We start from the raw sequence: 55,408 nt of genomic DNA, 5'->3' as shown, positions 1-55,408 counted from the left end.
CCCGGGTTCGAACGATGTACCGGCGCAAATGAATGCAGCACAGGGTACGAGTATCACGGCTGAAATTGGGGAGTGTGTAGCGAGCACACTCAGCACAAGGAAGATTTCCACACCGGTAGCTATCCGGTCGGCGCATGCCAACGCACGAGGCGGGCACGACTTGCAGAGAAAAGATGGACTCCGGGCTTGGAGTCGAGGTCGATGCGTCGGTGACGCGGGGAATGGAGTTGAGTATCCGGGTTAATGACGTAAGCGTGCGCTCGAAAGCTCACGAAATTCATATAGCTTTCGCCCGTTCGACTCTTGCCTAATCAATGAAAATTATATGTGAGAGAGAACACAGACATCCCGAAAAATCCCATGGCCGTTACTGACCTAGAAGCGCCTGACGAAGACCCTAAGCAAACCCCTGCACTCGGCAACGAGAGCGGTGCGCAGACCGGTCTTCGTCCGCTGAACCGACTGACGAACGATAGTCGTCTCGCTCGCATCAACGGCGACACGCTGGCGAAAACGGAACTGCCGTACTACTCATTGTTCGCGCGTGAATTCCTGCGCGCCGACTTCAACTTCGCCGCCGCAAAGATGACCGTTGCGCGCGGAGGGAAGCTCATCGCGATCGAGTCGGAGTTTCGAACTGCCGAGGCGTTCATGAAGAAGGCGCTCGCATGGGCAGGTAAGTTTCCAGGTCGACGTGCACCGACTCCGCCCGAGATGGTCACGCTTGAAATTAAGCACGCCATGTCGGGTCGTCTCGTGCGACTCCTCTCGATGTATGACCAGCTTTTCCTCAAGACGATGGAAGCGCTGATGGCGAGAACCATGACGGCTCAAGTGCGCCAATCCGCACTGGAGGCTGCCGAGGCACGCATCAATCAAATCCCTTTCTTGTGCATGCCGGACAACGACCGCTTTGCGCCAGAAGGTGTGCTGCTTCCAGACTCGGATCGTACTCACTGACATCCGATATGAACGGCCCTGCGCTTCGCGCTTTTCACGCGTTGGGCCTGGACTTGCTCGACCTAACAACGACGGGAGGACCCCGCATGGACTTACGCGAAATTCAACGACTGCATGCGCAGTTCGCACCTGACTCGATGACCATCGATCTGCCGCGGCAAATCGCTTCGCTCCCGGCGCCGGCCGACCTGACGGCAGACGCCAAGACACCCACGCTCAGACTGCGGCTTCCGAAGGCGGCGCCTGTCGCTCGCCGGAGCGTTGTAGCAGTTGCTATCGCCGCTGTGGTGGCTATGGCGGGTATGGGAGCCGCGTCGTTGTACAAGTCGGTGGGCGCGCCCTCCGCGCACGACGTAAAGAAGACCGCGGCGCTGCCGAAATCCAACGGAAGCGAACTACCAGCAACGGAAGCAGTCGCAGCGGCGACGCGCCCGATCGACGCGGAGCCACCTCATCCGGTAGCGGTCACTCCAATGCTGACAGGAAGAGACGTTGCTGCGGCTTCTGCAATCGGTCTGACGGCTGACCAGTTCAAGAATTCGCTGGGTACAACGAGCGGCCCAGCAGCGAGCACGGCCGCCAGCAAGGCCGTCGCTCCTGTCTCGACCGATGTACAACACGCGGCTGCCTCGCCTATTCATCAAGCGCGTCGCGAGGCAGAGGTGGCTACTCAGGCTCCCGCTCAACCCACGGCTTCAGTGACGCCCGCGCAAGCTGCGGCGCAGCCTGCCGCCGACGAACAAGCGTCGCAACAACACGCGGCACCGGCCCGTACGCACAGCTACCGTCATCGCTCGCATTCAAGGGATGAGCAGGTAAGCGATGGCGACACGGGGTCGGCTGCAACCAAGAAGTCAGCGCCTGCGAGCCGCGGCGGGTCGAACGAAGTGCAAATGTTTTAAGGAATCGACACCATGAAAACCGAACTCAATATCACGCTTATTGCGCGCGGCTGCGCGATCTCCGGCGACATGGTCGTAGATCACGGCATTTCGTTCTTCGGCCTGCTCGACGGCGGCATCATCTCGACGCAGGGTCTGCTGCACATCGGCGAAGGCGGACTCGTAAAGGGCTCCGCGCAGGGCGAGCACGTTCGCATTGACGGGCGCGTCGACGGCGATGTGCACGCGCGGGGCTCGCTGGAAATCAACGGCCAAGTCTCGGGCGACATCTTCTACTCCGGCACGATCCGCCTTGGTCCGCGTGCGTCCTTGAACGGCACGCTCAAGCGCGTTGCCAGAATGCTGACGATCGAGGCAGATTCGACGCCGGACGAAGGGCCTATCGCCGGTCCGCGCCTGGATGACGTGAAAGGCCACGAACGCGCGGAATCAAATGTGACAGAGCTCTCCCGCGCAATGGCCTGAGTCTTTATAAGCCCCATGACGTGCCGATAACGGGTCAAAGTCTCTAAGAACCCCGACCATGAAACCGATTGACCCGATCTTCGATTTCCTCACCGTGACGTGGGACGCGGCAGCGCAAGAAGCCGCGTTCGAAGGCCATTGCTTTTGCATGCTCGACACCGGGCGGCTTGTGAACGGTCAGGGGATGACGCCCGGCACGCCACACTGGAACCGCCCGGCGTACAAGTCCGTTGTGACCTACAAACTCGCTATGCGTCAGAAACCGTAGGGTTGACTGAATCCTCATCCCCCACGCTCGACCGATACCGATTGCTGCCCGCTTCTAAGCGGGCTTTTTTTTGCTACGAGGGTATTAACGTCACCGGTTCTGGTGACGATGAGGCGCGCCGCTTCGCCTTCAACTGCACGCTGCAAGCATCTTCGAAGGCGCCGTTTGATGGCGTGCACGATCGTGTCAGAAGAGTGGTGAGGGACGCTCTCCGGAGAGCGTCCCACTGAGTGGGGGCATTTCGTTAGTGGCTTGAATCTAAAACGAAAAAGCCTTGTTACAAAACTTGCCGAATAGTCACACCCCCCTTATTCGGCAAACTTTCCATATTATGAAAACCTATCGATACTCACTTTGCGCACGTCTCCTCCAAACAACACGTGGTTTGAGTACCCGAAATTCGCCCCTCTAGCGCAGTTCTGCTGACGTGGAATTATCCCGCGATAGCGCCCTGGTTAAGCTGCGCCTCGGTTACAAATCGGGACTCGAAGTTTTTCGACGTCCCCGAGACCATTAACGATTCGCGAGCACGGGTCATGGCGACATAGAACAGCCGCCGCTCTTCTGGCTCGGTCGATTTCGGGTCTGGGACGATCGTCTCCTCGCTGCGGGCAATCCAGACGTTATCCCATTCGAGGCCTTTGGAGCTGTGCATTGTCGTGAGAATGAGCGCGCCCGGCGTCGGCTCATTGTTGTCTTGGCGCAGAAACAGCAGGCGCTCAGCGAAACTGCCGGACAGGCGCGACAAGACGTCGTTCGTCGCCTGAATTGCGCGGATTGCGGAATCCTTCTTCGCGTACTTCAACATCCATTCGGCGACGCCCGAGAGCGTCAGCGAATAGAACTTGCGATCGCACAGGCTTTGCCATTCAGCGAGCCGCTTCATGAACTCACGGTAGTTCGTCGCCACGTCCTCGGGCAGCCCGAGCGCAACCAACTCCGCCCGCCCCTTTTGCGTCAGTTCCGCACCCATGTCCGCGTGGAGGGCACGTAGCTGTTGGGCGGTAAGCCCAAGGTGCGCCAAGACCGCATCGAGGCCGGTGTCTTTAATTCGCTCCACGATTTCAAGCAGATTGCACATCAGCGCGCCCTCCGGGCGGCTCAGGACGGACGCGCCCGATGCCCGGTAGTACTTGATGCCGTGCGAGCGGCAGACTGCCTCAAGGGGGTCTAGTATGCGGTTTGTACGGGCCAGGATCGCACACGACTGCCCTTTCGCGAGCAACGGCCCTAGCACCTCGACCGCCGCGGTTGCCTCCTCGTATTCGTCTGGATGGCGGGACGTTTGCACAATACCGCCGGAGCCCTTTTCGGCACGCAGCACTTTTGCGATGCGGTCGGCGTTATTCCGAATCACCCGGTCCGCTGCGCCCAGAATCTCCGCGCGGCACCGGTAGTTGCTGCCCAAGACAACGGGCTTTGCGGCGAACGACTGGATAAACGACTCCATGCCTCGGTACCCAAGCGCCTCGCGGAACGCGTAGATGCTCTGGTCGTCGTCGCCCACGACCGTCACGACCGAACCGGCCTTCGCATGAAGCTCGATCCACCGGTACTGCAGCGGGTCGGTATCCTGAAACTCGTCAACGAGCAGATAGGTGAACGCGTATGGGGCAATCGTGCCTTGCTCCATCCCCTCCACAGCGAGGCGCAGCATGTCCTGAAAATCGATCTTGCCGTTACGCGCAAGCGCGTCCTGATAGGCGTGGTAAAGCTCGCCGTCGGCAGTATCCGGATCGCACCGCCCAAAATTGGTTTTGATCTTCTCGATCGTTGGAATGACGTCTTCTGCCTTTCCGTCGCGCCCGAGTTCCTGCATCACGCGGATGAGGAGACCAAGCCGGTCGCCGTCGGACGCAATATCGAGCGCCCGCGCGCCGGGGCGTTTGAGTTGCTTGAATGCGAGGGAATGGAAGGTACCGGCGATCAGGCGCTTCTTCACCGACTCGCCGGCGGCAGCGAGGATGCGCTCGCGTAATTCCAGCGCGGCGTCCTTCGAGAACGTGACGGCGCCGACCGTCGCGGCGCTGTCTTGTAGCAGCAGGGCTGCTTTCGTGGCGATGGTTTTCGTCTTGCCCGCGCCCGGACAGGCAATCGCCACGCAATGCTGGCGCAACTGGGCGACTTCCCGTTGCTGGGGATTGAGTTCGTCCAGCATCGCGCCCTCCTTAGTTGCCGCGGACCGTCGTCATCAGCTTCAGGTGCGTCATGTACCCGCGAATGCCAAGCGGGTTAAAGCGCTTGAGGAAGTTGACGGCTTCATCGTCCACGTCCGACTGATCGCGGATGCCGTTCCAGACCATAAAGTCGAAGTGATCCATCGCGCGGTCGAACTTCATGATGACACCCAGCACACGCATCGAAAAGCGCGAATACGCCTCGACCTCGATGTCCATCGCGGGCATCGGGATCGTCGGCTCAAACACAAATTCCTTATTCGCCCGAAGCTCCGCTTCCTTTTGCTGGCGAAAGCCTTCGGCCACGCGCAGTTGCTCGTCAACGTAGCTCTCAATGCCCGCGAGCAGCTTTTCGAGCGCGCTGTTGACGACTTCCTTGTCGTTTTCGCCGAACGTCGAGCGGCCGAAACGCTGCATGTTGATGCTCATGCGGTTGATGTACGGCCACCATTGTTCGAACAGCGGTTTCAGGCGGGTGTGGTTCAGACGCACGCGTGCGGTCACGACGGCAGCGCCCGAAAGCTGGCGGTCCAGCAATTGACGGCCGATATCGCGGCGGCGCTTGATGATGGCAATACGCTCAGCGGCCGGCAGGTCGCGGAAGAGCTTGCGGGTCTTCGCGACTTCCGCCCGCTTCATGTCGGCGTCGTCGGTGGAGATAACGCCTTCCTTCTGGAGACGATCCGCGTCCGCCTCCATCTGCGTCAGTTCGCGCTCTAGCTCGCCGTCGTCCGCGCCGTCGGTCGTAAGCGGCGCCTCGACCGTACCTTGTTCAAGTGCGCTCAGCGCGACTTTTTCTTCACTGCCAGGTTCGACAACCGTGCTCATTCGCCATTTCTCCTGTCTGGACCGCATCGGTCCCGTTTCATCGTTGGGGATCAGGCAAGCAAAGCGCGTTGCCCATCCTCAACATTGTTGCGGCGCTGGCAACGCGGAAAAGCTCGAAACGGTGGCTATTTCCAGCGCCTTTCGCCGAAATATCGGTGCGCCTCTGGGCAGGAGGTCGCGAGAACGGCGGCGAAAAAAACAAAGGCAACGCTATCCGCATAGCGTTGCCCGAGCGACTAAAGCAAATTTTGATGTGCTGCTAATGCGTCTCGCGATGTCTTTTTTCTTATCTCGATGACTGGAAGGACTCGGCAGCTTTCCACAGGAGACCTCCGAGGAGCGCAGCGACGGCGACCCAGTAGCCAACCAAGACAGGCAACGGAACCACCAGCACCGCGAACATCGTTCCAGTGACAAGCAGCAGTCCATGGCCTGCCAGATGGAAAGACAAGGGACTTACGAAGCCAGCAGCCGACGCTTTTATCTTTCTGCGCGCCGCACCGTCTATGAACATGCCGATCGCGAAAAGAAGGGTTCCAATGATCCACATCTTCATAACCATCGCGCGGAAAAGCATGCGGTACACCAGTAACCAGAAGTTCTCCGTCCACGTATGCGCGAACGACGAGAACCCGCCGTCGTCCAAGCCGCCTACCTTTCCGGAGGCATTCAGCGTGCGGTGCAGCAGCCCGCTGTCGACAAAAGCACGGCGGAACTCGTCGTTGGCACTGCGCATCGCGCGGTCGACCCGGTCCTGCCCGACTGACTCAACGAGAGAATGGGTTTCCGCTTCCGGCACTTCGAATAGCTTGCGCTCCGGGATCGCCGGCATGACAGCGATGGCTATCACTGGCACGAGCAGAAACCACACCTTGATGTGCGAACCAAAACGACTAGCCATGCAGCACCTTGGCCAGCATGAGGGCGGGAACCGCGACGAGCGCCATAAGTCCGCCCCAAAACAGCGCAGGGCGAAACTCGGCAATCGTCGCCAACGCGTAGCAGCGGGCACCCGCGCCGTACGTGAATTCCTCGGGCACGGCTGCGTTCACATCGCCGTCGAACGCGGCGGCAGTGTCGCGCGCCCGCTGAGCCGTACGCGGCTCAACTCCCGACAGCTTCGCTATGATCGTAACGGTGAGCGACATCGTATTCCTCGAAGTAACGGCGGAAAGCTTCTCCTTGAAGCACGCGTGCGGCAAGTTGGAACGCGGCGGTGCGCTCAGTGATCTCGTCCGGGCAACGCTCATCGACCATCTCGAACTGGTACTCGAGATGACGCGCCTCGAACGCGGTGATTGACTCGACCATCGGGCACCACACGGAGACTTTGTCACCGAAGCGCGCGACAAGACGCCGGGCGTACAGCGCTTTCGACGGCTCGAACAGACCTTGCATGAACGCGATATGCTGGTCGCCCGTGCGCTTCGCGCGCCGGAAGCCATCGAGCGCCGACTCGATCATCTCCGCAGCCAGCGGCCCTTTGTCTCCCCTAAACCGCTCCCCGATGAAGTCGGCCACACGCGAGCACGCGAGCTCCAGCTCCGGTGCGACGTTGAAGACCGCAACCAGCCTGTGCGAGAGCTTGTGATCGCGAATGATGTTTTTATATGCAGCGGACATAACTGTGTTTTTAGCCTTCGATGATAGGAATGCGACCCTGATACACGGCACCGCCAGAGATGCGCATGAAATACTGCAGATTCGGCAAACTGTGAAGCAGCTTCACGGGAATGAGCGGCACCTTTTCCAGCTGAATGGAGCGGGACTGCGAGCCACTGAATTCGAGCGCATGCGCCTCGGTCGTGGTATTCGTGCTGTTGGACACGTTCACCACGCGGATCGCAGTCTCTCCGACCTTGTCCGAGAACCACTTTGCTGTATCTGAGTCCTCTAGTCTAAGCACCACCTGATTATTGAGGTTACCCAAAACCTGCAGCATTTTCGCTGCGTTTCCGAGTTTCGCTTCCAGGTCGGCACGCGCTTGGAATGCGACGAACGCTTTGAACCCCGCCCCGCGCCCCTTGTTCAGGATTTGAATGACCTGCTCGTTGATGGCCTCGGCGATCTCGTCGATGATGAGCACGACGTCGGGCTTCTCTGCGTAAAAGTTATAAATCGCGCCGCAGACCGCCGCAACGTCCGACAATGCCATGGACGCGATCGCCTTCTGGACGATGTTGTTCGACAGCGAGTCAAGCCCCATGTACAAGACCGCCTTCTGCTTGATGATCTTGTCGATGTCCCATATTTCGCGCTCGTCCTCGAAGTCATCCGCCTTTGGCGCTAGCATCAGGCCGGTTTCGCCTGTCGCGAGCATTTGGAGCAGCGGCAACGCCGACGCGATGATTTTCATGTAGTGCTCGCGGTCGTGGGTGTGCGTGGCGATCAACCCATCGATCGTCTCGTGCCCTCGGTCGTGAGCGGCAAATCGGTCGAGATACAACTTCACCATCCCGTCAATCAATGAGGCGTCGTTGCGGCGCTGCGCGTCTTTTACCGTCGCGGTGACGGTCAGTTCTTCCCAATCGGTCAGGCCGTTCTCGATAAAGAATCGCCGCAACCCACGGTCGAGCAGATTGCCAATGCCTGACTGTGCGTATTTGAGAATCGAGCGCAAATTGGGCTTGTCGCCAACATACAGTTCGCCTTTCACCGCGCGATCGATGAAGAGAAACGCGAAGTCACGGAACTGGCCTTCTTCCATCAACTGCGCGATGCGCGACGGGATTTCCGACGGCTGCGACCAGTTCTCAAGCGGGTTCAGGCGGATCGACTCATGCGGCTTCGCCTGATTGAAGTACAGGAACTTGCGCCCTGTGCGCGCACACTCCTTCTCCACGCGCTTCTTCCACTCGTCGTCGTTCTTGGGGTCGACGATGATCAGGACGTCCTTCGGGTTGTGGATCACCTGCGTGGAGATGACTTCGTAGGTGCGGGTCTTGCCCGCGCCAGTCGTGCCCGCCACCAGCGTGTGACCGCCCATCACCTTATAGTGAAACGGCACCTCGACCTTCTTCTGCTCCATACCGTGGATCCAGGACGATCCCTGCGGCATGCGATCGCGAATGCTGTCGCGCGGACCAAATAGCCGCTCGATGCGTTCCTCAACGGTCCGGCCAATCTCGGTTTTTGGCAACCACTTCGGCAACGACGGAATGTCGGTTACGGGCATCCGCAGGATTTCGTGGGCAATCTGCGTATGCTTCTGCGTCCACTCGTACCCGATGCCCAGATACATCGAGTCCGCTCTTTTCCGCATCGCGTTCTGCGTGGCAAGAAGCTTTTCGATGCGAATCTTGCTCAGCCATTTCGTTGAGATGGCCATGCGAAAGCTCAGTGCCTTCCATATCTGGAGCGCCCGGATCGCGAGGAGCGCCCCACCAACTAGCGCGAATGCCCATCCGTACGGCATTCCAGAGATCAGAATGCCAACGATGACGATGGGCCAAACGAGAAACGGACGAAACTCGTAGATCGGACGGAAGTGATTGACGTAGTTCATGCCGCGGGTCGCTCCACGATGAGACGGCCTGCGCGCTCGACAATGCAGATGTCATTGCCGTGTGCGCGCATGAGCAGGCTGCGCTTCTTGAGTTGTTCGACGAGCGTATCGCTCGTGATGCCGTAGCCCCCGACGAGCCGCTTCTGAACGGCCAGCCCCTTCTCTTCCCACGTCACATTCGCCTTTCCCGTCGCCACGTCTCCAGCAAGGGCTTTGAAAAATTCTTTCAGCATTGCAGCGCCCGGCCCCAGGAGTTCAGTCAATTCTTCGTCGGAAGGCCCAACCCTGTTCGCATTGGACCGTGCGGGGCGGGCTGCCGCAGGGTCGACCGGTGCCGGGCGCGGCGCAGGCGCGCTCGCGCTGGTCGAGGGCTCAGCCGCAGCCGCACCAGCGGCCTGTGCTTCGCTGCGCTCCAACGCATCGAGCAACGACTGAGAGAACTTCGGCGCGGAGGCGCTCGCCTGCTGCTGCGACGCGGCCGTTGCTCCAACGACGGCAGCTTGCGGCTCGGGAGTCTTCGTCGACGACTCTGGAGCAACGCCCGCGTTTGGTTCCCCGGAACTCGCCGACGGGTGCCCCGAGGCCACCGCCGAATCGGCGGTCGCCGGGGCGGCCGCGACGAACTGCGGCTCAAGCGCGAGCGCGACGTGCACGGCTGAGGGAACGTCGTACTTCACTGGCGCAAAGACGGCGCGTTGCGCCTTGCGCTCAAAGTCCACCGCAACATCCATGGCCTGCCGCACCACCTTGTGGACGAGGGGTTCAAACCCCTGCGGGCTGCGCTCCGGGTTGATTGCGTTGAAGAGGTCGTCGAGCACCGTTGTATCGAACCCGGAAAGCAGCTCGGGCATGATGACGGTCTGGGCAAACATGGCAGTGCGCATGCGCTCATTCTTCAGTGGCGTCACACGCCGCTCAACGGCGAACTGACCGGTTCCTATCCACGTGCCGAACGCCCCGTGCGCCGCTGGATTCCACTTCGTGCGGTCCGAGAGCCGCACCATCTCAAAGTGACGAAACGGCTCATCAAGGAGCGAGCATGCGGCGGCCAGGAAGACGGCGTAGTTGTATTGCGGCTCCAGCCGCCGACGCTTATCTGACGTGAGGTCAGCCGCGAACTTTTGCCCGCCCGCGAGCCGCATCGCATAAAAGGTCGATTCAATCGTCGCGCGGAAAGCACCGCCCGGCTCGCAATGCAGTTCGGGCGTGAGCGGCATCGACAAAAACCAGTTAGCACAGCGACGCAGCACAGACACCCACTTGCGTGCGAACTCCGTTTCCGTGCTTTCATTGGCGCATTGTCGAACCAGTTCGATTCGCTTTTGGTGCGTGGCGAAAAGCTCCTCGACAGGGATTGCAAGGTGAGCGGTCGTCATGGGATAAATTTGGCCGCCAGCTTCATTGCACCGGTACCGGTTGCTGTCGCTCCGCCGCCGAAGATCGTCGCGAGCTTCGGAACCTCGAACGAAAGCAGCAGCACGAATATCGCTAGATCCAAGACATACGCTCCGTTGACGGTAGTTGAGCCGCCGACTTCGGTCGCCTTTTTCACTGCGTCTGTGATCGACGAGCCGACAAGCCTGATCAGAACGGCAACTACGACCGTGTACATCCCCGCACTGATCATCCAATCGAGCCACTTTTTAAAATAGCTCCGCGTGTACGAGGAAAAGCCCAGCGCGATGGCGATAGGGCCGAGGACGATACCGATCGCTGCCTGGATTTGGCCTATCGCCGTGTAATAGACGAAGATGATCGAGGCGAGGGCCATCACAAGCGCAGAGATGGAGAGGACGACAACGTCGGTCAGCAGCGCAGGGATGTCCCACAACTTGACCGTTTTCAGCTTGGTGGTCAGCGCGTCGATGATGGTCCCCGCAAGCGAGGCCATCTGAGAACCGACGGAGCCGTTGTCCGCGTTGCTGATATGCGCCGCCAACTGCTCGAACCATGTCCAGAAACCTGCCGCAGAAGTGGTGTATCCAAGGTACAAGGCGACAAAAATGCCTAAGATTGCCACTTCTTCGAAAAGGTCGACCCACGCCGAAATTGGATGATGCGTCCCGGCGAACCGAACGCCCACGAGAACGAGGGAGATCACACCCAGGCCCCATGCAAACTTGTTCGCCTCGCTCATCACCCCCGAACTGGCATCGACCGCGGCATCAACGACGTTGGAGAGCAGAACGTGGATCTGCTGCGTCGCACTGGTCGCCCCTTTAGCGAAATCGCCTTTCTGGCTCGCGAGTAATGCCGCAGAGCTTGTTGCCGCCGAAGCCGGCGCGTCGGCCGCTGCTTGCGCCATCGCCCGGCCGGGGGTAATGGCTATGCAGCCGATGGCCGTCGCGAGAACGAGCAGCGTTCTAATGAAATTTATGACAGACCGCAGCATCATTGCCCCAGCGCCTTCGCAGAGCCGATCTGCGCGTCGAAGGCGGCACGCTCTCTATCCTGTTGCGCCTTGAGCGCCGCCTGACTCGCATTGTTCGCCTTCTGATCCGCGACTGTTGCGGAATCTTTGACTGCGTCACTGCGTTGCTTGGCCGCCATCATCGTCAGGAGGTCGCTGTTTTGACTGGAGATGATGTCCAGCATGTGTGTGGTCAACTGAGCGGTCGCCTGCATCGTCGGCGACATGTTCAGTTGGTCCTGGATTTCCTGCCGGCGCTTCGCGAGCGTGCTGACGTGCGAGATGACGTCGTTGCCTTGCTGGAAAAGTTGCTTCGCCGTCTTGTCGTTGTTCTGAAGTAGCGTGTTTTGGTCCGTGAACCACTGGTCGGCGGTCTTCCCCGATTGCGTAATCAGCGCCTGTACCTTGTTTGCGTACTCGGCGTTGCTCTGCAGGCCGCCGTACAGGTCCTTCAGCGCATCCGTGTATTTCGACAAGTTCGTAATGTCGCTGGTGATGCTGTTGAACTGCGCCAACATCGCTGCAGGGTTGAGGTTGGTCGCCTGCTTCAACTGGTTGAGCATCATCTGGTACTGGTACACCAGGTTCGAGTCCTGATAAACCTCACCCTTCACGGCGGCCGCCGCCGTCATCGTGTTCTGAATGAAGTTGGACGCGTCGAACACCGGCATGTTTGCGTTGGCGTATTGCACGAATCCCAGCGTCAGAACGCCGGTGGCTGCGACGCAGCGGAGCAGTTTTTTCATCATGGCGATACCTTTATCTAATGCGTTCAAGCGTTGACGAGCACGTCGCGCACGTAGTCCTCCCGCCATTGCGGGCTGCCTGACTTCACGTGCTTGTCGAGGAGCGCCTGCGCGCGACCGTCCGAGCGCAGGTAGGCAAGTGCCTCCTTCGGGAACTGCGCCTGCAGCATCCGGCTCTGCTTGGCCGTCACCCACAGGTAGTCGCGGTTGGGCACCGCGTCCGAAATCATCTTGATCTGGTGCTGCGTCAGACCGAATACGTCGCTGTACAGCCCTTGATTGTTGATCGCGTCGCTGTTCGGCAGGTAGATGATGTTCGGAATGTTCTCTTTCAGGATCTCGAAGTTCGGCACACGAGCCAACTGGCCGAGCGACTGCGTGGCCATCAGCAGCGCCGCGTTGAGCTTTCGGATCGTCACCGCCCATATTTCGAGGCGCGCATAGAACTTCGGATAAGTGAAGAAGAAGCCCGCCTCTTCGATCTCGATCACGGTGTAGCGCTTGCCGTCGAGGATCTGCGCGATACGGTAGAAGGCGTAGTCCATGAACAACGCGGCGGCGACCGGGAAGTTCTGGAAGAGGTCGCCCATTTCGATCGACAGGTCGTCCGAGATAGCGAAGCCGTCTTCGGCGTGGTCGAAGAATTTGCCGTTCTTGTTGCCCTCGGTCCAGACTTGCAGGCGCTCACGCAGATCCGCTGGCAGCAGCGTGATCAGGCCCGAAAGACGCCACTTCTCGGGCGGAAAGCCGAGCGCCAACGTCCGGATGCGCTCGTAAATCTCCGTCTGCTGCTGCGGCGTGCAGGTGTAGTCCTCGCCCTCGATGGCAAGCTGCACCCAGTCCGCGACGTACGACCAGTGCTTCTCTTCGCCGATGAGCGAGAGCGGGTTCACGGAGGTTGCCGCCTCAAAACGTCCGGTTGCGTCAATGAACCGGCCACCCGCCAGCAACGTGGGGATGCGCGTCGAGCGGTCTTTGTCAAAACGGATGCGGCGCGCCCCGTGGCGCCCGGTCTGCGTCATCAGGTAGTTCAGGAACACCGACTTACCGGCACCGATTGGGCCGACGACCAGCGTGTGCGCTTTGCCGCCGGGATGATGCAAGTCGAGATACTGCAGCGTGCGATGGCGGGTCGGCAGGCACGTGAGCGGGCCGGTTTTCGTACCGGACTGCTGCGTGAGCCACTCGTTGACCTTCGATCCCTCACCCACGCTGCACAGCGGCGCGATGTCGGAGACGGCGGGCGTCTCTACGAACTGCAGGCGCTTTTGCTGATCCCAACGGCCCGGTAGCGTCGCGCTCCACGAGGCGAAGAGGTTCGTCTTTTCCAGGATCACGCCGAAGCCCGCGTTGCCGATGACGCCGACCACCTGACGCGTCGCGTCTTCGCACTCCTCGGGTGTGCTCCCATAGACGACTACCGAAATGTTGGCGAAGCCGTACTGCTGGCCTTCGGCGTCCAGCTTCGCGAGTGCGTCGCCCGCCTCTTTCGCCAGAATCTCGCGACCCTCATCGTTTTTCTGCTCTTCCTTCGTTGCCCACTGCTTCAGGATCGCGACCGGATTGAAGGCCGCGACCTTATAAAAGCCGCGTATCTTCTTGATGTACGCGCCCGCCCGCGAAGTGTCGAGAAATCGGAACATCACACAGACGTCCAGTTCCGCGTCCACCTGGGAGAGCACGTCGAGCGCCGCCTCTTGGAAGCCCATCCATTCCTTGATTCCGATGATCCGCGCGTACAGCTTGCCGTGCGCCGATTCGAACATCAGCTCGGTCGCGCCGATCGTGACTTCGCTCTCGGTCAGGTGGGTATCAAGCATCGTGACCGGGTAGCGCACGCGACGCTTGGGCGTCGACGGATTCGCTCGCTGGTGCAGGAACGAGAGCACGTTCTGAAGCTGAAGCCGCTTCATCTTCAGGCGCGTAACGCCGCCGACAAAGCCGTCGATCACCGATTCAAACCGCTTGATCTCGTTTTGGATCTTGGTCAGATCGAACGCAAAGGCGCTGCGCGCGAGAATCGTGTCTTTTGCGGCTTCGAACATCGCCACAGCCAGGTTCTTGCCGCCGACCGTCATGTGGTAGCTGATCTTGTCGAAGATCCGCGAGATGCCGGTTTCAGGCGTGAACGCCAGCGCCAGCGAGTGCGAGTTTTTGAAGTACTTGCCGCTGCCGATGATCGCCTGATTGATCGCGTCGACGCGCGCATCGGCCTCCGACGCGAAGTTGCCGTCCATGCCACCCCGCACGCGCCGGTGCGACATGCGCCACCACGCGGTCACGCGATGGTCGAAGTTGCGGCATGCATGGTCGAGGTTGTCGCGGGCGGCCGTGATGTCGCCGGGATTGGGCGAATCCGCGTCGATGCCTTCAAACTCGAACACGGTCAGCAGCGACCCGTCCTTGTTGAGCACCAGTTCGGGCGTGACCATCGTCGCCCACGGCGCGATCTCCTGTACCGCGCGCTTGGTGAACATCATTTTCAGCATGGAAGGTCCTGATCAAACCCATACGGGCGCTTGAAGCGCGCGCTAAAACGGCTGCTCGGCCCCGGCTCATAGACGTCCGGGTAGCGGTTGTACACCAGCATCACGATTCGCCACCACGGGTCAGTCGAGCTTTTCCAGCGCAAGAACACATGCACCACCACGCCGACAATGAGAAACCCCGGTGTCCAGCTCGTGTAGGTGAGCAGCGCCGTCATCGTCCCGTTGAAAATGGCGAGTCCACGGTCTGCACCGCCCATCTGGCGCGGCAATGAGAGGCCTCGACTAACCTTGTGTTGGCGCATATCAGCAGGCGTTGGCCATGTGGAAGTGGCTCTGCATGATCGGCACGGCCACCGAGGCGATACCGAGGCCGACCAGCACCACCGAGAAGGTCTTCGCGATGTTGCTTTCCGAGTTCGCCACTGCGACGCCGCCCAGCGTGATGAGCACGATGCCGATGCCGTAGAGGTACGGGCCGCTGATCAAGTTGCTGATCGTGCAGATGATGTCGGTCAGACCCGTCAGGTTCGAAAAATCGCCCGCAGCCATTGCCGCAACCGACACGACGCTCAGCAGCGCGCCGACCAACATCGACTTGCCCGGACGCAGACGTTTTGCCACCGTCGCGGCTCTGTTGAGTACCTTCTTGCCCTTCATTTGATGCTCCCGTTAAAAAACGCGTTGTAGGTCGTAATCGTTGTTTTTGAATCCCCTAATTTCGAGGATTTCGGAGACGTGCCGCATCTCGCCGGTGCGCTTGAAGTGCACGACGTAGTTGAAGCAGTCAGCGATGTTTTTTCGCATGTCTTCCAGCTCCCACCGCGATCCGGTCGGGATGCCGAGCATGGCGAGCGATTCAAGGCGGCTCAACGCCGTGCGCCCGTTGTTCGCGTGAATAGAAGCGAGGCCACCATCGTGGCCGGTGTTGAGTGCCTGCAGCAGGTCATAGGCTTCACCGCCCCGGACTTCACCAACGATGATGCGGTCGGGGCGAAAGCGCAGGCACAGCGCGACGAGCAGTTGCGTTGTCACGTTCGTGTCGGCATTGGAGAGCAGCCGCACGCGGTTAGGCACGTGCAGCTTCAGTTCCATCGTGTCCTCGATTGAGATGACCCGCTGGTCCGACGGGATCTGCTCGATCAAAGCATTAAGGAACGTCGTCTTACCCGCCGACGTGCCGCCGGCGACGAGCACGTTCTTGCGCGACTGGACGAGAGCCACGAGCGCGCGCATGAGCGCTTCGTCCTCGATGCCGTCCTCGAAATGAATGGCTTCCGCATATTCCGGTCGGGCGTTGGCTGCCGAAAACGCGCCCATGTTCACGTAGTCCGACAGCGTGAGTTTCGATTCACGGTGCTTCCGGATGCTTAGCGCATGCCCGTCGATCGACGTCGGGCTCATGACCGCCGCAATACGCAGGTTCTGGTGACCGGCATTGATGATGCCCTTGTCACTGCCCGCTTTTGCCGACTTCTCAACGGAAGAAGCGAGCGAGTGGATCGCGCCTTCGAGCTGTTCCGGGCGCAGGTCGATATTTTCGCGTGTCATCACGCCACGGCGCTCCACCCAGACGTTGCGGTAATCGTTAATCATGATTTCCGCGAGGTCCGGCGCATCGAGCAGCTCGCGCAGCGGCGAAAGCGCGTGGAAAAACATGCGCACGGCTTCCGCTTCGAGGGGACGCAGCTTCAAGAGTTGGTTATCGGCAGACTCGGACATGCGATGCTTTGTGGGCTATCTAACATGTCGGCTATTGTTGGCGTTGGCAAACGCGCGCAGGCAGCGAAAGAGGCGTCAAATTGAGCAGCTTTTGCGGCGACTGCGGCGATATCTCCTCTACTGTAAGGGACGGGATCGGGCGATTCTTTCCCCGAGGCAGGCAACCAACGCTCTCCGGAGAGCGTCCCACTCGGTTCGGTCATGCTCTTAAACTTATGAAAACACTAAGAAAACGGGCTGTTACAAAACTTGCCGAATATTCACATCCCCCTTATTCGGCAAACTTTTTACATTGTGAAATCGAGTTAGATTGACTGTCCGACGTGCGTCACTCCCGGCTTGTTATATTTATCGTTTCCGCCAGGAGTCCTCGGCGATGCGCGTAGGAAAACCAGTTAAGCCTCTGCCCCACCCCAATTGTGACTACTGCGGCACGCCCGCGACGCTCGTGCACGCCGGTGACGACGCTTACCCTTACCGCGACGATCACGGTCAGTTGTGGCTTTGCGTGGACTGCCAGGCGTGGGTCGGCGTGTTTCCGCGCAGCACCCGCCACGTACCGCTCGGCCGTCTCGCCGACGCCCGCCTGCGGGACCTAAAGGCGAAGCTCCACGCGGCGCTCGAGCCGCTGATTGCGGCGAAGGTACGGCGCGACGGCTGCAACGTATTCGAGGCGCGCGCCAAAGCGATGAAATGGCTGGCGGCCGAGATCGGGGCGGATGCGGAGAAATGCTCAATCCATACGCTCGACCCGGATCAATGCGAGCGCGCGATCGCTGTTGTTGAGCGTTTTCAGCGCGCACGCACCGTAAGCCATTCAGAACCAGCGTGGGAAGATCGTTAACACGGGCAGTCAATCAAACGTTTGCTATGTCTCGCACCCTTCCCTTCCAACGCTCCGCTCAAGCGGCTCGTGCGCGCCTCACCAAGGCGCAACTGCTTCCGATCCCGCGTGCCGTCGCCGGTGACCTTGCGCTGCGTGCCCACCTATCGTTGGAAGCGATCCGCGGCGCCTGCGACCACATCGGCCCCGCGCAGCACATCACCGAAGTCGTGTTGCTCGGCAAGTTTCTAAGCGAGGCGGGCCACGGCGAGTTGTCGCACGAATCGCTGCTGGCGGCAGACCGAGCAATGGCTGAAGTGTTTGACGGTGGCCGGCGCACAGGAACGTGGGGTGTGTCGTCGGAGTCAGCCTTTGCGCTGCTGGCTGCGATCGTCACCATGTACGACCGGCAACTCCATAGCGCAACGCTCGGCGCGCTGACCACGGCAAGCGACCGTCTGGAAAGGTTCAAAGGCGGCGAGGCATACCAGCCGCTGCAAAAACGCCGGGCCTGAGCCTCGCGCGTAGTCGAAAAAAAAGCCCGGCAAAATCGCCGGGCTTCGTCTTTCAGGGAATGCCCGGCCAAAGCCGGGGACTAGCAGATCACCTCCATCGTTTGGCCAAACGGCGCTTTCCGAGCCCGTGCCAAAGGCGTGGTTGACGCCCACAGCACCGGGTAGTGCGGCGCGACTGTCGGGAAGCGCCCCACCATATCTGTCAGATAGACCAGAAAGGCGGGATTCATGCCGTCTTGCGCGACCCGATTGAACGGGTCGACGAACGCCGTCCCGCCACCACCACGCACGGGCTTGATCTCGGGCGAGTCTCCCCGCTCGAAGATCTGAACCTGCGTCACGCGCGTGTCGCAATCCATCACGACGAGGCGCGCGGGCTTCAACGAGTGGAAAACGGCGAGGATCTCCGCGTCGAACTGCGCCTGCGTCTCGTCGAACACCGAACCGCTGGAGTCGCGCACGAAGACCGCGTCGCCAATCGCCGGTGTATGCAGCGCGGGCAGATAGAACCCGAGATGCAGATACCGCCGGTTAGGCGTCGCGAAGCTGTAGTCCGACGGCGACGATTGCTGCGCGAAGCGATGCAGCACCGCACGCCAGTCAACGACAGGCCGAACCGCTTCGCCGGCCATCGCCTGCAAATCGCCGGGAAGCTTGCCGCGCATCGCGGCCGCTTTCGCGGCTTGGGTGACGGCAACCTTCCACTCAGCTTCCTTCACTGGCTTGTCAGGACCTTTGAAGGGCCGCACTTCGCCGAACGAGCCGGGCTTCCCCGGCTGATCGGCCGGCGACTGCCCCGGCGCCGTGCCGTCTTGGCCACCGGGCTTCGGAGCTTGTTTGCCGTTCGGCGGCTGCTGATCTTGCTGGCCCGGCTGCGGCTGCTGGTTCTGCGGCTGCCGCTGATTCTGCTGCGGAGGCTGTTGCTGCTTTTCTTTCGCCTCCTGCGTCAGCAACCCGTAGATCTCCTCGGCCGACTTGCCCGTATAGCGCGGATCGACGAGCGCCCCTTTCGGCAAAACCATGCCCGACGACAGCACGATCGGGTTGATCGCGTAGTCACAGGCATCGTTCCATCGGTCGGGATCGCGCGCGCCCTGACGCCAGCAGTGACCATTGGCCACGTGCAGCACCTCGTGCGCGACGACGCCGCGCACTTCGAGGTCGCCGAGCGATTCCATGTACGTCGGGTTGTAGCCGAGCGTCTCGCCGTCGACCCAGAACGTCTTGGCCGACGGGTCCTCGCGAACATTCAATCGGAGCGCGAGCGCCCCGAAGAATGGTTGCGAGAGGACGAGCTCGGTCCGCTGGCGGGCAATGCGCGGATGGACCGCGCTACTGCCCAACACCACATCATTGCGGTCCATGACGCCCCCTTAGGCGACGAGGCGCAGTTGGCTCGCGTGCGCCGATTCGACGACTTCCATCGGCTCCGGCTGCATGCCCATGAAAGCGGCCATTAGCCCTTCAATCTCCTGTGCCTTGCTGGCCACCTGAGAACGAAGCACGCGCGAGTCTTTCAGTTCCGCCCCCGTGTGCACGGCCAGATGCGTCTTGGCCTGCTCGAGGATGTGCGTGAGCTGCGGGTCGTTCGCGAAGTTGAGCTTCGGCAGCAACGCGCACAGTTCGCGCACGTTGTTGGCGACGTCCAGTCGGACGTTGCCCGTCGCGTACAACCGATTGGCCATCTGGGACACGGCTTCGTACAGACGCCGCACCAGGTCCTCGTTCGCGGTCGCGATCGAGGCCAGAACGTGCTGGTCCAGTTCGCTCTTGAGCGTGTTGAGCACGTTGGCCGGAAGCTTGACGCCGAACTGGCTGGCGTCGGGAAACGGCAGAACCGCCATCTTCACGCCGAACTTCGTGGACAGTTCCGCGAGGGTCGGATAGTCCGCCTCGTTGAACAGCCCATTCAGTTCTTCGCGAGCCGCTTCCTTGAGATTCAGATAGTCGGTGAGGAACACGGAGACCGCCAAGTCGAACTCGTCTTTCAACGAGCGCATCTTTTCCGCGAAATCCATGTAGACCATCGTCGGCAGCAGCCGCACGCCCAACTGGTCGTACTTCAGCGTGTGGTCGTAGAAGTACGAGCGGATACGGCCGGCGAGCGTCACGACTTCTGCGAAGCTCGGCGCGTGCTCGGGCAACAGGCGTTTGTTGAATCTGCCGATGCCCTTCGCGTGGTGCTTGTTCTCGACTTCCTGCGTCACCTTGCCGTCGAAACGGCGGGCGACCCAGGTCGAAATCGTGACGGAGCAGAGCATGACCTTCGATTGGATGGAAGTGATGTCCATGAGAGCACCTCGTAGAAATGGAATGGATGAAGCAAAGAAAAAGGCCTTGTGCGTCCGAAGACGCGACAGGGCCAACATGGGTGATGCTGAGAACAGTGGAGTGCTTGTTACTCGCCGCGGATGATCTTGCCGATCTCTCCGCCCTGCGCGCCAATGAAGGCATACGAGTTCTGGATCTGCGGGGTGCGCTGCACTGCATCGCGCACCAGCAGCGCCGCGAACTCGCGGTGCCCTTCACCGATCAGACGCTCGGTGTAGCGCACGACGCGATCGAAGTTGTTTTCGTTCGCGCGTGCCGCAAGCGCTGCCGCGATCGCGTACAACGCCGAAGGCGTCGTCGGGATCATGGCCGAGTCGGGCGCGAGAAGAATCGCGTCTGGATTCGGCAGCTCGCGGAAGATCTGGAGGAACGCGACCAGTTCCGTCGCGGCTCCCTCTCCCACCGAACCGGCGTAGGAGATGTGCTCCAGGTGCTTGGGGACTACATCCATGGTTTTCGCCACGAACCCCCAGCTACGTGGGCTCGGCGCATTCTCGATATCGCGCGACGTCTTCTGCACGGACAGCAAGTCCGGACGGAAGCGCAGGAACGCGATAAGCGCGGGCGGGATGTTTTCGCGCACGGCCCACTGCGTCCAGTCGTCGATGGTCGGTTCCAGTTCGACCACCGTGGCGAAACGCGAGATCACCGGATCGAGAATCCCGGAGACACCGGCGTTGTCGGTGCGGCGGTTGGTGGCCGCGAGGAACGTGACCTGCGGCGGCAGGACGTGCTCGCCGACGCGCCGCGCGAGCAGCAACTGCATCTTCGCGGCTTGCACGGCGGGCGAGGCCTGCCCGAGGTCGTCCAGAAACCAGATCAGCGGGCGTCTGGCTGTCATCGCGCGTTCCAAATCCCCGAACGGCAGGAACTTGGCGGTCGTGCCATCGGGCGAGGGAAACGGCAACCCTTTCGAGTCGGTCGGATCCTCGACCACCGGGTGGCTGATGAGCAGTTCGTGATCAGTCGCATGCGCGGTCTGTTCAACGATGTCGCTCTTGCCGATGCCGGGGCGGCCAGTGATGAGCACCGGCAGACGCTTCGGCACGTACAGCGAGAGTAGTTCGGTGAGTTGAGCGGGCGTGACTTTCATGATGGCTTCCAAAGAGAAGCCCCATAAAGACTACGCCCGTAGGGACGTGGTCCCTGTGGGGCAAGATATGAAAAAGCCGGCTCGTAGCCGGCTGGGTCGATGCGTCAGTGACGCGGGTGATAGATGCAGTGTAGGGGTCGGACAGTCAGGCAGTCTGTGGAAAGGTCACTATTTCGCGTCGTCTTAAGCTTTGACGCTGGCTCAATCGCCGAAAAAAAACCCGGCCAAAGCCGGGTTCGTCGAAAAAAATTCAGCTCGCGCGCTGTTCGAGCGCCAAACGCGCATAGGCAAGCGTACCGTCGTTTGCGCGAAGCGATACCTGCAACTGCCGCACAGGATCTGCGAGCGCGTAGCGCACGCTAGTCCCCTGCCGCAGGCTGACGATCTGCGAGAAGCCGTCGGCGATCGTGCGATCTACCCACTCCGCACCGGTCAGCACCGCGCCGTCTTCCGCACGAACGCGCGACATCTCAGCCGCCTCGCGCGCGCGAGCGACCTCGCGGGCGACCCGCCTCGCCTCACGTTGGGAAACCGACAACGCCTCCCACTCTGCTTGCTGCGCGGCGTCCATACCAGCCAGTTGAAAAACGCCCCGACGCCGAGCCGCGGCGCGAACGCCGATGACCTTGATGCCGAACACCTCGCGGACCGCTTGCTTGGTTGCGCGGTTGGCGTCGTCTGGCCGGTCCAGGATGCTGAGGAGATAGGACATGTCGGCCGTCTGCACTGCCTTTGCGAACTCGTTGGCGAAAGTGTGCGTGTGCCTGCCGTGATCGAGAATGGCCAGATGCGAGTCCAGTTGGAAGCGGCGGGCGCTGACGCTCCCCGACTTCCGCGCCTTATCGAGTTCCGCTAGCCGGTTGTCACGCGCGCTGTCGGCGAGCGTGCGCCGCAGTACCTCCGCAAACTGGCAGGTCGGTAGGCCGACATCGACGGGCTTCAGGTACGCCTCAGGCAAAGGATGCGCTTCGAGGATGCCCTTCGCGTACAGCAGGTCGTCGACTTCGACCGTCGTTGGCGAGTTCGGCACGAGACCCATCAGCATCGCGAGCAGCGCGGCATTGTCAGAGGTGATCGCCTGCTTCGAATGGCGCATCACCGTTGCGAGCGGCATGAGCTTCGCAAGCGGCAGCGCCCCGCGCAACTCCGGCACCGCGAGAAGCGGCTTGGCCCATTGCAAGTCGGAATCGAACTTCGACAACGAAGCGTAGTCATCGATCACCGCCTGCGGAACGGGCTTGCCCGCCGCGAGCGCGTAGGCGACATGAACCTCGTGCCGTCCATTGCTCTGCCGGTTGTCCAGAACCGGGCCCGCGTAGCGGAACCCGAACCGGCGTTGCGACTCGTCCTGCAGCAGCTCGAACAGGTCCAGCCCGCGACGGCCGGTCTTAGCCGCCTCTTCGTTGGCTTGCGCCACCTGATCCGATGAGAACAGATACAGCGGCTCGCGCGCCAGATCAAAAGCCAGATAAAGCAGTTGCCAGTGCTCGCGCCGGATTTGCCACGCTTCGAGCGCGGCGAACGACGGTCTGAAGTAGGTCGCGTCGATCTCGTCGATGAGCGACAGGAAGAGGCTTGTCGCCGTTCCGGGCCGACGAACGGTCAGCTTGCCGTTGTAGCGGGTAACGGTTACAGGATAGGCGAAGAACGTGAGCGCGATCTCTGCCGCGTCGACTGCTGCGACGCTCGCGTCGTCTCGCAGGAAACGGAGCACTTCGAGCATCGTACGGAAGGAATGGCCGGAGCCTGAGAAGGAAAGCTGATACATGGTCGATCGCCTCGGAAAGATGGCGGGCAATCGCGCCCTGTCGGGTCGATGCCCGGCAAGGGTTAAGTGCGCCGAAAATGGGCGCGGATAAGAGTTGTGAAGCCGCTACGCCGCGTCGATTAGACGGGCGATCAGACGAGCGAGCGACCACGCGTGGTCAGTTGAAAACACCTTCGCGCGGAGCAACGGCATGATCGCGTAGGTGCGGTCGAGCGAGTCGCTAAGCTGCGGTCGGCTGATGAAGTCGACATGAATAAGCCAGCCCTCGCTGTTTCCGATGCACACGGAAACGGAGATTCGTTCATATGACGACGGCTCGGGCCACGGTCTGCTGTGGCCCGCTCCGTACATGGCTTCGTTGGCGTCGTCCTGCAGGTTCGCGTGACAAAGCCACTCGGGTTCGAGCTCCGTTCCGCGCAAGAAGCGGCACAGATCCTGTAAGACCTGATCGACCGTCTTGCCGTCGGTGTCCAGCCGGGCGAGCGACTTAATATTGACCGCACCATCGGCGGCAACACCCGCGGGCAGCACATCCGTGTCTGCTAAAGACATAACAAACTCCTGAAAATGAAAAACCCGCCCGGAGGCGCGCTAGAAAAACGGAGGCGAAAAAAAACCGCACCCCAAAGGGTGCGGTCTTACCTGTGGACTCAGCTTGCGCTGTGTCTAATCATTTGCCCCAATCGCGCTCGCGATCGGCTTTGCGACCGTTATTCGCGGTCCACATGAAGAAAGCTGCAATGGATACGCCAAGCACTACAGTGAAAATTGTTGCGCCCACGTCATTCTCCTTTCATCACGTAATGGCCTGCATACCACAATACTACTCCAAGGGCAGCCAATGCGCTCGTACCGGCAATCGTCAGGGGATCCCAAGACGAGGCGGAATGCGCGTAGCCGACTGCACCACCAATCGATGCCGCCGAGAGGGTGTGCAGATAGCGGCCATTTTGGTGCCGCTGGTCCTTGCTCGGCGTCGCGACGGCCTGGAGCAGCCGGCGCAAACCCGGCCCGGGTTCAGGAGGAATGGTTACCACATAACCGCCGTCACCCACCGTATTCACCGGCAAGACAGCGCCTTTGTACTCTATGCTAAATGACGGCGAGCACTCGGATTCCTCCATCTTGTTGAGCAGCCCGAGTACACGCGGCGCCAGATGAACCTGACCCGTTGTTGGATCGAGAGTCACACGATCCAAGATCGTGGTGCCGGAGCTGTACTCGATCTTGACCTTCGCCAGCTTCATCGACGACCTCCGCACTTCAGATCGATGCCGCCAGCCAAACGCAGGCCGTCCAGCATCGCTCGATAGCCTGCGGGCGTCTCGAGTTGCGTCAAGGCGACGTGGTTCTCGCCACCGCCCGTGAGGTCGGAGCGGCCGCGCCGGGTTCTGAAGCTCAGCGCGACACCCGAACCACCTTGACGCTCGAGCACGTCGACAAACAACGTCTCCGTGCGCAACGACACCCGTACTTCGGCATTGCCGCGGCGCGTATCGGTGACGATTTCGTGAGCATGCGCCGGAAGACGCAAGTCCTGAGCAACACGTCGCAAAACGCGCGTCGCATGACGTTGCAGAGCCGCTTTCGCGCCAGCATTGGCACTACTGCGGTCAGCATAGAACACTCGGGGAAATTTCATGATGGCCTCATTGCAGACGAGGCAGGTCCCTTGCGGGGAGCCTGCCCCGCAAGGGTTGGCGCGGCTTTCACCGCGCATTCAAAAGATGCGTACTGCGATGCCCGGTTAGAGGAATCGCGCCTTGTAAGCGTCGAGCGCAGGCTTCAAGCGTTTGAAGCTCGCGTCGCCGTAACCGTCGCTGATCCGCCCGACTTCGGCGAACATATGCGGCCGCGCGCCCAACGGGTCGAACTCCGGGTGAGACACGATCGCCGCGAACTCCTCAACGTCGCCTGCTTGCGCAGCAACTTCCACCGGAAGCATCCCGTAGAAATTCTTGCCGTTGACGTCATTGCTCGAAGCGTCCCAGCCGCTGGTCTGCCCGTGGGTGATCAATTGATAGTGGTTCATCGATGGTTCATCCAGTTGGTCGAGGCGTTGGCGCCAATTAGTGGGTGATCCGGTAGTCGGACCCATTCGAGACGAGAAACACCTGCTGACCCGCAGCGAACTGCTGATCGTCGACCTGCGTTACGACCACCGTCTGACCGTTGGCGCGACGAAGGAAGACTTCGACACCGCTGTGGCGAGACATAACGGCGCTTACGCGTTGAGCCACCAACCCGGAAACCGAGCCGGAAAGCGCGCCGGCGATATAGCGGCCGCTACCGTTGCCGATGACTTGCGAGCCCAGAAAAGCACCCGCTGCTGCACTGACGATAGATGCAATGCCCGACGAGCCAGAATTGCTCTCGATGGTGATCGGACGCACGCGCAGGATGGTTGCCTGCTCGAACTGGCCGATGCGTTGAACGTCGTAGCGCTGATACGTGTTCGGCGAACCGAAGTCCGCAGTGGCGCACGCGGAGAGCATGCAGACGAGGATCAAACTGGAGATGAGCTTGAACATGGTTGCCTCAACGAAATTGGGCAACCGAACCCGTCAGGGTGGTTGCCCTGATGGGAAGGAATCTGGAATAGAAACGAAGAAACGGCGTCCAGCGCAATGCAACTGGACGCGTCATTTACGAAGGCCTACGAGGTGGAACGGCTGAGGTGATGCAGTCTGACACGACCGCTTCGCACCAGATGCCGTTCGGCTTGATGGTTGAGCGAATAGTCCCAATCCACCATTGCCGTGCCGTCGCTCCACACCGAATGAATACGTCCGGTGTAAAGCTGCGGCGGGCTGGCCTCGACGTCCTGACCGACCACACGCTGATTCGCCATGAAACCGTTCTTGCTGGAAACTTTGACGATAGGTGCGAGATTGCGAGACATAGACAACTCCAAAAAAATAATGGGAGCTGTCTCCCGGAGGGATAGGCTCCCAACGGGATGAAAAAAGGCGACCAACGAGGGTCGCCAGAAGATTGCCGTCACAGACGGCTGAAAAGAAGATGGTTCTCCAGAACGCTGGAGGGGTAGGTCGATGCGCAAAAGCGCGGGGAATGGATCCAGTCTACGGAGTCAATTGCGCAGTCGAAGTCGGAAAGCTCAACAAATCGCTATGCCTTTCGCTCCAATACGGAGACGAACACTTCTCGGGCAGTGACTTCCCGCGCGACGAATCGACGAATCATCTGGAGCGGGACCGGCAGCACGAAGCCGGGACGAAAAAAAACGCGCCTGCTCCATCGCTGAAGCGGCGCTTGGAAGCTCGTCAGGTATCCGAGGCCATCGACGAACCTGAGAGACACGGTTCTAGGCACCGCTGGCGAGCGGCCATGCGGCGAAAAGGCCGTAGATACCGCGTCTATCCGAAATAACACGTCCCCCAATAAACTTAGCGACCGTTATGGGCGAATGCGCTACCTTGCAAGCTTCACCATCGCCCGAGTTGGACATGCTCAACCAGACTAAACGTCAGCGCCAGGCATACGCGCTGCGCCGTTATGAAGCGGCAGTGAACCGCTTGGTCCGGGCGCGCACGCCCTCGGAGAAACTGAAGGCCGGCGAATGGGCTCGGCGCTGGTCGAAAGCAGCGGGGCAGCCGTACCTTGATGCAGCGCAGAAATCGCGCGCTTGTAGGTGAGCGGACATCCGGCCTCAAATGGGCCGCGTTTTTTGCAGTGCCGCCCAAGCGTTTGCACACCGCCAATTTCACAGGGGGAAGCAAACGCTTAGAGCTCGGTCGCGCTAAGACCGTCAAGACCGAGAGTGGAGCTCAAAGTTAAAGAAAGGTCCGCTCTCACGGCGGGTTTCGTTCGACTTCCACGCGGCTTAAACAGTGTACAAGCCGCACGTCGCCATAAATTGCCATCACTAAGGCAAAAAAAGCCCGCTCTCCAATGAGATGCGGGCCTAGAAATCCACGTTCAGCGGGGAAAAGAACGCGGAGGAGATCAAAGAGCTTCGCGCAATCGTTGTACCTAACGCGTCGATGCTCCCCGTCTGCAATGGCAACGAAGTCGCAGACAGTGCGTATTGCTGCCCCTGCCCGTAACAGGCAAAGAAAAGGCCACCCAAGGATGCGCCCCGGATGGCCCTAGTTTGTCGTTTTCTGTTGTCTGGTCTCTCAAGCACCCTTATTAGCGGGTAAGGACACTATAGACTGACGAATCAAATCGGACTGTTAGGAACATCACAGACGTTTCTGTTGCCTCGTTCAGGGCCGCGATTAAATCAGGAAAAGCAAACGTTCGGACCAGCTTCAATCGGCGCCATTCTCACCCCGGCTCAATGCCCTTAATTCGCGCGCGCGCCGTTTTCTCTTGCATGTGCCTAATTAGCACCTAAGCTAGTACAGCGCCCTACCTGCTGGGCGCACGTTGTAGTTCATTCCGTTTTAAGCCCCGTCCTAGGTCTAGGCGGGGCTTTTTTACGCTCTCATCCTTCGCAGGTCTAGCCTGACGCGACCTCTAGCGCATAAGCCCACGTTGAGGTGGACGGCGTGAGCGTCACTTTCTTCAATCGTCCGAGCCGGCGCTTCGTAGTGACAGGAAGCGTATTGGGCGCGTCCTCTTGAGCTTCTAAAACTGGCTTGTACGAGCGGCGAAACCTGGAACAATCAATGCAGTTTGTATCCCGCCACCTCCATTACAAGGTACAGACATGAACGACGACTCGAACGAAGACCAATACAGGAGCACATTCCATGGTGACTCGGAAGCTCGCGACAAATTCGCTGCCGCAGCGATGCAGAGTCTACTGTCCCAAATGAAGCCTCCTGTAGAAATCGATGCAGATATGCTGGCGGAGGAGGCTTTCGAGATCGCCAATGCGATGATGAAGCGGCGCAAGAGGCGGTGAAAAGCCGTCCCTGCGCATGCGACCTTCAGAGGACGATGTGTCGACGTCCGCGCTCCGAAGACAATTAGCCTCGTAACGTCCTGTTAGGCGCTTTCTTAATGCCACCAAGCAGTCCGTGAACCTTACGCTGGCCGCCCTCGAACAAGATACGTCCACCAGCTGCGCGCGAATGCGGCTTTTCGGGGTGCGCTCCCGACGCTCGCTCACAGGCAACCCAAAAAAATGCCACGCCCCGGAAATCCGAGGCGTGGCGTTGATCAAAACAGCACTAGGCGAGACACAGCGAGAGCTGAACGTCCGCCGCAAAGAATGCAGGATCCGGCTCAGCGCCTGCGCGCGTGACGGGCACCTCCCACTGGAGTTGCGCATCGTCGAACGAACCCAAGCCGTACAACAGCCGGTCCGTGTCTTCGCGATTGAGCAGGTCGCCGAACGCGAAGCTAAAGACAGCCGGGACGGATGCGCGCTCCGTTACGAGCCCGAGCGTTTGCGCAAGCTCATCGGCGCGCCGAGCTCGCCACTCCTCGGTGCCCTCGGGCGCGCGCGTCACCGTGATGCGCGTCGCCGCAGGCACTTGCGGTGCGTTGCTCAAGGCGTCGCGGAACGCTGGAATCGCCTTCTTGGCGAAGCCCGGCGCTTCCATCTCCACCGGATAGGCAACCTCCGTAACGAACGAACCAACCGCGCTGTACTGCCAGCCAGCGTGACGCCACGGCGCCGCACCCATCGCGACCAGCACGTTGTGTTGGTCAATCGAATGACACCGTACCTCGGGCATCCGCTCCATCGCCGTCTTCGTTGCCGACGGCACCGGGACCTCTACCTGGGCGGTCCCACAGTCGTACTCTTTGAGCACTCGCCACACGCTGAGCGGGCCGCTGTTCCCGTAGATAGAAAGCAGTAGATCGATGTCCGCGTGCAACGAAACGCTCAAGCTGCCACCGACCAACTCATCGATACGAGACTCGTAGCCCGCCCGGATCAACGACAGCCGGACGTCGTCCAACTGCGACTCAGGCACCGCCGAGTAGCACGATGAGCCGACCGACAGATCGATCCTCCGGTCCCGAAGAAGCGTGGGCTTGGCGAGTTCACGTCTCCAGCTTTCGATGTAGTTTTCGGGGCGGATCGATCCATTGCGGCTTCGAAGCATCCCGCCTTCGCAACTGGTCGCATGCGAAAAGATGCGGCGCATCACCTGCGCGTAATTGCCCAGTGCCACCGCCGACCAGTGGTCGGTGTGCGGATAGACGTTCGACTCATAGCCACGCTCGAACAACGCGTAGATCCACTCGCCGTCGGCTTTCTGCATTGCTCCTGCGCGCTTGCCCGTCAAAATTGAAGAACCCATGTTTTGCTCCATTGGTACGCGGAGCAGCCCCAACGGGCTGCGTACCCGCTGAGGTGAAAGAGGACCGCTCCACGAGGGAGCGGCTAATGCTGTTACTCGTGTTGGGGTTGTCGTGCCCGTTGAGCACGAGAAAAAGAAAATGCCGACCCCTTGCGGAGGTCGGCAGTGATGGAACAGCGACTACTTACGCAGCGAGCTCGGCCTTGCGGCTCTTCTTCGCTTTCTTCACGGGCGGCTTCGGGACTTCGTACCCAAAGCGCGCCCACGCGGCCGGATCCAACGGAATCGGATTTGTGCGCCCCGTTGCGAGGTTCACAAACACGCCCGAGAACGGCACCGCGCCGGTTCGAAACATGGTCCAGAGCATGTTGAATGCTTGGACGGCGATCGCCTGATTGATGACCAGCGACTGCTTGCGCAGCGCCTCGGCCATCGAACAGGACGGGGTCTCGTCTTTTGCATCGAGCTTTGCGTCGATCAGTTCCGGAAACAACTCGCCCACATGCGGCAGCCGTTCAGAATGCTTCAGCGCGTAGCTCTTGCCACAGACCTGACCGATGACAACTTGGCCGCGATCCGTGTCGTTGCCGCAGTCGAGGTAGTACGCCCCGGTGTACTGGGCGGCGCCAACAATCGCGGCCCGAGCGGCCCGCGTATCCACGCAGCCGATCACGAGATCGACGTTGTAGAGCGGCTCGCCCAGACCGAATCGCCGGGTTTCCGCCCGCCAATTCGTGCCCATCAGTGCGTTTAGCCGATTGACGATGAGCGAGGCTTTGTACTCGCCCACGTCGTTCGGATAGAAGCCCTGACGGCCGACGTTCGTCGGGCTGACGGTGTCGTCATCGAACACGGTGCAGTCGATGCCGCCCGGGTGCCCCAGTTCCAGCATCGCGTGGTGCAGCCGCGCCAGGCTCGGGAGCACCGCACTTCCGGTGCCGCCCGCGCCCACTACGACCACATTCCAGCTCCGCTCGAGCATCCGCGAACGAAGTTGATGTCGGATGATCCCGGTCATGCAACCTCCTGATGACGAGCCGCCGCGTACCAACTGCTCGGCACGCGCTCGACGTTCTCGAAGATGCCTTTGGCGCACAGGCGCATCGCCATACTCGGCACCCACGACGCGCAATTCCCGACGACGAAGGCGAACTTCGTCTCGTGCCGGTCATCCTCGTTGTCTGTCGGCGAGAAGTACGCGGGATGCGCGCCATGGGAATGGCAGTCGATCACTCCCAGTTCCCTCTGCAGAAGATCCGGCCGCTCGTACCTCAGCGACCCGGTCCCCTGTGACAGCACCTTCACAGGCGCGAGGCGAAACTGCTTCGTTTCGACGTTCCAGACGATCCAGGCACCGGTCTCCAGCGGATGCGCGGCGCGCGCCATCGCGATGAATCCGCCGATCAACTCGGCCGGCACGGGGCCACAACGCAACTCAGTCGATTCGGCCACGTTCCCGTAGGGGATCGCAGTCGGGACCGTGTAGTGCGCAATGCGGCGAACGACCGAAAGCCACGGCAGATCGATTTCAAGAAAAACACCGTTCTCGCCGATGAGCAGTCGCTCGCCTGCCGCCTGCATTGGCGCGACCGGCTCACGCCGGGGCACCATCACAGTAGGGAAGGAGCGCTGAAGCGCGGCATCGGCAGGATTCAAAGCACCAGCATTCATCATCGAACTCCTTGTTTGCCGGCGATCAGCTCAGCGAGGGTAAGGTCCATGGGGACGAGCGCATCTTTCGGGAATTGCTCGCCGTACTTGCCGTCGAGCATTTCCTTCCAGAAAGCGAACTCGCCATTCGGATGCGAAACACGTTTGTTGCCGTGGTTCGGGTGCGTGAAGGCCGATTCGAAGAATCCGCCCTCCCATCCGCTGATCGACTCGATATCAATGCGCTTAGGCACGTGAGCCGAGCCGATGCAGATTCGCCCCCAGTCCCAGGTGTTAAAGTAAGGCGGTTCGTGCAGCTTCGATGCAGGCGTTGGCCGGCTGTCTTCCTGCAGCGCGAACACGGAGAACCCGCTGGAAGCTGCACGGAACACCAACCCCGGATGCGGGACGACAGCACTGCGCCGCCCGATCTCCTGACAGTCGAAGAAGACTCTTCGCATCGCCGGTCTGCACCACCACATCACCGCGTCTTGCGACACCGCGAGCACCGTCTCAGGCAAAAATTCCGCCTTCGGTGCCGCGTTCTGAGCCAACTCACGCAGGCAATCAACAAGCGCCATGCGGTCGATCGGCCTTCCGGCTCCAATCGTTGCCCGGCCGCTCTTGCCCTGCGTCACCGGATGAACGGTGCCGTAGACAGCGCTGCGGTCCTGACGGCCGTATAGCAAGATGGCACTGATCGCCGCCAGCTCGTCGACGCGGTCCGAGCCGATATCAAGCCCTTTCATATAAAGCTCCTAGTTATGCCGCGAGACACGCGATGACGCGGTCCAGTTGGCCAAGAATGGATAAGCCCTGCGACCAGTCCGCGTACTGCTTGCGGATGGCGTCAGGCGTAGAGGCAAGCGGCGTAAAGCCGAGGTAGGTGGTGCCGTCGCCGGCGCTGGCGAGGTACTCGTAGTGCGAATCGAGTACTTCACCCACGCGGGTATCGTTTTCCACGGTGAGGGTGGCCGACGCATAAGCGCAGCGCGGCCGATATTCACAGCCGAAGAGGTCGCGATTGCCGACCCGCTGCAACATCAGCGACAGCTTCTCCAGCTCCGCACAGATGCGACGCGTGCGACCGGCGGTGAACCGCTGAAGCCGTCTAAGCGCTGCAACGCCAAGTGCCCGTTGAGGCAGATAGCGCCGGGTTTTCGCGTGCCACCGGTAGACGTCCATGTCGTCGGGACAAAGCTGAGGACGTACAACGGAAGGGAGGTAGTAGTCCATCTCCGCCTCGTCCTCGCCGAATCGGTCCGTCAGCATCTCGCGCGCTTCCTCATCGGTTGCGTTCGAGTCGCCATCCCAGAACCAGGAAGCGAATTCCCCAAGGAACTCGTCCGGCGTCCGAACCCACATCGTGCGTCCGGCTGCACGATTGATGAGCACCATCGCCGTCGACACCAACCGCGGATGAACATTGCGAAGCTCGGCGGCACGTCTGCCGATCTCGAAGATGTTCTCCTGTGTGATCTCGATGCCGAGATAAACGGGCGAGGTCGGATTGAAGTCGCTGCAGTCCTCCTGGTACTGGACGACGTCTTGCACCGCCTGGACGTCGCACAACACGAAGTCAAAGCCGAGGCAGTCCAGACGCGGCGTATGACGCTTGGCCCACGCAAAAAACCCGTGGGCAAGCGCGTCACCCGCGCCTTTGAACTCCGGTACATCGCGCGGTCGCAGCACGCCCGAGTTGAACTGGGCGGAGATGAGACCGGCGACATCCTTTTCGGCGTTCCAACGCATCACTGCGCGCGTTTTGACGTCCGAGCCAATGGCCGGGAGGCTTAGAAAATCATGGGTAGCTCGACGTCGGGCAACGGAAGCGCGTCGCGGTTGCCAAGGCTCTCCCGAGACAGCGACTTCTGCACCAGACGGGCGAGGATCGAAGAGCATTGCTCGATCTCCTTGTCATGAAAAAAAACCGCCCTTCCGGGCGGTTGCTGATGAGAAAGAGCCAAGTCCGGATTGGACAAGGCTTTGAGGAGGTCGCGCTTACGCATGGTCGCCGCGGGGTATGACTGCACCCTTAGCACCAGCCGCACGCACGAACGTGAAGCGCATGACATCGCCCTCCGTCGTGGGTCCGTCGATCGCCGCGGTCGTCAGCTCCGGGTACTGCGCGGAGTAGAGATCGCGGACATCGTCCGGCGAGAAGGTCGGCCCGGGATCGGGGAACGTCACGCCGTTGTAGACGAACTCGCGCGTGAGCTTCGCAACTCGGATAGCCATGTCTGCCCCTTAGTCGAAAAGCGATGCGAGGTTGGTTCCGGTGTGAGCCGGTTCCGCCGATGCGTCCGATGAAGCAGATGCCGACGATGCATTCGGGGCGATGCTCTGCCCTTCAGCGCTGTCGCTCGCGTCGTCGTCATCGTTGTCCGCATCGGTGCTCGATCTGCCCGGCGCCGGCAATGCCGGCTTGCTGCTGCCCTTGGCCAGCGTCTTGGTCGCCTTGGAGACTTGCGTCGTCTTGGCGGCTTCGAGGATGGCGGTGGTCGCAGCAACTTGCTCGGCGAGTGACGCGTGCGCGCCGGTATAGGCCGCGAGCGCGTCGATGAAGCCCGCTTCCAGCTCTGCCGCCGTCGCGGTGAGCGCGAGCGGCTGAAGCATGGCGGCGTCTTTTGCCGTGCCTTGCGGCATGACACAGACAACCATCTCGTCGCCCTTCATCTGCAAGGACAGCGTGAGCTTCGTGCAGTGACGCAGAAGCGGTTCAATAGCTACAAACATGGGAAAACTCCTGGGAACGAAAAAAGACCGCCATCCAAAGGATGGGCGGTCTATAGAGGATGGGAACTACGGTCGATGCACGGGCGAGCCGCGCGATTAGAACTTGAGCACCTTCGGGATCTTGCCCGTGTAGTCGAAGCCTTCGACCGCCAGAAGCGCGTCGATGACTTCGGACTTGGACTTGCCGAAGACCTTCTTGAAGTTGTCGCCGAGCGCGGCACGAATGCCCAGCTCGTCAGCGACCACCATCATTTCCGACTTCGTGATCAGTTCCAGAAACTCTTTGCAGAGTTTCCAGTGCTTCGCGAGATCGAGGTGATGGTGCTTGCAAAGACGCGTGAGGTGCTGGACGTCGAGGCCTTGAATCGCGGCAACCGTCACGCCCGTAACGGCATGGGCGATTTGTGCGTCGTCGGCAGCGGTGGAAGCCGCAGCCGCTTTCGAGACGTCGCCAGCCGGGATCTGCTCTTGCGTGAGCTTTTCCCAGATGCCGGACAGCGTCTTCTGATCGACGCAGCGCATCTGGTCGGACAGTGCGATCGCAACGAGGTATCGCTGAGCGAGCGCGGGATCGGCTCCTACTTCGCGGCGCAGGGCTGTTCGCCACAACGCCACGCGATACGATTTGATCCTGTCCGATTCAGCCACCACCGTCGCCGGCGGGTTGCTCGTCGTCGACGGTGCGGACGAACCGCCCGCGCCCTTCGCTGCTGCAGGTGACGCTTTCGCGCCCGCCTTGGCTACTTCGGGCTTCGGCTGCGTCGCGGCTTTGACCGCTTGCAGTTGCGCCGCCACCTTCTTCATGTTGCAGACGGTGTCGAAGCACTGGCCGCGATAGACCTTGCCGATCGAGTCGGGCAAACCGCTCACCGCCGCGCCGTAGTTCTGGCACGCGTGACATGCCTTCGCCTGCTCCTCGCCAACGCCCTTCGGGCCGTCGACGGCGAGTTGCACGCGCGTGTGGTTGTCGCCAGCACGCACGATGCGCACGACCGGATATTCGTCGCGCAGGCCAGTGGCCGTCGCTTCGAGCATCTTTTCGGTCTTCTCGTTGTAACAGTTGCGGTTCGTACAGTTTCCCGTACCGATGGACTCTCCGAACATCTCGCCCTGTGTGGACGAGTTGTGCGGGCATCCGGCGCAGTCGGCCTTGTCGAAGATCGCGGCCGCCAACGAACAGGCGACCTGTTCGATGGTTTTCTTGACCTCCGCCACGGCCTTCCCCTCCTTGATGATCACCGGCAGCAGCTTGTCCTGCGTCTCTTTGGGGAGCGCAGCAAGCAACTCGGCGTGACCGAGGAGGATCTGGCGCGTGCTGAGCGCATCGAGCACAGGCGTGCTGCAGTTCATCAGCGCGAGTCGCTTATCCAGCGTCGCACGCGACCAACCGAAGATGCGCGCGACTTCGTCGCGATCGCCCTTGCACAGACCGACTTGCTCGGCTGCCGCAATGGCTTCTTCGGCGGGCGACATATCGGCTCGCTGGATGTTCTCGATGATGGCGAGCTGCCTCGCTTCGACCTCATCGATGTCGCGAACGACGACGGGGATCTCATAGTCCTCGCCGTGCGCCGCGAGCGCCGCCTTGTATCTGCGGCCGCCAGCGACGAGGCTGAAGCCACCGTCGGCGAGCGTGCGCACGATGACAGGCTGAATGACGCCTTTTTCGCGAACGGACGCGGTCAACTCTTCCATCTCCGCCGCATCAAAGTACTTGCGGGGATTGACGCTGACCTGGATTTGCTTGAGGGCGAGAGTAGGTTGCTGTTGCATGGCAGGGCTCCTGAGAGGGGAACCTGCCCCCTTTGGGAGTGGTTCCCAAAGGGTTGAACAACATGAGCTGACGGGAGTCAGCGCGGGGTCGATGCGTCTATGACGCGGGTGATGGAGTAAAGATAGCGGTTTAGATTGCGAGCACGCCGTGCAAAAGCTCACGAATTCATGCTGTCTTTCAAAGCCAGGCGGGTCGCGGCTCGTTTTCGTCTGCATCGAGCGGCTTTCCGCGCGTCCACGCAAGTCGGTGAACCGAGACGAGATCCGCCGCTAGCCGCTCCGAATCGGCCGCAGACAGCGCGAGGCTGATCGAGCGAATCTCGTCGACGCCGACTGCCACCTTTACGACCAAAGTGACGTCGCGATAACCCGGCGCATCGAGCTTGTTTTCGTACTGGCAGGAATGCACGACGTCATCGTCCGGCAGCGGCGTGTGCGCCGGTTCGTCAGCCAGCCCCCATCGTCTGATCATCGCCAGCCAGCGGGCTTCCCCATTGGAAAAGTAGCGATGCACTTCCGTCGCGTGCCGACCGTCCAGCCGCAGCACCTGCATGCAGTGCTCCAACAAATCCTCGTCGAGCCGTCGAAAGTCCGTGAGGCTGAATGGGAAGTCGTCGCCGTTGTAGAGGCCTGCGAGGAACTGAGCAGCGACCCGCGCCTGTCCAGAGCTGCCCTCGGCCACGTCAAGGGAGATAGGCGAGCGAGTCCAGGCTCGCGTCGCGGTCCTGAGCGCGTATCTCGGCCGCTCGCTGCGCGGGGGTCGTCCCGCCCGCCGCTTTTGCGAGAAAGTCGTGAACGGTCTCTTGGAGTGCTTCGGCTAAATGCGTTGGGATGGTGAAGGCGATGGATCGGCTGCTGGGTGTCGGCGAATTACTCATTGCATTTTCGTGGCGTGACGGGCGCTCGAGGCGGCGCCTGTTCGCATGATGCCATGGGTGAAAAAGTGCGCCGGCACAACGCCGGCGCCCAAGACGATCGGCGCATAACCGGGGGGACGCCTAACCGCGAACGGAGCCTATTGGCATTAAGGGCCAAATGATGCGGCGAAACGAACACTCGCACTCGCAATGGCGCAAACACCCCGGGGCGTGGCCGAACGGTCATCAATTCTCGGGTAAAGGGCCGAAAAAAAGGTTCATCGCAGTCCGGGGGACCGTTCGCGATAGGTTTTCCCCGGCCAATGGGAGACGGTCGACAGGCCCCGGCCAATCGTCGACAATCTGAGGCCGACGAACGCTAAGGCCACGGCTCATGAATCTAACAAGAACCGTTGTAATTGGAAATTCGGGTTCGGGGAAGAGTTGGATGTCGCAGCGACTCGCAGTTCTTACAGGGGGCAACTGGATCGATCTAGACGTGTTCAACTGGGAGCCTAGTGGCTACGGTGTTGCTCGGGAACGGGAAGACGTCATCTCGATGGCGCGTAATGCGGCTCGTGATCAACGGTGGGTGATCGAAGGAATCTACGGCTGGATCGTGTCTAACATTCTGCCAAGCGCGACCGCATTGGTTTGGATCACCCTCGACGAGTCTGAATGCGTTGCGAATATTCACCGACGCGGCATACGCGGCGGAGCGACTCCCCAGTCGTTTGCCGAACTGCTTACTTGGGCGCAAACATATCGATCCCGCACCGGCTCGAGTTCGTATGCAGCACATGAGGCGCTATTCACCTCTTTTCCGTTGGACAAGATGTCGCTCCGAAGTCGGGGCGACGTTACCTTATTCTCGGAAGGAAAGTTTCCCGCGCTGTAGGGCTATCGCTCGTTCGAACGCGAAGGCTGAGACCGGCCACTAGGAGACGCTCGCCAGAGGGTATCAGCGGACGTTCGCGCGACCGGTCATATCCTGGCAAGAGCCATTCGGGCCATCCTTGGGTTGGCCGCAAGCTTCGTTCAAGAGCATGCCGTGCGAATTCGAGAAGGCTAGACATGTTGCTGGCTCGACTCTCAGCAGACCGATTGCAATCGCTCCGCGCATGTCTGCAAGACGAGGTCGGGCGGCAGGTTCCACCAGTTGTCGCGCGAAAATATCTCGACTTCGACCATACCGGCATAGCCCGCATTCTCGACGCTCTGCCGAAAGCGCTTTAAGTCGATCACGCCATCCCCCATCATGCCGCGGTCGAGTAACAAATCGGTCGTCGGAGCCAGCCAATCGGAAACGTGATAAGCGAGAATGCGATTTTCATTGCCGATCGAAGTGAGCGCACCTTCCAACTGCGGGTCCCACCAGCAGTGGTAGACGTCGACCGCGAAACCGAGGAAACCGTCGTTATGCGGATCAAGCTCGCGCGCGATAGCTTGCGCCTGATCGATCGTGTTGACGACCGATCTTTCGCCCGCGTACATCGGATGGAGTGGCTCAATGGCTAATGGAACGGCGAGATTGCGGGCTTCTTGCAGCAAGGCGGCGATGCCGTCCTGGACCTGCATGCGCGCGGCTGATAGGTCGCGGCTACCTTCAGGCAGACCACCCACGACCATCACGAAACATTTAGCACCCAGTTCCGCCGCGTCGTTGAGCGCCCGAACGTTTGACTGAACGTTGGCCAGACGCTGCTCTCGTGTCGAAGCAGGGAAGTAAGTTGACCGACAGTACCCGGTGACCTTCAGGTCGAGCGCACGAATCTGCTTGGCGATCTTGCTGACGTCGGCGGCTTCGACTTCATGACGCCAAGGGGCCAATCCGCCAAACCCTGCCTTGGCGATCCGATCGATCGACACGTCGATCGGTTCGCGATGTCCGAGCGTGGCGGTGTTGATCGAGCAACGGGTAAGCTGCAGAGAATCCATGTCGCCAGTCCAGCCTTCGTTGAGGTTTGCTGATCTGAGAGAAAGCCGCCGAGCAGGCGGCTCCTGCCTTTATTCCGCGCATCCGAGGGTGGTCATGACCGCCCGCATACGGTTGACGGCCAACTCAGGATCTCTGAGCAGGTGCGCCTGATCGGCGAGTCGGAAGACCTCGGCCAAATAGGCGGGCGGCCTCATGCCGTGATGTCCACCCAACATGAAGAAGTGCGGCTGGAACCCGTTCAGGTAGGCGAGCAACACGACCCCTGTCTTGTAATACTGCGTCGGGGCACGAAAGATGTGACGCGACAACGGCACGGTTGGCGCGAGCAGCTCGTCGTAATGAGCCAGATCGTCTGCGGCGAGCGCGGCCAGCGCCTGCGACGCTGCAGGCGCGATCGCATCGAAAATGCCAAGCAGCGCGTGGGAGTAACCCAGCTCGTCGCCCGCAATCAGAACCGGATAGTTGAAGTCGTCGCCGGTATACATCTTCACGGACTGAGGAAGGCGACGGCGGAAGGCAATTTCCTTCGCATCATCCAGCAAGGAAATCTTGATGCCATCGACCTTCGCTTCGTTCGCGGCGATGACTTCGAGGCAGACCTTCGCCGCGTTTTCGAAGTCGGCGTGGCCCCAGTAACCGGCCAGCTCGGGGTCGAACGCCTCGCCCAGCCAGTGGAGGATGACAGGCTTGTCGCACGCCGACAGGACTTCCCGATAGACATGAATGTAGTCTTTTGCATCCTTGGCCACGCGCGCGAGGGCGCGGCTCGCCATCAAAATGATCTGACCGCCCGCGCGTTGGACGCTCGCGATTTGGGTCAGGTAGGCCTTGATCACATCCTCGCACGAGCGCCCGTCGCTCACCGGCACGTGATCGGTGCCGCAACCTGAGGCGATCAGCGCGCCAGGAATGTCGCGCGTTTCGTTCATCGTGCGGACAATAAGCTCTTTCGCTGAGTCCCATGACAGGCCCATGCCGCGTTGTGCAGTATCCATCGCCTCCGCGATCCCCAAACCTTGCTCAAGAAGATAACGGCGATATTCGATGGTCCGGTCCCAGTCAATCGCGCATGGCTGGCCGAGTTCGCCGCTACGCAGCGGATCGGCCACCACGTGTGCCGCAGAATAGGCGATGCGGTTAAACGGTGCCGCAGGCTTGACGACTTGCAGCGGGGTGCCAGTCAGACGGTAGTCAACGAGTGCGCCGTCCAGGGTGGGAAGCTTGATTTGCATGGCTTGAATCTCGAAATCAGTATTTAGAAACAAGAAGACCGCCATCGACCCGGATCGCTTGACCAACGCTGAACGGTAGGCCACCCGTTGCCAGCGTACGCACGGTAAGTGCGACTTCGTTGGGTGTTCCCCATCGCTTGATGGCGGTCAACCCGTTCTCCATCAGCGCGTCGTAACGCGCCTTCGACGGCGCAGTCATTTCAGTTTCGATCAGGCCCGGCTGCACTTCGAATACGCTGACCCCAAATTCAGCTAGCCGCAAACTGAACAGAGTGGTGGCCATCGACAGACCCGCCTTCGAGACGCAGTACTCGCTGCGCTGAGGCGACGCCGCGACGGCGTTGGATGAGGAAATTGTGATGATCGAGCGATTGACGGCTGACTGAGGTGCTTGAGCGGCACGCCGACCAAACGCTTGCATTAGGAAGAACGTGCCTCGCGTGTTGACGTTCACGCACCGGTCATAGCTTTCCGGTGTGACGTCCAGAACATCACCGCGCGACATGACGGATACGCCAGCGTTATTGACCAGACAGGTGACGGGACCGAGCGCCTCTTCCACCGCCTGAAACAGCGCGTCGTGGTGCGCAATGTCGGCGAGATTCGATGTACTCGCTACGCACCTTACGCCAATGCGTTCGATGTCGGCGCGCGTGGCCACCAGCTCTTCTGATGTCTCGACGTCGGTGATGGCGACGTCGAATCCTGCGTTGGCAAGTTCGAGCGCGATTGCGCGACCGATGCCGCGACGAGCGCCCGTAACCAGTGCGATTTGGCGTTGATCCATGTGTCATCTCCTGCATGGCTTTCTCTGACATGTCATCTTACGGGTTGCCAACCACGCCGTAGTAACGATCCAGTTCGTTATTTAATACTGGTCGTTGGTTGCTGTCAAAAACGGGTTTTCCCTAACAACTGGGAAAACCCTGTGCGCTGAAGCCGAAGGGGAAAGTGAGGAGATGTCGCCGCAATTAACGCGAGCGCAAAAGGCTAAAAATCGTTTCGAGGTTGAAGTCCAGGCGTTTCTGGAGGGCGTCCTTCGAAACGAAATCGAAGCCGAAGATAACCTCGCCGGTGAAGCGATTCGTCAGGTAATAGTAGCCCAGCGCGGCGATAGTCAGGTGCAACTGGCTTGCATCGATGCCGGCTTTGAAGTCGCCCGACGCCACCCCGCGATCAAGGATCTGCTGCAGCATGTTGGCGAAGCCACGATGCAGTTCGATGAAACGTCTCGATTTTTTGACATGCCGCGCCCGGTGCAGGTTTTCGCTGTTCACCAGAGACATGAACTCGGGGTTCTTCAGGTAGTAGTTCCACGTGAACGTCACATACGTCTGAATGGCCTCGACTGGCGGAAGATGGTCCAGGCCAAGCGCTCTTTCTTCGGTCCGGATATCCGTCCACATTTCTTCAAGGACCGTCTGGAACAGTTCTTCCTTCCCCTTGAAGTATTCGTAGATCATCCGCTTATTGACGCCGGCTTTCTCGGCGATCGTCTCGATACGCGCGCCGCCCAAGCCCACCTTAGCGAACTCTGCTTTGGCTGCGGCGAGGATCTTGGCCTGCGTCTGAATCGGATCACGCAGCCGCTTGGCACGCGCGGGCTTTTGAGCGACGCGCGCCTCTTCGCTCGGTTCGACTGTGGTCTGCATATCGATGGGTCAAATCCAAAGTTAAACGGTAACTGACAACGCCTGCACCTTGCAATCACGCAGGTGCTTCCGACCCCTTCGTCATCGTAAACCCGATTTCGGGTCTTTCTCTCTTGAACGTCGCGTTTCCCTATCCTACTATGCGTTGCAAGTAACGATACGGTTCGATACCAAGAGGATCAACATAGGAGTTGATGTGAACAAGTGGACCAATGCAGAGGCAGTTGCAGATCTGATCTTTGACGGTGCGACGATCGCGATAACCGGCTCAGGCGGCGGGCTGCTTGAGCCGGACGCCATCCTCGCGGCGATTGAAGGGCGATTTCTGGAAACGGGTCATCCCCGCAATCTGACGGTCGTTCACGCGCTCGGCGTCGGTGATGGTCAAGGCAGTGGCCTCGGACGGCTGGCCCACGCTGGGTTGGTCAAGCGCGTGATCGGCGGCCACTGGGTATGGTCCTCGGCGATGCAGAAGCTGGCTCATGACGGCGAGATCGAAGGCTACAGCTTTCCCGGTGGCGTCATTGCAACTCTGTTTCGGGAGATCGGCGCCGGTCGGCCGGGCGTGATCACGCGGGTTGGTCTGAGAACCTTCGTCGATCCGCGTCTGGATGGCGGCAAACTGAATGCCGCGACGACCGAAGATCTAGTTGAACTGATAGAGATCGACGGTAAGGAGTATCTCCGTTTCAAGCCACTCAAGATCGACTTTTCGATCGTGATGGCGTCCAGCGCGGACGATAGGGGCAATCTTTCGACTCGACACGAACCGGCAGACCTCGATATTTACGCTGTCGCCTTGGCAGCGCACAACAGCGGCGGGAAGGTCATCGCGCAGGTCAAATCACGACCGCGCTCCCACGTGCCCGCCCGCTTGGTGCGTGTACCCGGCGTCATGGTCGACTTCACCGTCGAGATTCCAGCTCAACGTCAGTGCCAGATCAGTGAATACGACGCAACGTTGAGCGGCGAAAAGCTCGGCGAGGTGCCTGACATTGAGATGCCCGATGGCATGCGCCTCATCGTGGCCGAGCGCGCTGCTCAAGAGCTTGGCTCGAATCAATCCGTGAACTTTGGCTTCGGTTTTCCGGGCGCCATCCCGGCGGTTCTGGCCACCCAAGGTCGCGGCGACGAGTACTGGGGTTCCGTTGAACAGGGTATTCACCGCGGCGCGATGCTTGATGGCGCGATGTTCGGTACGGCGCGTAACGCCGACGCCATCATGCCGAGCGTCGATCAGTTCGACTGGTATAGCGGCGGTGGAATCGACGTGACGTTCCTCGGCATGGGCGAGTTCGACGAAGAGGGCAATGTGAACGTTTCGAAGCTCGGTTCGACCGTAGTCGGTCCGGGCGGATTCATGGACATCGCGCAAGGCGCGAAAAAGCTGGTCTTCTGCGGGGCGTTCGAGGCCAAGGGTTTGCGCGTGGATCGCAAAGGCGACGCGCTTGAAATTCTCTCGCCGGGATCGGTGCCGAAGGCCGTCAAAAAGGTGCGACACGTAACGTTCAGTGGCGTGCAGGCGCGTTTGGACAGCAAGGAAGTTTTCTACATCACGGAGCGCGCGGTATTCCGACTTGATGCGCTCGGCGTGTGCCTCGTCGAAGTGGCCAAGGGCCTCGACATGCACCGCGACGTGCTCTCGCGTATGGAATTCACGCCGCTTATTGATGAGCGCCTGCTCGAAAACGCCCCGGCTCACTAAGCCCGATTAACTGCCCCTCATTCGATTCTCAGAAGAAGAGGTTCTTCATGTCTGACAGTGACATTCTTTACGAAGCAAACGGTAGCATCGCCACGATCACGCTGAACCGAGTCTCGCGTCACAACGCGCTGACGTTGGAAATGCTGGATAACATCGATCGCGCCGTGGCAGACGTCGAGCGCAACGATGAAATCCGCGTGCTAAAGATCGAAACCAACAGTCCGCGTTTCTTTTGCAGCGGCGCAGATATCAACGAGTGGGCCGATATTGATCCGCAAAAGATGGGCACCCGGTTTATCCGGGAAGGAAACCGTGTCTTCCGTCGAATCGCGGAACTTGACAAACCGACGATCGCTGTTCTTTCTGCCAGTGCGCTCGGTGGCGGATTCGAACTCGCGCTCACGTGCGATCTGCGCTACGCAAACACACAGGCCAAGGTTGGCTTTCCCGAAGCATCGGTGGGCGCCATCCCCGGATGGATGGGATGCGCGCGGCTTTCCGAACTAGTCGGCGCAACGCGCACGCGCGAGTTGATCCTTCTCGGTGAACCAATCTCCGCCGAAACCGCTGTCGCTTGGGGGGTGATCAATGAAGCCGTCGAAGCTGAGCACCTACGCAGCCGCGTCGATGCTGTCTGCAAGACGCTTATCAAACGATCAAGGACGTCTCTGTCGGTTGGCAAACGCCTCGTTCGCATGATGGAGACGGGCCAGCACGACTACGCGCACGAACTCGCCGCGTCGGTATGCAAAGCGTCGCCCGATGCAATCGAAGGCGTCGCCGCATTCCGCGAAAAACGCCATGCATCTTTCCGTTGAAACTCAGCTTAACCACGCAGTCATGTAAGCCGCATCAGCGGATCAAGCACCTCAGGAGACAGGAGTCGATCATGGACCGTACAGCTATCCGGTGGCGCATCTGCGCGCTGCTTTTCTTCGCAACCACGATTAATTACCTGGACCGCCAGGTGCTGGGCCTGCTTAAACCCGAGCTTGCCGTCACGTTCAACTGGACTGAAACGCAATACAGCTACATCGTCATGGTGTTCACGGCCTGCTACGCAATCGGCATGGTCCTGTCCGGCAAAATCGTTGATAAGTTCGGCGTCAAGATCGGGTATGGCGTGTGTGTTCTGGTTTGGAGTATCGCCGCCTGCGGGCACGCGCTCGTGCGCAGCACGCTGGGCTTTGGCGCTATGCGCGCCCTTCTTGGCATTTCCGAATCGGGCAGCTTCCCGTGCGCAGTGAAGAGCGTGTCGGAGTGGTTCCCGCGCAAAGAGCAGGCACTTGCAGTCGGTATCCTGACTTCGGGCACCAGTATCGGTGCGGTGGCAGCACCGGCCACCGTGCCGTGGCTAGCCGCAACGTATGGCTGGGAGGCTGCATTCTTCGTCACCGGCATGACCGGCTTCGTTTGGCTGGCCTTTTGGTACTTCATGTATCAGGTGCCGGCAAAGCACGTGAAGGTCAACGAGGCCGAGCTCAATTACATTGGCGAGGATTCGGCTCCTGCTCCCGCGACTCAAAAGGTAAGCTGGTTCACGTTGCTCAAGCTGCGTCCGACATGGGCCTTCTTCGCCGGTAAGCTGCTGACCGACCCAATCTGGTGGTTCATGCTCTTCTGGCTGCCGTCATATTTCAACTCCCGCTTTCACCTCGATCTGAAGAATCTCGGGCTTCCGCTCGTGATCGTGTATGTCGCGACTTCGATTGGTAGCATTGGCGGCGGTTTTATCTCCTCCAAGCTGATTCAGCGCGGCTGGTCAGTGACGAAGGCGCGACAAACCACCATGCTCGTCTTCGCTTTCCTGGTGATGCCGATCGCTTTCTCGCCGTTCATCGAAAACATGTGGGCGATGGTTGGTCTTCTGAGCTTGGCAGCCGCCTCGCACCAAGCATGGTCCGCTAACCTCTTCACGACCGCGTCTGACATGTTCCCGAAGGCAGCAGTCGGTTCCGTTGTCGGAATTGGTGGGTTGGCCGGCGCGTTGGGCGCGACGCTGTTCCCGTTGGTCGTTGGCGCGGTGCTAGATCATTTCAATACGCTCGGTCAAATCAACGTCGGTTACAACGTCCTGTTCGTTGTCTGTGGGTCCGCCTATCTCGTCGCATGGGTTGCGATGGCTACAATCCGGAAGGCAAGTAAAGTTGTCGATATCGCCGAGATAACTCCAAGCCGAGTCAACAGTTAACCCGATTTCGGGGACGATCTAGCGATTCATCGGTGAGCTGTCGTTTGCCAGACTTTCGTACCGGCACCGCCTGAACGCTGTCAGTCGGCGTTCTCGGTCTTCCGCTCGAGGGCTTCCGTCGATTTAAGCAATGGACGCAATAGAGCGACGCCGAACCCCCGGTTTGTGAGACAAGGCCGCGGATGAGAACTGAGCACGACAACACTCTTTCAAGGCCGACATTAAGTCAGTAGCGTTTGGCGATCAAGTAGGCGGTCAGGCCGGGCGGCGCTGCTTGCTGTCGGAGCGACGAGCCCGTCTAAGGCTCTTCGCTCTACCGCGTGAGCGGAGGACCTGCTGAGAAGGTCCTGGCCACTTGCACGCTTTGCTCAAGAAACACTTGGCACGAGGTTTTCACCACCAGAAACCTCGATCACGGTTCCGGTCACGTACGGATTCGTCATGAGGAACAACGCCGCATGGCCGATGTCCTCAGTCTTACCCGCGCGCCGCGACGGGAATGTTTCCTCCACTTTCTTGCGCAGAGCGTCGCGGTGTTCAAGAGGCAGGAAGCTCCACATGTCGGTGTCGATGAAGCCCGGCCGGATCGTATTCACTCGAATCGGGGCGAGCTCTAGAGCCAGTGAACCAGACAGCGCTTCCACAGCAGCAAATGTCGAAGTAACGGCCGCGAAACCGAGCTTCGGCCGGACGGCCATGCCGCCCGTCAGGAAAGTAAGAGTGCCACCGGTATTGATACGCGGGGCGCCGTGACGAGCGCACGCCCAGGTGCCGAGGAACTTGCCCTCCACGTAGCTGCGCACCCCACGCATGTCGGCGTCCATAAACGCACCCCATGTGCCGAGGTCCGGCGCCGCAGTAATAATCAAGTGATCCAGCGAGCCGATCGTTTGGAACGCCGTTTCAACCGCCGACTCATCGCGCATATCCAACTCGACTTGCAGGAAATCTTGCAGATCCGGACGCTCCTCGATCGAGGCGGCGCGGCGGCTGGCGACGACTACCGTCGCGCCAGCCGCATGCGCGGCACGTGCCACACCCAAACCAATGCCCGTCTTGCCACCTACGACGACAACCTTCCGTCCTGTCATGCTTAACGACGGCGCTTTTGTTGCTGCTTGCTGTTCGCTTGCTTGAAACATAACTTCTCCTTGACTCGATAAACAGGTGATTGAACCCGCAACGACGTTACCTACCGAGCGGTTAGGTCGCCCGGCAAGTCACAATCGCTCGCTGAGCGCAGTCAATCTCAACGGCAGTGCTGCAATGGTAATTGAGCCGCTTTTCCGCGATAATTAGGCTAAATTTCATAAGACTTATTCTTTCAAAGAATAAGTCAGCCGCAGTCATCGGCGTGTTAAAGGCGCCCGCGTACATTGAACGATGAACAGGTAGAGATGGATCGCTTTCAGGAACTGGCCGCCTTCGTGGCAGTTGTAGAGGCCGGCGGCTTTTCGGCCGCGGCCAGACGGACTGGAGATTCGCAATCGGCCATCAGCAAATCCGTGAGTGCGCTCGAAAGGCGTCTTAGCGTCCAATTGCTCAATCGGAGCACGCGAAGCGTCACGCTGACCGATCAAGGTCGAAGATACTACGAGCGCACGAAGCCGCTCCTTGAAGAGATGGCGCAGGCGGACGGTGAGCTGATGAGCAGCACGCACGAACTCTCTGGACTTGTCAGGATCGCGACGCCGGCCACGTTTGGCCGGCTGCACGTGTTGCCACTCGTTCCGCAATTGCTTACGGTCCATCCGAAGCTGCAGCTCGATCTAAAACTCGTTGACTCCGTGCAAGACCTGCTTGTGGAAGGCATCGATTTAGCAATCAGAGTCAGCCCTTTCCACAGTCCCGACGCTGTCGTCAAGCGCGTGGCAAACACTTCGCTGGTGTGCGCGGGATCCCGCGTCTATTTCGAGCAACATGGGAGGCCGGAGGTGCCAGAAGATCTGGTGAATCACAACTGTCTCATCTTCAATGGAATGGAAAACTGGACTTTTAGCGGACCGCGCGGCAGTTTTAATGTGCCAGTCAGCGGGAACCTTTCGTCTAACACCGTTGAAACCATCTTATCCGCCGTCCAGGCAGGCGTTGGCATTGGGATGTTTTTTCGAGCCTCTTTGTCTGGCGAGTGGCGTGACGCAGACATAGTCACCGTTCTTGACGATTTCATCAGTGAAACTCGAGACGTTAGCCTAATTTGGCCGAATCGAAAGTTCATCTCCGCGCGAGTACGACAGGTGACTGATTTCTTCGCACTGCGGCTGGCTGAGCGCCTCTGAGCATCAAGGAGTGGGACCGCGCGCCATAGTCAGTGAACCAATCGCTGTGTTCGAGTCGGGCAAGCGGGCCCGCGGCAAGGCCATCAATACCACGCGGGCACGACTTGCTGCCGGTCTAGTTGGCGATCCACGTGCAGATCATCAGCGAGAGGCCGGCGAGCACCGCGAAGGTCAGGTTATGCACGATCGCGATGCAGGCTGTGCGCGTGTCGTGCGGAAACAGCTCCGCGACGAACGCGGGCATCGCGCCCTGGAATACCATCACGCAGGCGGTGAGGCCGGTGATGCAGAGCACGTACATGCCGACCGTGGGCTGCGCGACCATCAGATGGAACGCCGGCATCGTGAGGGCGACCGTCAGCAGGCGGGATAAGCGCGAGCCGTCCCACGCGATCCGACAGTGCGCCGAACACGGGCGGCAGGAAGATCTGCGCGACCGAGCATTGCATAAGAAGGCGCGCAAGCGATGACGAGCGTGCTGAGCGCCGGAACCCAGATGGTCCGCATCATCGCGGACTTGCGGCCGTGCTGGTCTGCGTATCCGCCGATCACGACCGCGCCGAGCGGCCGGATGAAGTAGCTGATGGCGAAGGTCGCGCCGGTCGAGCATCGATGTGTAGGCGTCGCCCGTCGGGAAGAACGCCTTCGTGAGGATGGCGGCGATAAAGCCGTAGATGAAGAGGTCGTAGAACTCGACATGTTGCCGACTAGCGCCGAGGCCGGAATGCGCCCTCACTTGCCGCGCTGCTCGCGGTTGAGAGTCAGGTCGTGTGACATGGCGTTTTACATGGTCGATGCGACGTGCGCAAGTTGACGCGATCCGCGATACGAAAGCTGAACGGGCCGGTCAGATGTCGTGTAGGTAGTCGGGAGGGCGTCGATTTCGCCGAGCGCGCACAGCTCGTCGATGTGGACTTTCTCGTCGAACGAGCCCATGTTGTGCGCGTTGAGTCCGCAGCCCACGGTGGGCACGCCGTGCATGCGGTAGTGCCGCGCGTCCGATGTGCCCACGCGCCTGTTGACGACCGGCGCGATGCCGAGCCGCGCCGCGCAATTGCGGCGGAGCGCGCTGCACTTTCTGGTGGTCGGGCGAGGTCAGTTTGGCTCGTACAGCCGCGTGATCTCGACGCTAACGCCTTCGTGCCGCGCAACGATCGCGTTGATGCGCGCCTCGATCTGCGCGACGCTCACGCCGAGGCGAGAACGTTAGGCCCGCGCCTTTGGAAAACTTACAGAAGCCTCCGTTGAAGCTTCTTGAGATCTGGGCTATTCGAGAAAGACTCCAGCTCTCGTCCGTCGCTCCCAAGTTTGCTCTATTCGACTTGGCAATCGACAGTAAGCTCCGTGCCTGCGGTCTGACGCGACTGGAGGTTCAAGACATCTGTATCGCAGGGCATGTTGTCGCTCGCGCGACTTTCATTCAGCAGGAAACCGGTCGACCGGTGCAGGTTGAAATGACGGCGCAGGCCCGTCAGAGATTTCAGCCTGGATTTCGGCCCGAGGTTAAAGCCAGCCGACTACCTGTTACCAAGTCGGCTGCACGCTTCAGCTCATGTGTCGACGCGGCGGTATGCGCGCATCGTTCATCGCTGTGTCGCGTCAGTCCGCCTCGACGACAGCGAGTACGGCACGTACACAATGCGACGAACGAAAGCCTCCTTTATTTATCGTCGCACCAAGAACCTGCGGGTGGTTCCGCTGCTGTTATCCACACGACGATTGGGAGTAAGGTGCGTTGCCTCGGGATCGAGGTCGACGACGCGCTTGAGATGGCTGTGAAAACGGAGGTCTAAATGCAGCGGCCGGCGAGCGTGCTCTTGTCGGCCAATCTCGGACTGTGGGAATGATAAAGCCAAGCCATTTAAGTAGCCATTTAATTGTAGCGTCGGCCTATTCAAAGAGGTGCAAAACATTCAGAGGTTCACGATGCCACCGCTTGATGCAACGAGAAGGCGTCAATGTGACAAAGGACCGTTTCGACTGGTAAGCGCGCGTCGCGCAAGCTGGTGGCAAGATCTCGTGTGGTCGATGCGCGCGTCAGCATGAGACATGCTGTTTCCCCCTTGCGGACACGTGTTGCATGCCATGTGCGCGCGTACATGCAAAGGCCTTGTCCCTGTTTGATCTCGAATGCCCGAAGTGTCCTCAGGTTCGGGTTTCCTTCATCATCGGAAGTCGCGAGTATCTGGATGATGGAACCGGTCAGTGGAACCACCGCCTGCTGCGTCAGATGGTGCGCCTCGAGCGTCGAAACCGACAACGGTTGCTCTCGGTACACCACCCATAGGATCTCGGCGGCGGTATCGCCGGTCTCGAAGAGCTGCGCGCGCCAGAAGTCGGACTGGGGACTCAGGAAGGTCGAGGGATCATCCGCGCGCGGCGGAGTTCCAAGCATGACGCCATAAGGCGCACAGGCAGTCGCATCGAGTTTCTCAATGGTGATGGCAGGAGATGTCGTCATGGGATTACCAAGTGGGGCGCAGTCTCAAGCGCGGGTGAAGGGTTCGTCGCCGATCGCGCCGTTATCGATTGCGGGTATCGACGCGTATCGCGGGCCGTGCAGAAGCGCATAGTCGAGCATGACGGAGCGGGCAAGACGTGCGATCGATTCGGGAAGAAGACTGTCGGGACTTCGACGGTATGACACGAACAGCGGAAGGTCAGGCACGCGATGCGCGACCTGCAGCACGCTCAACTGACCGCCTTCGATCTCGCTCAACACGAATGCAGCGGGGACCGCGCCAATGCCGAAACCATCGAGGACGAGGCGGCTGATCGCAGCCGCAGACGACAGACAGTTGATCTGCACCTCGTTCTCGCTGGCCGACGAAAAAAGCTCGACCAGATAAGCATGCGGCTGCGAGTGCCGCGGGAAACTGACGATCTGGAAAGTCGCCAGTTCGGCTTCGGACAGCGTCTCGGCTGAGATGCCCAGTCGGGGGCTCGCGACCCAGCACATCGGGAGGCTTCCGAGCATGATATTGCCCAAGTCCGCGCTGTTGATGGACGTGCTCAACAACGCGGCATCGAGATGGCCATTGCCGATCAGCGCCGAGAGACTTGCGGACGTGTCGCTCGTTAGTTCGAGCGTCAGTTTCGGATACTCCTCGCGAATCCGTTTCAGCAGGTCGGGAAGCCACGTATGCACGACCGATTCGATCGCGCCCAGCCTCAGCATGCCGCCGATTTTCTTTCTGTCACCCACGCTATCTGCCATTTCGCGCGTGATCTTGACGATCTGCTCCGCGAAAGGCAGCGCCTTGCTGCCTTCCTGCGTCAAGGTAATGTCGCGCGGGCCACGGTCGAACAGTTTCACGCCCAGTTCGAGTTCAAGCGCGGATATGCGGCTCGAAATAGCCGCCTGAGTCGCATGCATTCGCTCGGCTGTCAGACGAAAACTGCGCAAGCGCGCCAGCCAGACAAAAGACTCAAGGAATCGGACGTTCATGGTTCTTCCGTCGATCGACACCGTGTTGGAGGCTTCAGTGTAATCGCTTCGATGCTTCGTCCGGAGCAAGAAAAATTTAGTCAATCCATTAACTTTTAATTGTTGGACAATGCCAGGGCCGCGCGGAAACATGAGCACGTCGATACTCTGTTTGAACACACCATGTCTTCGCTTCAATTCGTCATCAACAACGACCTGCCAGTCCACTTCGATCCAGCACGCCTCGTGATTGCAGGATGGGCCGGGCGAAACGTCGAGGAAGTCGAGCGGCACATCGCCGAACTCGCCGCGATCGGCGTGAAAAGGCCCTCCACCGTCCCGTGCTTCTACGAGTTGTCTCCAGCGTTGCTGACGTCTCGTGAGACTATCGACGTCGTGGGCGACCACTCATCGGGTGAGGTCGAGGCGGTGCTGCTGCTGCATCCGGAACATGGGATGCTGGTTGGAATCGGCTCGGATCACACTGATCGCAAGGCCGAGGGCTACGATGTCGCCATTTCCAAACAAGTGTGTGCGAAGCCTATGGGCCCGCGCCTCTGGCGCTACGACGACGTTGTGCCGCACTGGGACCAGCTTGTTGCGCGTAGCTGGCTTATCGACGATCAGGCGCGCCGAACGCTGTATCAGGAAGGGCCGCTTTCACGACTGCTACATGCAGAGCAGCTGCTCGATGACGTAAGCGCTGCTTCTGCGATTGCACCCTATACCGTTATCTTTTGCGGCACGCAGGCGTTGCTCGGTCCGCTGGAACCTGCGCACCTGTTTGAGATCGAGTTGCACGATCCGGTGCTCGATCGCACTCTCGCACATCGTTACCGCGTCAATGCCCTGTTGCATGTGGAGTGAGCGTCATGCCGACCCTACGTGAGCTTCAGCAACGGATGCGTGAGCGTGAGATTTCGGCCGGCAGCCTGCTCGACGATTCGCTTCATTCCATACAACGCGACGCGCAAGAGGATGGCGCCATCTACGTGAGCGTCGATCAGCCGGCGGCCAGGCAGGCGGCCGACACCTGCGATGCATTGCGGATACGGGACTACGTGCCTTCGGCGCTCGCCGGTTTGCCGGTTTCCGTGAAAGATCTCTTTGACGTGAAAGGGCAAGTGACATCGGCGGGATCGCGCGTGTTGCGCGATGCACCGTCCGCATCCCGCGACAGCGTAGCGATCTCGCGGTTGCGCGACGCGGGCGCCGTGTTCGTGGGCCGCACGAACATGAGCGAATTCGCCTATTCTGGTCTGGGCGTCAATCCACACTACGGCACTCCGCACAATCCGCACGACCGCACGCGTGTCGTCGGTGGATCAAGTTCGGGGGCCGCCGTGTCTGTAGCACGCGGGCACGCGGCCTGGGGGCTCGGCACGGATACGGGCGGATCTTTGCGCATTCCTGCCGCGTTCTGCGGGCTGACCGCGTTCAAGCCGACCGCGCGCAGGGTGCCGCTCGACGGCGTGATTCCGCTCGCCGCCGCGTTCGATTCGGTCGGCGCGATCGCAGCCAGTGTTGATTGCTGCGTGATCGCGGACGGCATTCTGTCCGCGCAACAGTTGAACTCCGCTCCTCGCGCACTCGGCAAACTGCGTCTCGGCGTGGACTATCGGCATGTCGTTGACGAAAGCGACGATGACGTACGCCGCGCCTTCGACCGCGCCATAGGACTGCTTCGAGAAGCGGGTGTAACCATCGTCCCCTTCGATTTTCCGGAACTCGATGAAGCACTGGCGCACGCGCCACAACCCGGCATCACGGCCGCGCAAGCCTGGTCCTGGCACAGGCGTCATGTCGAAGAAAGTGCGCATCTGTATGACCCGCGCGTGCTGACAAGGCTGGAAAAAGGCAGAAGCATTCTTGCGGCAGATTACATCGATCTCATCGGTGTGCGCGAGCGTTTCGTCGCGGCGGCACGACGAAGGCTGTCGGCGTTCGATGCGTGGCTCATGCCGACGGTCGCATGTGTGCCACCGCTCATGGCGCCGCTCGAAAGCGACGACGAAGCATTCTTCGCAGCGAATGCGGCCGTTCTCCGCAATCCGAGCATCGTGAATCTCATGGACGGCTGCGCGCTCACGACGCCTTGTCATAGTAAGGGAGAATTGCCCGTGGGACTGTCGATCGTCGGCAGTTCGCTCGCAGATGCGAAGGTGCTTTCCATCGGTCGCAGCGTTGAAGCGCTTCTTCGTGAGAACGGCGGGGTGCCGCAAGGTTTTCTTATCGGCAGCAGCAAGAATTTGTAGTTGGACAGTGATTTTCGGCCACCGAAAACTGGAAGAACCTGCCAACTCATAATTAGGGAACCCGACCATGAACAACATCGAACCTTCTCTGGTGACTCGCCATGCATCCCTCGTCATTGCTCTGTGTGCCGTCGCGGCTTCGGCGCCGGTGCGGGCTGCGTCCGATGCAGTCGTCGTGATCGGACACGCGGCGCCGCTCACCGGTCAGCTCGCCAACATCGGCAAGGACAGCGAGAATGCCGCGCGCATGGCGATTGAGGATGTTAACGCACGGCATCTCATGATCGGTGGCAGGCCAGTTACGCTTCGACTGGACTCGCAGGACGACGCGGCCGATCCTCGCACCGGCACGCAAGTGGCTCAAAAACTTGTGGACGACGGCGTTGTGGCGGTCGTGGGAAATATCAATTCGGGCGTGTCCATTCCTGCTTCGCGTATCTTTAGCGAGGCGGGCGTAGTGCAGATATCGCCTGCGTCGACGAATCCGGCTTATACGCAGCAGGGCTACAAGACGACCTATCGTCTGGTGGCGACCGATGCGATGCAAGGCCCCGCCCTCGCGCGTTATGCGATGGGTTCGATGCACGCGAAGCGCATTGCAGTCGTCGACGATTCGACCGCCTACGGACAAGGCCTCGCGGAGCAGTTTGCCAAATCGGTGACCGCGGGCGGCGGCGTGATCGTGGCGCATGAAGCCACCAATGACAAGGCCTCGGACTTCCGCGCCATTCTGACGAAATTAAAAGGATTGAAGCCTGACGCCATCATGTATGGCGGGTCGGACGCGACGGCCGGCCCTCTCGTCAAGCAAGCCGCGAATCTCGGGGTCGGCGCGCGGATTCTCGCGGGCGATGGCGCTTGCACCGACAAGATGAACGCGCTCGCGGGCGACGCAATTCGCAATCTCGTCTGCTCCGAAGCGGGATTGCCGCTCGCGCGCATGCCCCGCGGTGCGGATTTCGAGAAGCGCTACGTCGAGCGCTTCAAGACGCCCATCAACGCGTACGCACCCTTCGCCTACGATGCGGTCTATGTAATCGTCGACGCAATGAAGCGCGCGGATTCGACCGATAAGGCGAAGATTCTCGCAGCCATGCCGGCGACGAAGTACGACGGCGTCACGGGAAACATATCGTTCGATCCGCATGGCGATCTGACCCGCGCGGCGATCACCGTCTATCAATTCAAGAACGACAAGAAAATCGTCGCAGACGTCATTCACGATTGATTCTCGCGATGCCGCTGTAGGGCGAGTCGTCCGCCGCGGCCTCCGCTTCCGCCTCCACCTTTCGAGCATTCGTCGCGGCCTGCACGAGGTGCATGCCGCGAAGTTTCGCACCGCATTTCGGACATTATGGACATTTTCATCCAGCAGATCCTCAACGGTCTGGTGCTTGGCAGCGTCTACGCCATCATCGCACTGGGCTATACGATGGTGTACGGGATTCTCGGCATCATCAACTTCGCGCACGGCGACGTGCTGATGGTGGGGGCAATGGTCGCCTTGTCGGCCGTCGGCGTGATGCAGAATCACTTTCCCGGCTTGCCCGGACCGATCATGCTGACCATTGCGCTTATCGTTGCCACATGCGTGTGCGCGGTGGTGGGTTATACGATCGAGCGCGTCGCTTACCGGCCGCTGCGCAAGGCGCCGCGTCTCGCGCCGCTGATCACCGCCATCGGCGTGTCGATTCTGCTGCAGACCATCGCGATGATGATCTGGGGCCGTAATCCGCTGGCGTTCCCGCAGCTCCTGCCGACCGACCCGATCAACCTGATCGCCGCCGACGAAACCCGTCCGGGCGCCGTGACCTCGATGACCGAAATCGTGATCATCGTCGTCGCATTCCTCGTGATGGGCGGACTGCTCCTTCTCGTGCACAAGACCAAGCTCGGCCGGGCAATGCGCGCCATTGCCGAGAATCCGGGCGTCGCGTCGCTCATGGGCGTGAACCCGAACTTCGTGATTTCCGCGACCTTCATGATCGGCTCGGCGTTAGCTGCCTTGGCCGGCGTGATGATCGCGTTGGAATACGGCAACGCGCACTTCTACATGGGCTTCATTCCCGGCCTGAAGGCGTTCACGGCGGCGGTGCTCGGCGGTATCGGCAACCTCGGCGGCGCGATGGTCGGCGGTGTGTTGCTGGGTCTCATCGAACAGTTGGGCGCCGGCTATATCGGCAACCTGACGGGCGGCGTCTTCGGGTCGAACTACCAGGACGTGTTCGCCTTCATCGTGCTGATCATCGTGCTCGTGTTCCGTCCGTCGGGTCTGCTCGGCGAACGTGTCGCGGACCGCGCTTAAACCTCGTGTGAGGAGCTCAGAAAAATGACTTCGATTCAACCGATTGAGCCGTCCACGACGCTCATCCCGGAGAAGAACATGACGAAAACGCTCGTCGTGGGCATTCTCACCGCCGTGTTCGTCATTGCCGCGCCGATGGTCATCGGCGCCGCGGGCGGCAACTACTGGGTCCGCGTGCTCGACT

At 60.3% G+C, this 55,408-nt stretch carries 59 protein-coding genes and 2 pseudogenes; 19 read left to right on the top strand and 42 right to left on the bottom strand.

Annotation, left to right across the window (positions count from 1 at the left end; genetic code table 11):
* Positions 1-360 precede the first annotated feature (360 nt).
* The 4 genes from BG57_RS21195 (at position 361) to BG57_RS21180 (ending at position 2,595) form a co-directional block, all read left to right on the top strand.
* Positions 361-960 (top strand): hypothetical protein, encoded by a 600-nt coding sequence (locus tag BG57_RS21195; protein WP_035967839.1) that lies wholly within the window; start codon positions 361-363, stop codon positions 958-960.
* Positions 961-1,046: 86 nt separating this feature from the next.
* Entirely contained in the window at positions 1,047-1,862 is an 816-nt protein-coding gene (locus tag BG57_RS21190) for a hypothetical protein (RefSeq protein WP_152562660.1), read from the top strand.
* Positions 1,863-1,874: 12 nt separating this feature from the next.
* Complete coding sequence (locus BG57_RS21185) at positions 1,875-2,327, top strand: bactofilin family protein (protein WP_035967790.1); 453 nt, start codon at positions 1,875-1,877, stop codon at positions 2,325-2,327.
* A 58-nt stretch (positions 2,328-2,385) separates the two neighbouring features.
* Positions 2,386-2,595 carry a hypothetical protein gene (locus BG57_RS21180; protein ID WP_035967789.1) on the top strand — a complete coding sequence of 70 codons (210 nt, stop codon included), beginning with the start codon at positions 2,386-2,388 and terminating at the stop codon, positions 2,593-2,595.
* Between the two features lie 433 nt (positions 2,596-3,028).
* Here the strand turns inward: BG57_RS21180 and BG57_RS21175 are convergent, their stop codons facing one another.
* The 13 genes from BG57_RS21175 to BG57_RS21115 form a co-directional block, all read right to left on the bottom strand.
* The gene (locus tag BG57_RS21175; RefSeq protein ID WP_035967788.1) at positions 3,029-4,753 is read right to left on the bottom strand and encodes an ATP-dependent helicase; all 1,725 of its coding nucleotides are present in this window, start codon (positions 4,751-4,753) and stop codon (positions 3,029-3,031) included.
* 10 nt (positions 4,754-4,763) lie between these two features.
* Positions 4,764-5,600 (bottom strand): hypothetical protein, encoded by an 837-nt coding sequence (locus BG57_RS21170; protein ID WP_035967787.1) that lies wholly within the window; start codon positions 5,598-5,600, stop codon positions 4,764-4,766.
* Between the two features lie 286 nt (positions 5,601-5,886).
* Positions 5,887-6,501 (bottom strand): IncC plasmid conjugative DNA transfer DtrJ family protein, encoded by a 615-nt coding sequence (locus tag BG57_RS21165; RefSeq protein WP_035967785.1) that lies wholly within the window; start codon positions 6,499-6,501, stop codon positions 5,887-5,889.
* On the bottom strand, positions 6,494-6,748 hold the full coding sequence (locus BG57_RS21160) for a hypothetical protein (RefSeq protein ID WP_229754104.1): 255 nt from the start codon (positions 6,746-6,748) through the stop codon (positions 6,494-6,496). Before BG57_RS21160 ends, BG57_RS21165 begins: the two co-directional genes overlap by 8 nt.
* Positions 6,705-7,223, bottom strand: a complete 519-nt coding sequence (locus BG57_RS21155) for a hypothetical protein (protein ID WP_035967784.1) — start codon at positions 7,221-7,223, stop codon at positions 6,705-6,707. Before BG57_RS21155 ends, BG57_RS21160 begins: the two co-directional genes overlap by 44 nt.
* 10 nt (positions 7,224-7,233) lie before the next feature.
* Positions 7,234-9,105 carry a conjugative transfer system coupling protein TraD gene (traD, locus tag BG57_RS21150; RefSeq protein WP_035967783.1) on the bottom strand — a complete coding sequence of 624 codons (1,872 nt, stop codon included), beginning with the start codon at positions 9,103-9,105 and terminating at the stop codon, positions 7,234-7,236.
* On the bottom strand, positions 9,102-10,481 hold the full coding sequence (locus tag BG57_RS21145; protein ID WP_035967782.1) for a TraI domain-containing protein: 1,380 nt from the start codon (positions 10,479-10,481) through the stop codon (positions 9,102-9,104). The genes traD and BG57_RS21145 overlap by 4 nt, the downstream gene beginning before the upstream one ends.
* On the bottom strand, positions 10,478-11,500 hold the full coding sequence (locus BG57_RS21140) for a type IV secretion system protein (RefSeq protein ID WP_035967781.1): 1,023 nt from the start codon (positions 11,498-11,500) through the stop codon (positions 10,478-10,480). The genes BG57_RS21145 and BG57_RS21140 overlap by 4 nt, the downstream gene beginning before the upstream one ends.
* Complete coding sequence (locus BG57_RS21135; protein ID WP_229754103.1) at positions 11,497-12,291, bottom strand: TrbJ/VirB5 family protein; 795 nt, start codon at positions 12,289-12,291, stop codon at positions 11,497-11,499. The genes BG57_RS21140 and BG57_RS21135 overlap by 4 nt, the downstream gene beginning before the upstream one ends.
* A complete protein-coding gene (locus BG57_RS21130; RefSeq protein ID WP_035967780.1) occupies positions 12,288-14,750 on the bottom strand; it encodes a VirB4 family type IV secretion system protein in 2,463 nt (820 codons plus the stop codon). Before BG57_RS21130 ends, BG57_RS21135 begins: the two co-directional genes overlap by 4 nt.
* The gene (locus BG57_RS21125; RefSeq protein ID WP_035967832.1) at positions 14,744-15,007 is read right to left on the bottom strand and encodes a conjugal transfer protein; all 264 of its coding nucleotides are present in this window, start codon (positions 15,005-15,007) and stop codon (positions 14,744-14,746) included. Before BG57_RS21125 ends, BG57_RS21130 begins: the two co-directional genes overlap by 7 nt.
* 46 nt (positions 15,008-15,053) lie before the next feature.
* On the bottom strand, positions 15,054-15,407 hold the full coding sequence (locus tag BG57_RS21120) for a hypothetical protein (RefSeq protein ID WP_035967777.1): 354 nt from the start codon (positions 15,405-15,407) through the stop codon (positions 15,054-15,056).
* A 12-nt stretch (positions 15,408-15,419) separates the two neighbouring features.
* The gene (locus BG57_RS21115) at positions 15,420-16,469 is read right to left on the bottom strand and encodes a TadA family conjugal transfer-associated ATPase (RefSeq protein WP_035967774.1); all 1,050 of its coding nucleotides are present in this window, start codon (positions 16,467-16,469) and stop codon (positions 15,420-15,422) included.
* 376 nt (positions 16,470-16,845) lie between these two features.
* Here BG57_RS21115 and BG57_RS21110 point away from each other — a divergent pair, with 376 nt between their 5' ends.
* Together BG57_RS21110 and BG57_RS21105 are read left to right on the top strand one after the other, a co-directional pair.
* Positions 16,846-17,313: a zinc-finger-containing protein gene (locus BG57_RS21110; protein ID WP_035967773.1), complete on the top strand. Its 468-nt coding sequence runs from the start codon at positions 16,846-16,848 to the stop codon at positions 17,311-17,313.
* 26 nt (positions 17,314-17,339) lie between these two features.
* Complete coding sequence (locus tag BG57_RS21105) at positions 17,340-17,807, top strand: hypothetical protein (protein ID WP_035967772.1); 468 nt, start codon at positions 17,340-17,342, stop codon at positions 17,805-17,807.
* Positions 17,808-17,887: 80 nt separating this feature from the next.
* Here BG57_RS21105 and BG57_RS21100 read toward each other — a convergent pair whose 3' ends face one another.
* From BG57_RS21100 to BG57_RS21055, 10 genes are all read right to left on the bottom strand, one after another.
* Positions 17,888-19,171 (bottom strand): vWA domain-containing protein, encoded by a 1,284-nt coding sequence (locus BG57_RS21100; protein ID WP_052005917.1) that lies wholly within the window; start codon positions 19,169-19,171, stop codon positions 17,888-17,890.
* Positions 19,172-19,180: 9 nt separating this feature from the next.
* Positions 19,181-20,098, bottom strand: a complete 918-nt coding sequence (locus BG57_RS21095; RefSeq protein ID WP_035967771.1) for a hypothetical protein — start codon at positions 20,096-20,098, stop codon at positions 19,181-19,183.
* 107 nt (positions 20,099-20,205) lie between these two features.
* Entirely contained in the window at positions 20,206-21,231 is a 1,026-nt protein-coding gene (locus BG57_RS21090; RefSeq protein ID WP_035967830.1) for an ATP-binding protein, read from the bottom strand.
* A 250-nt stretch (positions 21,232-21,481) separates the two neighbouring features.
* Positions 21,482-22,999 carry a hypothetical protein gene (locus BG57_RS21085; protein ID WP_035967770.1) on the bottom strand — a complete coding sequence of 506 codons (1,518 nt, stop codon included), beginning with the start codon at positions 22,997-22,999 and terminating at the stop codon, positions 21,482-21,484.
* Between the two features lie 105 nt (positions 23,000-23,104).
* Complete coding sequence (locus tag BG57_RS21080) at positions 23,105-23,530, bottom strand: hypothetical protein (RefSeq protein WP_152562659.1); 426 nt, start codon at positions 23,528-23,530, stop codon at positions 23,105-23,107.
* Between the two features lie 251 nt (positions 23,531-23,781).
* Positions 23,782-24,246, bottom strand: a complete 465-nt coding sequence (locus BG57_RS21075) for a hypothetical protein (RefSeq protein WP_035967769.1) — start codon at positions 24,244-24,246, stop codon at positions 23,782-23,784.
* Positions 24,243-24,641 carry a hypothetical protein gene (locus BG57_RS21070; RefSeq protein WP_052005915.1) on the bottom strand — a complete coding sequence of 133 codons (399 nt, stop codon included), beginning with the start codon at positions 24,639-24,641 and terminating at the stop codon, positions 24,243-24,245. The genes BG57_RS21075 and BG57_RS21070 overlap by 4 nt, the downstream gene beginning before the upstream one ends.
* Before the next feature lie 105 nt (positions 24,642-24,746).
* Positions 24,747-25,031 carry a hypothetical protein gene (locus BG57_RS21065; RefSeq protein WP_035967767.1) on the bottom strand — a complete coding sequence of 95 codons (285 nt, stop codon included), beginning with the start codon at positions 25,029-25,031 and terminating at the stop codon, positions 24,747-24,749.
* A gap of 37 nt (positions 25,032-25,068) precedes the next feature.
* Entirely contained in the window at positions 25,069-25,530 is a 462-nt protein-coding gene (locus tag BG57_RS21060; RefSeq protein WP_035967766.1) for an outer membrane lipoprotein, read from the bottom strand.
* 125 nt (positions 25,531-25,655) lie between these two features.
* The gene (locus tag BG57_RS21055) at positions 25,656-25,901 is read right to left on the bottom strand and encodes a hypothetical protein (protein ID WP_152562658.1); all 246 of its coding nucleotides are present in this window, start codon (positions 25,899-25,901) and stop codon (positions 25,656-25,658) included.
* Between the two features lie 565 nt (positions 25,902-26,466).
* On the opposite strand from BG57_RS21055, the gene BG57_RS32665 reads away from it, so the two are divergent.
* Positions 26,467-26,655, top strand: a complete 189-nt coding sequence (locus BG57_RS32665; RefSeq protein ID WP_152562656.1) for a hypothetical protein — start codon at positions 26,467-26,469, stop codon at positions 26,653-26,655.
* A 1,019-nt stretch (positions 26,656-27,674) separates the two neighbouring features.
* Positions 27,675-27,872 (top strand): hypothetical protein, encoded by a 198-nt coding sequence (locus tag BG57_RS21050; protein WP_035967763.1) that lies wholly within the window; start codon positions 27,675-27,677, stop codon positions 27,870-27,872.
* A gap of 268 nt (positions 27,873-28,140) precedes the next feature.
* Here BG57_RS21050 and BG57_RS21045 read toward each other — a convergent pair whose 3' ends face one another.
* From BG57_RS21045 to BG57_RS21000, 10 genes are all read right to left on the bottom strand, one after another.
* Positions 28,141-29,184 (bottom strand): hypothetical protein, encoded by a 1,044-nt coding sequence (locus BG57_RS21045; protein WP_035967762.1) that lies wholly within the window; start codon positions 29,182-29,184, stop codon positions 28,141-28,143.
* 223 nt (positions 29,185-29,407) lie between these two features.
* On the bottom strand, positions 29,408-30,241 hold the full coding sequence (locus tag BG57_RS21040; protein ID WP_035967760.1) for a PRTRC system ThiF family protein: 834 nt from the start codon (positions 30,239-30,241) through the stop codon (positions 29,408-29,410).
* Positions 30,238-30,894 carry a PRTRC system protein A gene (locus BG57_RS21035; protein WP_081850958.1) on the bottom strand — a complete coding sequence of 219 codons (657 nt, stop codon included), beginning with the start codon at positions 30,892-30,894 and terminating at the stop codon, positions 30,238-30,240. The genes BG57_RS21040 and BG57_RS21035 overlap by 4 nt, the downstream gene beginning before the upstream one ends.
* Entirely contained in the window at positions 30,894-31,622 is a 729-nt protein-coding gene (locus tag BG57_RS21030) for a PRTRC system protein B (protein WP_035967759.1), read from the bottom strand. Before BG57_RS21030 ends, BG57_RS21035 begins: the two co-directional genes overlap by 1 nt.
* A gap of 13 nt (positions 31,623-31,635) precedes the next feature.
* Positions 31,636-32,625, bottom strand: a complete 990-nt coding sequence (locus BG57_RS21025; protein ID WP_035967758.1) for a PRTRC system protein F — start codon at positions 32,623-32,625, stop codon at positions 31,636-31,638.
* A 41-nt stretch (positions 32,626-32,666) separates the two neighbouring features.
* Positions 32,667-32,882 carry a hypothetical protein gene (locus BG57_RS33865; RefSeq protein ID WP_035967757.1) on the bottom strand — a complete coding sequence of 72 codons (216 nt, stop codon included), beginning with the start codon at positions 32,880-32,882 and terminating at the stop codon, positions 32,667-32,669.
* A complete protein-coding gene (locus BG57_RS21015) occupies positions 32,875-33,111 on the bottom strand; it encodes a PRTRC system protein C (protein ID WP_035967756.1) in 237 nt (78 codons plus the stop codon). The genes BG57_RS33865 and BG57_RS21015 overlap by 8 nt, the downstream gene beginning before the upstream one ends.
* 9 nt (positions 33,112-33,120) lie before the next feature.
* Entirely contained in the window at positions 33,121-33,609 is a 489-nt protein-coding gene (locus BG57_RS21010) for a PRTRC system protein E (protein WP_035967755.1), read from the bottom strand.
* Positions 33,610-33,705: 96 nt separating this feature from the next.
* Entirely contained in the window at positions 33,706-35,382 is a 1,677-nt protein-coding gene (locus tag BG57_RS21005; RefSeq protein WP_035967754.1) for a PRTRC system ParB family protein, read from the bottom strand.
* Between the two features lie 178 nt (positions 35,383-35,560).
* Entirely contained in the window at positions 35,561-36,064 is a 504-nt protein-coding gene (locus BG57_RS21000) for a DUF7673 family protein (protein WP_152562654.1), read from the bottom strand.
* 674 nt (positions 36,065-36,738) lie between these two features.
* On the opposite strand from BG57_RS21000, the gene BG57_RS20990 reads away from it, so the two are divergent.
* Positions 36,739-37,137 carry an adenylate kinase gene (locus BG57_RS20990; RefSeq protein ID WP_229754102.1) on the top strand — a complete coding sequence of 133 codons (399 nt, stop codon included), beginning with the start codon at positions 36,739-36,741 and terminating at the stop codon, positions 37,135-37,137.
* A 194-nt stretch (positions 37,138-37,331) separates the two neighbouring features.
* On the opposite strand, the gene BG57_RS20985 is transcribed toward BG57_RS20990, so the two are convergent.
* The 4 genes from BG57_RS20985 to BG57_RS20970 all read right to left on the bottom strand — a co-directional run bounded on the left by BG57_RS20985 (position 37,332) and on the right by BG57_RS20970 (position 41,062).
* The gene (locus BG57_RS20985) at positions 37,332-38,177 is read right to left on the bottom strand and encodes a sugar phosphate isomerase/epimerase family protein (RefSeq protein WP_035967748.1); all 846 of its coding nucleotides are present in this window, start codon (positions 38,175-38,177) and stop codon (positions 37,332-37,334) included.
* A gap of 69 nt (positions 38,178-38,246) precedes the next feature.
* Positions 38,247-39,410, bottom strand: coding sequence for a dihydrodipicolinate synthase family protein (locus tag BG57_RS20980; RefSeq protein WP_035967747.1), 1,164 nt, complete (start codon positions 39,408-39,410; stop codon positions 38,247-38,249).
* 16 nt (positions 39,411-39,426) lie between these two features.
* Positions 39,427-40,197, bottom strand: coding sequence for a 3-ketoacyl-ACP reductase (locus tag BG57_RS20975; RefSeq protein WP_035967746.1), 771 nt, complete (start codon positions 40,195-40,197; stop codon positions 39,427-39,429).
* A 184-nt stretch (positions 40,198-40,381) separates the two neighbouring features.
* Entirely contained in the window at positions 40,382-41,062 is a 681-nt protein-coding gene (locus BG57_RS20970) for a TetR/AcrR family transcriptional regulator (RefSeq protein ID WP_035967745.1), read from the bottom strand.
* A gap of 196 nt (positions 41,063-41,258) precedes the next feature.
* On the opposite strand from BG57_RS20970, the gene BG57_RS20965 reads away from it, so the two are divergent.
* The 3 genes from BG57_RS20965 (at position 41,259) to BG57_RS20955 (ending at position 44,958) form a co-directional block, all read left to right on the top strand.
* Positions 41,259-42,767, top strand: a complete 1,509-nt coding sequence (locus BG57_RS20965) for an acyl CoA:acetate/3-ketoacid CoA transferase (RefSeq protein ID WP_035967743.1) — start codon at positions 41,259-41,261, stop codon at positions 42,765-42,767.
* Between the two features lie 47 nt (positions 42,768-42,814).
* Positions 42,815-43,585, top strand: coding sequence for an enoyl-CoA hydratase/isomerase family protein (locus tag BG57_RS20960; protein ID WP_035967742.1), 771 nt, complete (start codon positions 42,815-42,817; stop codon positions 43,583-43,585).
* 71 nt (positions 43,586-43,656) lie between these two features.
* The gene (locus BG57_RS20955) at positions 43,657-44,958 is read left to right on the top strand and encodes an MFS transporter (protein ID WP_035967825.1); all 1,302 of its coding nucleotides are present in this window, start codon (positions 43,657-43,659) and stop codon (positions 44,956-44,958) included.
* 368 nt (positions 44,959-45,326) lie between these two features.
* On the opposite strand, the gene BG57_RS20950 is transcribed toward BG57_RS20955, so the two are convergent.
* The gene (locus BG57_RS20950; protein WP_075583175.1) at positions 45,327-46,100 is read right to left on the bottom strand and encodes an SDR family oxidoreductase; all 774 of its coding nucleotides are present in this window, start codon (positions 46,098-46,100) and stop codon (positions 45,327-45,329) included.
* A 255-nt stretch (positions 46,101-46,355) separates the two neighbouring features.
* Here BG57_RS20950 and BG57_RS20945 point away from each other — a divergent pair, with 255 nt between their 5' ends.
* Positions 46,356-47,237, top strand: coding sequence for a LysR family transcriptional regulator (locus BG57_RS20945; RefSeq protein WP_035967823.1), 882 nt, complete (start codon positions 46,356-46,358; stop codon positions 47,235-47,237).
* Between the two features lie 115 nt (positions 47,238-47,352).
* Here BG57_RS20945 and BG57_RS20940 read toward each other — a convergent pair whose 3' ends face one another.
* Both BG57_RS20940 and BG57_RS20935 read right to left on the bottom strand, forming a co-directional pair.
* Entirely contained in the window at positions 47,353-47,580 is a 228-nt protein-coding gene (locus BG57_RS20940) for a hypothetical protein (protein WP_035967741.1), read from the bottom strand.
* A 440-nt stretch (positions 47,581-48,020) separates the two neighbouring features.
* A complete protein-coding gene (locus tag BG57_RS20935; protein WP_035967739.1) occupies positions 48,021-48,248 on the bottom strand; it encodes a hypothetical protein in 228 nt (75 codons plus the stop codon).
* Between the two features lie 221 nt (positions 48,249-48,469).
* On the opposite strand from BG57_RS20935, the pseudogene BG57_RS33860 reads away from it, so the two are divergent.
* Positions 48,470-49,030, top strand: a pseudogene (locus BG57_RS33860) (tyrosine-type recombinase/integrase); the annotation flags it as partial.
* A gap of 128 nt (positions 49,031-49,158) precedes the next feature.
* On the opposite strand, the gene BG57_RS20930 reads toward BG57_RS33860, so the two are convergent.
* Both BG57_RS20930 and BG57_RS20925 read right to left on the bottom strand, forming a co-directional pair.
* Positions 49,159-49,698: an ureidoglycolate lyase gene (locus BG57_RS20930; RefSeq protein WP_035967738.1), complete on the bottom strand. Its 540-nt coding sequence runs from the start codon at positions 49,696-49,698 to the stop codon at positions 49,159-49,161.
* 24 nt (positions 49,699-49,722) lie between these two features.
* Positions 49,723-50,892 carry a LysR family transcriptional regulator gene (locus BG57_RS20925; RefSeq protein WP_229754100.1) on the bottom strand — a complete coding sequence of 390 codons (1,170 nt, stop codon included), beginning with the start codon at positions 50,890-50,892 and terminating at the stop codon, positions 49,723-49,725.
* On the opposite strand from BG57_RS20925, the gene BG57_RS20920 reads away from it, so the two are divergent.
* From BG57_RS20920 to BG57_RS32660, 5 genes and pseudogenes are all read left to right on the top strand, one after another.
* Entirely contained in the window at positions 50,848-51,531 is a 684-nt protein-coding gene (locus BG57_RS20920; RefSeq protein WP_052005914.1) for a DUF2848 domain-containing protein, read from the top strand. The two genes, BG57_RS20925 and BG57_RS20920, sit on opposite strands and share 45 nt — an antisense overlap.
* A 5-nt stretch (positions 51,532-51,536) precedes the next feature.
* Entirely contained in the window at positions 51,537-52,919 is a 1,383-nt protein-coding gene (locus BG57_RS20915; RefSeq protein ID WP_052005921.1) for an amidase, read from the top strand.
* 67 nt (positions 52,920-52,986) lie between these two features.
* The gene (locus tag BG57_RS20910; RefSeq protein WP_052005913.1) at positions 52,987-54,147 is read left to right on the top strand and encodes a branched-chain amino acid ABC transporter substrate-binding protein; all 1,161 of its coding nucleotides are present in this window, start codon (positions 52,987-52,989) and stop codon (positions 54,145-54,147) included.
* A 126-nt stretch (positions 54,148-54,273) separates the two neighbouring features.
* Positions 54,274-55,224, top strand: a complete 951-nt coding sequence (locus BG57_RS20905; RefSeq protein ID WP_035967736.1) for a branched-chain amino acid ABC transporter permease — start codon at positions 54,274-54,276, stop codon at positions 55,222-55,224.
* Positions 55,225-55,248: 24 nt separating this feature from the next.
* Positions 55,249-55,408 (top strand): annotated as a pseudogene (locus tag BG57_RS32660) (ABC transporter ATP-binding protein); the annotation flags it as partial.

The sequence above is a fragment of the Caballeronia grimmiae genome, from assembly GCF_000698555.1.
Classification (GTDB): domain Bacteria; phylum Pseudomonadota; class Gammaproteobacteria; order Burkholderiales; family Burkholderiaceae; genus Caballeronia; species Caballeronia grimmiae.
This window is presented reverse-complemented; position numbering and strand designations above follow the sequence as displayed.

What these genes read in the sequence shown, in the direction of transcription:
- BG57_RS20905 (WP_035967736.1), top strand. Translation starts at nt 54,274, where the DNA reads ATGGACATTTTCATCCAGCAGATCCTCAACGGTCTGGTGCTTGGCAGC.
- BG57_RS20955 (WP_035967825.1), top strand. Translation starts at nt 43,657, where the DNA reads ATGGACCGTACAGCTATCCGGTGGCGCATCTGCGCGCTGCTTTTCTTC.
- BG57_RS20975 (WP_035967746.1), bottom strand. Translation starts at nt 40,197, where the DNA reads ATGGATCAACGCCAAATCGCACTGGTTACGGGCGCTCGTCGCGGCATC.
- BG57_RS21115 (WP_035967774.1), bottom strand. Translation starts at nt 16,469, where the DNA reads ATGTCCGAGTCTGCCGATAACCAACTCTTGAAGCTGCGTCCCCTCGAA.
- BG57_RS21140 (WP_035967781.1), bottom strand. Translation starts at nt 11,500, where the DNA reads ATGATGCTGCGGTCTGTCATAAATTTCATTAGAACGCTGCTCGTTCTC.
- BG57_RS21075 (WP_035967769.1), bottom strand. Translation starts at nt 24,246, where the DNA reads ATGAAGCTGGCGAAGGTCAAGATCGAGTACAGCTCCGGCACCACGATC.
- BG57_RS21010 (WP_035967755.1), bottom strand. Translation starts at nt 33,609, where the DNA reads ATGTTTGTAGCTATTGAACCGCTTCTGCGTCACTGCACGAAGCTCACG.
- BG57_RS21185 (WP_035967790.1), top strand. Translation starts at nt 1,875, where the DNA reads ATGAAAACCGAACTCAATATCACGCTTATTGCGCGCGGCTGCGCGATC.
- BG57_RS21180 (WP_035967789.1), top strand. Translation starts at nt 2,386, where the DNA reads ATGAAACCGATTGACCCGATCTTCGATTTCCTCACCGTGACGTGGGAC.
- BG57_RS33865 (WP_035967757.1), bottom strand. Translation starts at nt 32,882, where the DNA reads ATGCGTAAGCGCGACCTCCTCAAAGCCTTGTCCAATCCGGACTTGGCT.
- BG57_RS20960 (WP_035967742.1), top strand. Translation starts at nt 42,815, where the DNA reads ATGTCTGACAGTGACATTCTTTACGAAGCAAACGGTAGCATCGCCACG.
- BG57_RS21030 (WP_035967759.1), bottom strand. Translation starts at nt 31,622, where the DNA reads ATGAAAGGGCTTGATATCGGCTCGGACCGCGTCGACGAGCTGGCGGCG.
- BG57_RS21105 (WP_035967772.1), top strand. Translation starts at nt 17,340, where the DNA reads ATGTCTCGCACCCTTCCCTTCCAACGCTCCGCTCAAGCGGCTCGTGCG.
- BG57_RS20910 (WP_052005913.1), top strand. Translation starts at nt 52,987, where the DNA reads ATGAACAACATCGAACCTTCTCTGGTGACTCGCCATGCATCCCTCGTC.
- BG57_RS20915 (WP_052005921.1), top strand. Translation starts at nt 51,537, where the DNA reads ATGCCGACCCTACGTGAGCTTCAGCAACGGATGCGTGAGCGTGAGATT.
- BG57_RS21100 (WP_052005917.1), bottom strand. Translation starts at nt 19,171, where the DNA reads ATGGACCGCAATGATGTGGTGTTGGGCAGTAGCGCGGTCCATCCGCGC.
- BG57_RS21005 (WP_035967754.1), bottom strand. Translation starts at nt 35,382, where the DNA reads ATGCAACAGCAACCTACTCTCGCCCTCAAGCAAATCCAGGTCAGCGTC.
- BG57_RS21145 (WP_035967782.1), bottom strand. Translation starts at nt 10,481, where the DNA reads ATGACGACCGCTCACCTTGCAATCCCTGTCGAGGAGCTTTTCGCCACG.
- BG57_RS20920 (WP_052005914.1), top strand. Translation starts at nt 50,848, where the DNA reads ATGTCTTCGCTTCAATTCGTCATCAACAACGACCTGCCAGTCCACTTC.
- BG57_RS21165 (WP_035967785.1), bottom strand. Translation starts at nt 6,501, where the DNA reads ATGGCTAGTCGTTTTGGTTCGCACATCAAGGTGTGGTTTCTGCTCGTG.
- BG57_RS20980 (WP_035967747.1), bottom strand. Translation starts at nt 39,410, where the DNA reads ATGCAAATCAAGCTTCCCACCCTGGACGGCGCACTCGTTGACTACCGT.
- BG57_RS21125 (WP_035967832.1), bottom strand. Translation starts at nt 15,007, where the DNA reads ATGGGCGGTGCAGACCGTGGACTCGCCATTTTCAACGGGACGATGACG.
- BG57_RS21155 (WP_035967784.1), bottom strand. Translation starts at nt 7,223, where the DNA reads ATGTCCGCTGCATATAAAAACATCATTCGCGATCACAAGCTCTCGCAC.
- BG57_RS20970 (WP_035967745.1), bottom strand. Translation starts at nt 41,062, where the DNA reads ATGCAGACCACAGTCGAACCGAGCGAAGAGGCGCGCGTCGCTCAAAAG.
- BG57_RS21175 (WP_035967788.1), bottom strand. Translation starts at nt 4,753, where the DNA reads ATGCTGGACGAACTCAATCCCCAGCAACGGGAAGTCGCCCAGTTGCGC.
- BG57_RS21195 (WP_035967839.1), top strand. Translation starts at nt 361, where the DNA reads ATGGCCGTTACTGACCTAGAAGCGCCTGACGAAGACCCTAAGCAAACC.
- BG57_RS21050 (WP_035967763.1), top strand. Translation starts at nt 27,675, where the DNA reads ATGAACGACGACTCGAACGAAGACCAATACAGGAGCACATTCCATGGT.
- BG57_RS21065 (WP_035967767.1), bottom strand. Translation starts at nt 25,031, where the DNA reads ATGAACCACTATCAATTGATCACCCACGGGCAGACCAGCGGCTGGGAC.
- BG57_RS21025 (WP_035967758.1), bottom strand. Translation starts at nt 32,625, where the DNA reads ATGCGTTGGAACGCCGAAAAGGATGTCGCCGGTCTCATCTCCGCCCAG.
- BG57_RS21120 (WP_035967777.1), bottom strand. Translation starts at nt 15,407, where the DNA reads ATGAAGGGCAAGAAGGTACTCAACAGAGCCGCGACGGTGGCAAAACGT.
- BG57_RS21040 (WP_035967760.1), bottom strand. Translation starts at nt 30,241, where the DNA reads ATGACCGGGATCATCCGACATCAACTTCGTTCGCGGATGCTCGAGCGG.
- BG57_RS21170 (WP_035967787.1), bottom strand. Translation starts at nt 5,600, where the DNA reads ATGAGCACGGTTGTCGAACCTGGCAGTGAAGAAAAAGTCGCGCTGAGC.
- BG57_RS21160 (WP_229754104.1), bottom strand. Translation starts at nt 6,748, where the DNA reads ATGTCGCTCACCGTTACGATCATAGCGAAGCTGTCGGGAGTTGAGCCG.
- BG57_RS21090 (WP_035967830.1), bottom strand. Translation starts at nt 21,231, where the DNA reads ATGAAAGTCACGCCCGCTCAACTCACCGAACTACTCTCGCTGTACGTG.
- traD (WP_035967783.1), bottom strand. Translation starts at nt 9,105, where the DNA reads ATGAACTACGTCAATCACTTCCGTCCGATCTACGAGTTTCGTCCGTTT.
- BG57_RS21130 (WP_035967780.1), bottom strand. Translation starts at nt 14,750, where the DNA reads ATGCTGAAAATGATGTTCACCAAGCGCGCGGTACAGGAGATCGCGCCG.
- BG57_RS21035 (WP_081850958.1), bottom strand. Translation starts at nt 30,894, where the DNA reads ATGAATGCTGGTGCTTTGAATCCTGCCGATGCCGCGCTTCAGCGCTCC.
- BG57_RS21015 (WP_035967756.1), bottom strand. Translation starts at nt 33,111, where the DNA reads ATGGCTATCCGAGTTGCGAAGCTCACGCGCGAGTTCGTCTACAACGGC.
- BG57_RS21055 (WP_152562658.1), bottom strand. Translation starts at nt 25,901, where the DNA reads ATGTCTCGCAATCTCGCACCTATCGTCAAAGTTTCCAGCAAGAACGGT.
- BG57_RS32665 (WP_152562656.1), top strand. Translation starts at nt 26,467, where the DNA reads ATGCTCAACCAGACTAAACGTCAGCGCCAGGCATACGCGCTGCGCCGT.
- BG57_RS21045 (WP_035967762.1), bottom strand. Translation starts at nt 29,184, where the DNA reads ATGCAGAAAGCCGACGGCGAGTGGATCTACGCGTTGTTCGAGCGTGGC.
- BG57_RS21060 (WP_035967766.1), bottom strand. Translation starts at nt 25,530, where the DNA reads ATGTTCAAGCTCATCTCCAGTTTGATCCTCGTCTGCATGCTCTCCGCG.
- BG57_RS20940 (WP_035967741.1), bottom strand. Translation starts at nt 47,580, where the DNA reads ATGCCGGCGTTCCATCTGATGGTCGCGCAGCCCACGGTCGGCATGTAC.
- BG57_RS21110 (WP_035967773.1), top strand. Translation starts at nt 16,846, where the DNA reads ATGCGCGTAGGAAAACCAGTTAAGCCTCTGCCCCACCCCAATTGTGAC.
- BG57_RS21085 (WP_035967770.1), bottom strand. Translation starts at nt 22,999, where the DNA reads ATGTATCAGCTTTCCTTCTCAGGCTCCGGCCATTCCTTCCGTACGATG.
- BG57_RS20985 (WP_035967748.1), bottom strand. Translation starts at nt 38,177, where the DNA reads ATGGATTCTCTGCAGCTTACCCGTTGCTCGATCAACACCGCCACGCTC.
- BG57_RS21095 (WP_035967771.1), bottom strand. Translation starts at nt 20,098, where the DNA reads ATGGACATCACTTCCATCCAATCGAAGGTCATGCTCTGCTCCGTCACG.
- BG57_RS21070 (WP_052005915.1), bottom strand. Translation starts at nt 24,641, where the DNA reads ATGAAATTTCCCCGAGTGTTCTATGCTGACCGCAGTAGTGCCAATGCT.
- BG57_RS20950 (WP_075583175.1), bottom strand. Translation starts at nt 46,100, where the DNA reads ATGTTTCAAGCAAGCGAACAGCAAGCAGCAACAAAAGCGCCGTCGTTA.
- BG57_RS20930 (WP_035967738.1), bottom strand. Translation starts at nt 49,698, where the DNA reads ATGACGACATCTCCTGCCATCACCATTGAGAAACTCGATGCGACTGCC.
- BG57_RS21190 (WP_152562660.1), top strand. Translation starts at nt 1,047, where the DNA reads ATGGACTTACGCGAAATTCAACGACTGCATGCGCAGTTCGCACCTGAC.
- BG57_RS20945 (WP_035967823.1), top strand. Translation starts at nt 46,356, where the DNA reads ATGGATCGCTTTCAGGAACTGGCCGCCTTCGTGGCAGTTGTAGAGGCC.